Genomic DNA, 55729 nt, shown 5'->3' with positions numbered 1-55729 from the left:
TCAAGTCAAGTCAAGTCAATAGGACCCCACCATGATCGCAGTCATCTTCGAAGTCGAGCCGGCCGAGGGCCGCAAGGACACGTACATGCAGATCGCCGCGCAACTGCGGCCCACGCTGGAGGCCATCGACGGCTTTATCTCGGTGGAGCGCTTCCAGAGCCTGACCAATCCGGGCAAGCTGCTGTCGCTCTCGTTCTTCCGCGACGAGGCCGCGGTCATGGCTTGGCGCAATACCGAGGAGCACCGGCTGGCGCAGTCGGCCGGGCGTGGCGGCGTGTTCGCGGGCTATCGGCTGCGCGTGGCGCATGTGCTGCGCGACTACGGCCTGCATGAACGCGACCAGGCGCCGGCGGACAGTCGCGCCGTGCACGCACCCATTGCGGCGCCCGCGTCGCCGGCACGGTGAGGGCGGCATGGAGTCGACTTTCCTGAGTGGGCAGACCACGCTGATCGGCTTTACCTTCTTGCTTGCCGGGCTGGTCAAGGGCGTGGTGGGCCTTGGGCTGCCTACCGTGGCGGTAGGGCTGTTGGGGCTGGCGATGCCGCCGGCGCAGGCCGCGGCGCTGCTGGTCGCGCCTTCCATGGTCACCAACGTCGTGCAGCTCTACACCGGGCCGCGGCTTGGCGAGCTGGCGCGGCGGATGTGGCCCTTGCTGGCCGCGATCTGCGTGGGCACGTGGCTGGCCGCCGCGCTGCTGCCGCCCAGCCTGATGGTGCATGCCACCGCATGGCTGGGCGCGGCGCTGGTGCTGTACGCAGTGCTGGGGCTGGTGGCTTTCCACCCCAAGGTGCCTCCGGCCGCCGAGGGCTGGCTGGCGCCGCTGATCGGTGTGGTCACTGGCGCGATCACGGCGGTCACGGGCGTGTTCGTGATTCCGGCGGTGCCGTATGTCCAGGGGCTGGGCCTGGACCGCGAGACGCTGGTGCAGGCGCTTGGCTTGTCGTTCACGGTGTCCACCATCGCGCTCGCGGTGAGCCTGGCGATGCATGGCGCGCTGTTGCACACGCCGGTGCTGGGGGCGTCGCTGCTGGCGCTGGTGCCGGCGCTGGCCGGCATGTTCATCGGCCAGTGGCTGCGCCATCGCATCAGCGCGGCGCGTTTTCGCAAGCTGTTTTTTTGCGGGCTGCTGCTGCTCGGGACCGAGCTGGCGCTGCGCGGGTTCTTCTGATCGGGATGGCGGCGAAGGCGCTTTCTTTTGGGGTTACTTGCTGCGTCGTGCGGTAGGAATGCGTCCAGGTGGCGCGGTTTGCACGCAATTGGGCTGACAGCGCGTCCTTGCGCGCGGCATACTGCCTGTTGCGCTGCGGCGAAACACTGCGCATCCAAGCCGGATGCGCACCGCAGGCCGCGCATTCCCGCAACCCCGCGCTGGAGATGCCGCCAATGGCATATCGCCGATGACACGACGCAATCGCAGCGGCACCAAGCTCTGGAATACCCTGAGCAGGATCGCCACCCGCAATGTCCGGCGTGCGCAGCGCACGGTCACGAAGTCCGCGATCCGCTCGGCGGTCAAGCAGGGCGAGGCGATGAGCAAGGCGGCGCAGCGCGTGCTGACCGGCGTTGCCTCGCCGGTGCCAACGCCGGTCAGCCGTGGCGGTGGACGCTGGGAGGAGGGCAGCTGGGGCCTGGGGCCGCTCGTGCAGCGCCGTTACCGGCTGTTTATCCCACCGGGCGTGAGCGCGTCGCGCCCCGCGCCCTTGCTGGTATTGCTGCATGGCTGTGGCCAGGACACGGCCAGCTTTGCGGCTTGCACCCGCGCGGCTACGCTGGCGCGCAGCGCGGGCTGCGTGGTGCTGATGCCGGAGCAATCGTCGCAAGCCAACGCCCAGCGCTGCTGGAACTGGTTCCGCTCCGCGGCGCGCGTGGTGGCCGAGGCCAGCCTGTTGATGTCAATCGTCGAGCATGTCTGCCAGCAGCATCCGGTTCGCCGCGAACGTGTCTTCGCGCTTGGCTTGTCGGCGGGCGGGGCCATGGCGTTGATTCTGGGGCTGCGCTACCCGGACCGCTTTGTCGCGGTCGGCTCGCATTCCGGAGCGGTGCCGCTCAGCGCGTCCAACGCCGCGCAGGCGGCGCGCGTGATGCACGGCAAGGGCCAGCCGGACGTGGATGCGGCGCGGTTTCAACTAGCGGGGCGCCGCCCGCCGCCGTTGTTGCTGCTGCACGGCGATGCCGATCATGTGGTGCACTTCGATAACGCGCTGGCCTGCGCCGCGCTCTGGCAGCAACTGCTGCCGCAGCCACCCGTGCTGGCCAAGCCGCGCCGGGTCCAGCGCGGGCAGCGCCGTCCCTACAGCATCTTTCCCTGGTCGAGCGAGGGCGAGCCCTACATCCGGCTGGTGCGCATCGAAGGGCTGGGGCACGCGTGGAGCGGCGGCCCGTCCAGCCAGGCCTTTGCCGATCCGTGCGGCCCGGATGCACTGCGGATCGCGTGGCAGTTCTTCATGCAGTGCCTGGCGGCGCGCCAGCGTGCCGCGCCAAGGCGGGTGAGCAAGGTGGCCGCCTGACGCCTTGCCTGGCTAGAGCGATTGGGGCGCTTCTATTACCACGTCGCTCTCGGGATACGCCACGCACGGCAGGATGAACCCCTCGTCGCGCTCGTCGTAGCTCACGCCCGGCCACTCGATGCGGTAGCCGATCCGCCCGGCGGCCAGCCGGCACAGGCAGGTGCGGCAGGTGCCGTTGCGGCAGGAACTTGGGAATTTCAGGCCGGCCTGCAACGCGGCTTCGAGCAGCGTCTGCGTGGGCAGGGCGGGAAAAGTGCTGCCCTGCGGCTCCAGGCGGGCGACAAACGCTGCCGGGGCCACCGGGGCTGCGGTGATGTCGTGGCTCATGACGGCGCTTGCCCCTCGTCGGCTTCGGGAAAGCGCGCTCGGCCATGGGTGGCGTCGCGCAGCGCGGCCCGGGCCGGTGCCAGCAGGCTGGCCGGCAGCCGGATGGTCAGCCGGGCAGCCGCGCCGTGTTCGGCATGCGCCAGCACGTGGCTCTCCTGCTCGATCCAGCGGCGCACGCGGGCTTCGTCGGCGTAGTCCACCTCCGCAACCAGCTCCGCATAGGCGATGCGCTCGATGCGCTGTGCATCCTTGAGCGCCACGGCGATCGCGTCCGTATAGGCGCGTACCAGCCCGCCCGCCCCCAGCTTGACGCCACCGTAATAACGCACCACCGCCGCCAGCACGCCTTCCAGCTCATGGTGGCGCAGCACTTCCAGCATGGGCCGGCCAGCGGTGCCGGATGGCTCGCCGTCGTCAGACATGCCCGACTGGCCCCCCGCAAGCAGCGCCCAGCAGACATGGGTGGCGGTGGCGTGGTCGGCGCGCAGGCGCGCCACTTCGGCCATGGCCGCGGCGCGGTCGGGCACGGGTAATGCAAAGCCGATGAAGCGGCTCTTGCGGATTTCCAGGTCTGACTGGACGGGAGAAGCGAGGGTGTAGGTCGGCACGGGTTGGGCCGCGTCACGGCGCGCGATGCGCGGCGCCGGCGGGCGGAAAGCTAAAGGAATCGGGGCACCGGATTGGGGCCTGCGCCAGTGTACCGCAGCCGCCCCGGCCGCCCGGATTGTGCGAAAGGCCTCCTGGATGTCTGCAAGTTCAGTCAGTTTAAACAAGCTGTAACAAATCATTCATAGGATACGCATCGGCCTGAACGCTGCGCGGTTGTCCCCACAAGCGCGCAGCGGGACAGCGCGCACGGCGCGCCGCCCAATCCTTCACATTACGAAACGGGAAAGAAGAATGCTCGACAAACCGGACGCATCCCGCCGCAAGGCGCTTAAACTCCTGGCTGGCGCCCCCATGCTGCCGCTGGGCCTTGGCGCTACCGCCTTCCTGGTCGGTTGCGGTGGCGATGGCGACGCCGTAGCCGCAACGGCGCCGACGCCCGTCACGCCTGCCGGCGCCACGTTTACGACCGCCGAATTCACCGGCATGGCCGCGCCCTCGCTGGCCAATCCGGCCGCCATGGCTACCACCACGGTGGGTTCCAGCCTGAAAGTATCGTTCAGCGACGGCAGCAGCCAAACCTACAAGCTGGCCTACCAGCCCTTCTTCATCACCGGCGACATGGTCCCGGACGGCAAGGGCGGCAGCATCCTCGCCGGCGGTTACTTCGACATCAACAACCAGCCGATCATCGACAAATCGGTGGCCGGCAAGGAACGCCAGTTCTACTCCGACTCGCCCGACGGCACCTCGCTGCTCAAGATCGACGGCGCCAAGGTGGCCGGCGTGAAGGGCAACACGGTCTTCGCCGTGGTCCAGTTCGAGTACACCACGCGTGACCAGGCTGGCGCCAGCGCCTACGGCCGCCTGCCGTCCCCGATCGGCGTGCTGACGCTGGACCAGGACCCGGCCACCGGCAAGCTGACGCTGGTCAAGTACCACAACGTCGATACTTCGTCGGTCAATGGCCTGTGGATTACCTGCGGCGCCAGCCTGTCGCCGTGGAACACCCACCTGTCGAGCGAAGAGTACGAGCCGGACGCCTTCACGGCCGGCACCAACGCGCAGTTCCTGGCGTTCAGCAAGAACCTGCTCGGCACCGCCAGCGTCGTGGCCAACCCGTACTTCTACGGCCACATGCCTGAAGTCACGGTCAATGCCGATGGCACCGCCAGCATCAAGAAGCACTTCTGCATGGGCCGCATCTCGCACGAGCTGGTGCATGTGATGCCGGACAACCGCACGGTGCTGATGGGCGACGACGCCACCAACAGCGGCCTGTTCATGTTCGTGGCCGACAAGGAAAAGGACCTGTCCGCCGGCACGCTGTACGTGGCCAAGGTGGGCGCGGGCTTCTCCATCGACCCGGCCGCCCCCGGCGCCGACCTGACGTGGGTCAACCTGGGACACGCCACCAGCGCCGAAGTCGAGGCCATGGCCAAGTCCAACCTGCCCACCGACATCATGGACGTGCGCACGGCGGACCCCGCGGACCCCTCCTTCACCAAGATCTTCGTTGGCGGCACGGCCAACTGGATCAAGGTCAACCCGGGCAAGGAGAAGGCCGCGGCCTTCCTGGAAACCCATCGCTACGCCTACCTCAAGGGCGGCAGCATGGGCTTCACCAAGATGGAAGGCACCACCGTCAATATCAAGGACAAGGTGGCCTACTCCGCGCTGCAGAACATGATCGACTCGATGGTCGTCAACAACCCCAAGGGCTGGAACGCACAGAGCAACATCACGATCCCCACGGCGCTCAACGCAGGCGGCGTGATGCAGCACAACCTTGCCGGCGGCCAGAAGGATCTGGGCGGCGCCGCCATCAACAGCGAATGGGTGCCGGTGCACACCAAGGCGCTGATCGTGGGTAAGGACATCAGCGCGGATGCACTCGGCAACACCGCCGATCCGGACCAGATCGCCAACCCGGACAACCTCAAGTTCTCGGAAAAGCTGCGCACCTTGTTCATCGGCGAGGACAGCGGCCAGCACGTCAACAACTTCCTGTGGGCCTACAACGTAGACACCAAGAAGCTGTCGCGCGTGCTCTCGACCCCGGCTGGCGCGGAATCCACCGGCCTGCATGCGGTGGACGAGATCAATGGCTGGACCTACATCATGAACAACTTCCAGCACGCGGGCGACTGGAGCAGCCTGCACGCCAAGGTCCAGGCCACGCTGGATCCGCTGGTGCGCGCCAACTACAAGGACCGCTTTGGCGCCGCCGTCGGCTACCTGACGGCCGATACCACGAGCGTCAAGACCACTAAGGCGTAAGCGCGGGACAGCTATTACCCCGGCGCTTTGTTGGGCCCCCGATGACTTTGTCATCGGGGGCTTTTTTTTCTACACTCGCGCGAGAGCTGGCTAGCGCGCGCGGGCGTTCGCCAGGGGGACCGGCAAGCGTATCGGCATCACCCCTGGCGCATACCGGGAACGTTTCGGGCCACCGGCGCGCGGACTGGCTGAGGCAACATGGACGCGGGCCCCGTCATGCCTGCTACGCTTGCGGTAATGAGTGGCTGCCGGACCAACGCGCCCCCGGCGGCCCAGACCCCTACCTCAACAGGAGCAACAAGATGCCGAACCAAGACGGCCAACACGACGCGCGCCGCATGGCGCCGGCCACCGACCGCAACCGCGACGCCATCCTGGCCGTGCTGCGGCGGGTCTTGCCGCAGAGCGGCCTGGTGCTGGAAATCGCTAGCGGCACCGGCCAGCACGCCGCCTATTTCTCCGCCGCGCTGGCGGGGCTGACCTGGCAGCCGAGCGACCCGGACGCTGCGGCGCGCGAGTCGATCGCGGGCTGGGCCGAGCATGCCGGGCTGGCCAATGTGCTTGCGCCGCTGGTGCTGGACGTGCGCCAGCAGCCCTGGGGCATCGAGGCGGCGCAGGCGGTGGTGTGCATCAACATGATCCACATCGCGCCATGGTCTGCGGCTGAGGCGCTGTTCGCCGGGGCCGGGCGTTTGCTGCCAGCCGGCGGCGTGCTTTACCTGTATGGCCCGTATCGGCGCAATGGCGAACATACCGCGCCGAGCAATGCCGCCTTTGATGCGCAGTTGCGCAGCGCGAACGCCGAATGGGGCGTGCGCAATATGGAAGATGTGGCGGCACTGGGCGAGGCCGAGGGCTTTCGCATGGACGAGCCAATCCCGATGCCGGCCAATAATTTCAGCCTGGTATTCCGAAAATAGGAACTTCGCCGCCGAATGCAGGCGGATTGGGCCGCGTGCAATGCGTGGCCGAAATTCGGCAAAGCGCGAATGAGGACTCGCGCGCAGTGGGGCTAAGTCTTCGCTGAATTGTCTTTGCGCATGTCACCTTAAGCGTTGGCTTAAGACGCGCCAAACGTCCTGGCGGGCAATGCGTGCGATGTGGGAAATGCGGAAAATGCGGGAAATGACAGGCGAAGCCAGGCGGCGCTAATCGGGAAATGCCGATCGGCCAGGGCGTCTTGAATAACCGGGGATATTGTCTGGAGATGTCTGGCTGGCCCTGCAGAGCGCCAGCCAGTTCGCACAAAAGTGGTGCGCGGCGGGGACCGGAGCACGGCGCGGATTACCGCGCGCATGTCCGGGCCACCTGCCGCGCTGGCCCTTGCGCGATTTACTTCGCGGCGACAGGCGCTTCTGCCTCGACCTTGACGGCCACGGCCTTCTTCGGCGCTGCCGGCTTGCGGGCTGCCTTCACGACGGCCTTCTTCGGTGCTGCTGCCTTGGGAGCAGCTGCCTTCGGGGCGGCGGCCTTCGGTGCTGCTGCCTTGGGAGCTGCTGCCTTCTTGGCGGCGGCCGGCTTTGCAGCCTTCTTTGCCACGGCAGCCTTCACCACCGGCTTCTTCGCAGCCGGCTTGGCCTTGGCCTTTTGTGCAGCCAGCTTTTCCTTGGCGGCTTGCTTCTCAGCCAGCACAGCCTTCTTGGCGGCTTCAGCTGCGACCTTGATTTCGCGCTTAGCAGTTTCGATCGCCTTCTTTGCATCAGCGCGCAGCTTCAGCAGGCCCTTCTTTGCAGCGGCCAGTTCGCGAGCCAGCACGCTGGCCTTCTTCGCGGGAACTGCTGCCTTCTTGGCGGCTGCCGGCTTGGTCTTTGCTGCTGCGCTGGTTGCGACTTTCTTTGCTACGGCCATTTGTATTTACCCGTTAGTTGTGGAGCGCGGAGTATAACCGGTCACGCGACATTGCTCGCGCGGCGTGAATTAACTGCGCAAATTTCTGGTATGAATGCGTGCGCGGATACAACATGTCTTGCACGGCGACGGCATCGGCATTCGATGCGAATAGGGGGTACGTATTGCGTTTAACGCGTATTTACCTGGACTTTGATGCCGTCGGCCAGCACGGTAATGGCGCCCGGCTCGACGTCTTTGCCGGCAACGTGCAATTCTTCCGGCTTGAACGTGTAGAGCGGGTAATCGCGCAGCAGTTGCTGCGCCACGACGGCGCCGATGGCGTTCAGTTGCTCGCCATATTGCGCCGGCATGCCGGCGACCTGGACGCGTTCGACGGAAGGATTGTCGAGCAGCACGGCGCGTTTGGCCGGGTCGTACCTGAGCCCGCTGCTCAGTGAAAGCGTGCCGTTGATCGGTGGCGCGGGCAGCAAGGTGTTGCTGACCTGTGCATCCATCTGGGTGGTCACGCGGTTGTTGGCTTCGTCGAGCAGCAGGCGCGGATGCGTCAGCTGAACGTCGAGCACCTGGGCGTAGCGCAGCCTTGCCGGGAAACGTCTGTCGACGGCGTCCTGCAATTCCTGGCGGGAGAATGTGTAGTCGCCGGTCCAGACGTTATAGCCGGCCCAGGCGCTGGCGGCGAGCAGCATGGCAAGCGCGCCGGCGGCGGCAGCTTTGCGCGTTGTCAGGGATTTGCGGGGCCGGGTGCGGCGTTGCGTCGTCGGCATGCTGCGGTGCCTCCAGGTTGGCGTGTTGCGCGTTATCCCTTCTGACCGCGCCTGCGCCGGCTTTGTTCAATTGTTCAGTCTGGCCGCGGGCCATGCGCACGATCAATAGTGCGGCGGGAGTTCGTGCTGGGGGCCGTTGTCGGCGCCGCCCGTGCCGCTGGAGCGCATCTGCTGGTAAAGCGCCTGAAGCTGTTCCTGCAGCAGGTCGATCTGCCGCTGCTGGCGGGCCACGGCGAGATTGAGCGTGTCGAGCAGGTCATCCTGGAAGGCGACCTTGATTTCGAGTTCGGTCAGGCGGGATTCCATTTTGTGTTCTCCATTGGGCCGCGCATTGTAAGGCAGGTGCGGCGCGGCCTTTACTGCATTGTCAGCCTGGCCAGCCGGCCCAGCGTGGCGAGCGCGGCGTCGGTCCGGTCGTCGAAGTCGTGGCCGCAGTTGATGCGCAAGCAATGCCGGAAGCCGCCATGCGCGGAAAAAATCGGGCCGGGCGCGATGCTGATGCCATGCGAGAGCGCGTAGCGGTGCAGCGCAAGGCTGTCGGTGCCGGCCGGCATCTCGATCCACAGGAAGTAACCGCCGGCTGGCCGCGTGGCCCGCGTGCCCGGCGGGAAGTGCCGCGCGATGGCCTGCGCGAAGGCGTCCTGCCGCTGCATCAGCGCCTGGCGCAACTGCCGCAGGTGCCGGTCGTAGCCGCCCTTCTCCAGGTAGTGAAGGATAGCGGCTTGCGTTGGCGCGGCCACTGTCAGCGTGCTGGTGAGTTTGGCGCGCGCCACTTCGCGCGCGAAGCGTCCTGGCGCGGCCCAGCCGATCCGGTAGCCCGGCGCCAGGCATTTGGAGAACGATCCGCAGTGCATCACTAGTCCCTGTGTGTCGAACGCCTTGGCCGGGGTGGGGCGCTTGTTGCCGAAGTACAGTTCGCCGTAGACGTCGTCCTCGATCAGCGGCACTTCGAAGCGCGCCAGCAGCCGCACCAGTTCGCGCTTCTTGTCGTCGGGCATCAGGCTGCCCAGCGGGTTCTGGAAATTGGTCATCAGCCAGCACGCGCTCGGGCGGTGGCGTTCCAGCGCGCGGGCGAGGGCGTCGAGCTCGATGCCTTCGCGCGGATGCGTGGGCACCTCGATGGCGCGCAGGCCGTGGCGCTCCAGCGCCTGCAGCGCGCCGTAGAAGGTGGGCGACTCGATGATGACCGCGTCGCCCGGACGCGTGACGGCCGCCAGGCACAGGTTCAGTGCCTCCAGCGCACCGTTGGTGATGACGATCTCGTCCGTGTGCACGGTAAGCCCGTCGATCAGGTAGCGCAGGGCAATCTGGCGGCGCAGGCCGGCGTTGCCCGGCGTCATGTCGTCCACCGAGCTCCAAGGGTCCAGCTGCTGGACGACGGCGGCCATGGACTTGGCGAGGCGCGGCAGCGGAAACAGCAGCGGACTGGGAAACGCGGAGCCGAGCGGCACCAGCTCCCGCTGCTTGGCCGACGCCAGCACGTCGAAGACCAGTTCGCTGACATTCAACGTGGTGGATTCGTCCGCCGGTTGCGACGCGGCCTCGGGCTCGGGCGGGAGCACGCGGCTGGCGCTGGCCACGAAGTACCCGGAGCGCTGGCGCGCGATGATCAGCCCGCGCGCCTCCAGCAGGTAGTAAGCCTGGAACACCGTGGAGGGGCTGAGCCCGCGGCTGGCGCTGGCCTGGCGCACGGAGGGCAGGCGGTCGCCGGGCCGCAGCGTGCCGGCCTGGATCGAGTGCGCGATATCGTCGGCCAGCGTTTCGTAGAGCGTGCCGGGCGTGGCTTCCCCGTCTTTTAGCTGGGGGGTGTCTGGCTTGCTGGGTGGCATTTGAGATCCACTGTTTGGCGTATGTCTGATTTCCGGTAACTGTATCGTATCGACGCGATGCACGACACGGTGCATGGGGATATTCCAATGCGGCAGATTTGCTGCGGCAACATGTCACGCCGGAATCCCTCTGATCCGGTTGTATCGATCCGATCTGATCCTGTTCGGGCCGGCCTTGTCTCCTTAGCATTCAGCGCTGTCAGTAAGAGGCCGTTTCAAAATGAAGCGAAGCGGTTCTGGCTAGGCGTGCGGCCGCAGACAGTACAAGTGGTACGGCCAAGGCCGCGCAACGACGCCAGAATCTTTTTGAAATAGCCTCTAAGCCACGGCCGCCACGGCGCCGTCATGGGAAGTGCAAGGAAATCCATGGATCCCACGAGTCTGTTGTTAGCTACCTTCCTGCTGTCGGTCGGTGGCCTGTTTGCTTTCATCTGGTCGTTGCGCAAGGGCTTGTTCGATCTCGAAGCCGCTGGTGCGCGCACCATCTTTGCGCCAGGCGAGGTCGGCCAGCCCGAGGAGCCGTCGAGCGACACGGCGCAGCGCCAGGCGCTCTGGGTGGGCGCGGCGTCCAGCCGGGGGGCACCTGCCGCCACCGCCGCCGCGCGCGCCGATCTCGAGGCAGAGCTGGCGGCGCGGCATGAGGCCGATCGCTCCAGCGCCCTGCCGGCCCTGCTGATGCTGAGTTGTGCCGTGGTCTGGCTGGTGGTGGCGTCCGCCGCCGGCCTGCTGAGTTCGCTCAAGCTGCATATGCCCGACCTGCTGACCGGGCAGGCCTGGCTTTCCTTCGGCCGCTTGCGCACGCTGCACCTGAACGCGGTCGCCTACGGCTGGGCGCCGATGGGGCTGCTCGGGCTGACGCTGTGGATGTTGCCCCGCCTGCTGCGCACGCCGCTGCTGGGCGGGCGCTTTGCCATGATCGGCGCGCTGGTCTGGAATGCGGGGCTGGTGGCCGGGCTCGGCAGCATTGCCGTGGGCATCAACGCCGGCCTGGAGTGGCTGGAGATTCCCTGGCAGGTGGGCCTGCTGTTCGCGCTGGGCGGGATGATGATCGGCTTGCCGCTGGCGTTCATGCTGCAAAAGCGCCGCGTGCATCATCTGTACGTGTCGGTCTGGTACATCGGCGCGGCCCTGTTCTGGTTCCCGGTGCTGTACGTGGTGGCCAAGATCCCGGGCGTGCATTTCGGCGTGGAGCAGGCCACCATGAACTGGTGGTTCGGGCACAACGTGCTGGGCCTGTTCTATACGCCGCTGTCGCTCGCCTCGGTCTATTACTTCCTGCCCAAGGTGATCGGGCGGCCGGTGCGCTCCTACAACCTGTCGCTGCTGGGCTTCTGGACGCTGGCGTTCTTCTACGGCCAGGTCGGCGCGCACCACCTGATCGGCGGCCCGATCCCGCCGTGGCTGATCACGCTGTCGATCGTGCAGAGCGTGATGATGATCATCCCGGTGACCGCGTTCTCGGTGAACCAGCACCTGACGCTCAAGGGCAATTTTGGCGCGCTGCGCCACTCGGCCACGCTGCGCTTCATCGTGTTCGGCGCCATCATGTACACGCTGGCATCGGTGCAGGGCTCGTTCGAGGCGCTGCGCTCGCTCAACGCGGTGACGCACTTCACGCACTTCACGGTGGCGCACGCGCACCTGGGCATGTACGGCTTCGTGTCGATGGTGATCTTCGGCGGCATCTACTTCGCGCTGCCGCGCATCGTCGACGCGCCGTGGCCCCGGCCCGCGCTGATCTCGCTGCATTTCTGGCTGGTGGTGGCGGGCTTCTCCACCTACCTCATCACGCTGAGCATCGGCGGCGTGCTGCAGGGCCTGGCGCTGCTGGACCCGGCGCGTCCCTTTATGGAATCGGTGACGGTCACGCTGCCCTGGCTGCAGGGGCGCTCGCTGGGCGGCGCGTTGATGACGCTCGGCCATCTGGTCTTTGCCTTTCACTTTGCCTTGATGGTCTTGCGTCCTTCGGCGCTGGCGCAGACCGATCGCATGGTTTCCCAAGCGGCTGCCTGAACATGGAAAACGAACTCAAACTTGTGGGCGGGGCCATGGTCACGCTCTCGCTCGCCACCTCGGCGATGATCGTGGTGCCTTTCCTGCAGCTCAAGGATGTGCCCGCGCCGGCGGCGCTGGCACCCTATACCAGCGAGCAGCTGCGCGGGCGCGAGGTGTATCTCGCCAACGGCTGCATCGCCTGCCATACGCAGCAGCCCAGCTCCACCGGCGCGGGCCGTGCCGACGGCGCGCGCGGCTGGGGCCGCCCGTCCGTGGCGGCGGACTACCACTACGACAGCCCGCCGTTGCTTGGCACCATGCGCACCGGCCCCGACCTGTTCAATATCGGCGTGCGCCAGCCGAGTGCCGACTGGCACCTGGGCCATCTCTATCAGCCGCGCGCCTACGTGGCGGACAGCATCATGCCGGGCTATCCGTTCCTGTTCGAGCTCAAGCCGGAAGGCGCCGTCGGCAAGAGCGACAAGGTGGTCGCGCTGCCCGGCGGCACGGTGCCGCCGGGCAAGGTGGTGGTGGCCACGCCACAGGCGCTGGACCTGGTCGCCTACCTGATTGGCCTGCGCCACACCTACCCGGTGGTGGAACAGGCCGCAGCGGCGGGCGCGACCGGCCAGCCGCCGCTGCGCGTCACGCTGGCATCCGTTTCGACCGCGCCGTCCAACCCGTTCGGTGCGGTCACTTCTTCTCAATCCACCTCCAGCCCGCCGGCGCCACGCGCGCCCGGTGCGCAAGCCAGCCACGATGACCCGCTCGCAAGCCCATAAGACAGAGAACGCCGATCCCGTCGAGCAGCACAACCCGGTGCCCAAGATCGTGCTGGCGCTGGTGTGCGGCCTGCTGGTCTGGGCCATCAGCTACATCCTGATCGAGCGCGCCGACGGCAGCGCCGCGCTGGGCGACCGGCGCGACCTGGCCGCGCTGGCAGCGCCGGCCGGGCAGGGCCGCGTAGCCGACGGCAAGCTATTGTTCGCCGCCAACTGCCAGGCTTGCCACCAGGCCAGCGGGCAAGGCATTCCCGGCGTATTCCCGCCGCTGGCAGGCTCCCCCTGGGTCAACGACGATCCGGAACGCCTCGCGCAGATCCTGCTGCACGGCATGACCGGCCCGCTGGACGTGCTCGGCACCACCTACAACGGCGCCATGCCGGCCTTTGGCGAGCAGTTCTCCGACCAGGAGATCGCGGCGCTGGCCACGCATATCCGCAGCCAGTGGGGCAACGGCGCCGCGCCGGTCGAAGCCGCGCAGATCGCGGCGGCGCGCGCGGCTTCCGTCGCGCAAAAGGCGCCCTGGCACGGGGGCGAAGCGCTGGAGGCATTCATGACCATGGGAGGTGCCCTCAAGCCATGACGCGTGCGTGGAGCAAGACGCTGGCGATGGTTGCGCTCGTGCTGGTGTTGGCCGGTGCGGCGGTGTTCGCCACAACACGCGGCTTGCGCACGGTCAGCGCCGACGGCGCCCGGCGCCTGGACCTGGCGCGCGCCCCGCGCGAGCTGCCGGCGCTGGCCTTGTTCGACCAGGCTGGCCGGCAGCTCGCTTTTGGCGGCCCCATGCCGCAGGGCAAGGGTACTGGCAAGCGCGACAGGCCCGTCACGCTGGTGACCTTCGTCTACACCCGATGCCTGGCAATCTGCCGCACCAGCGCGTCGGGGCAGGCCTGGCTGCAGCAGCAATTGCGCGAGCGCGGCCTGCAGGACCGCGTGCGCCTGCTGACGCTCTCCTTCGACCCGGCACGCGATACGCCCGCCGCGCTGCGGGCCTATGCGCGCACGCTGCGCGCCGATCCTGCCATCTGGACCTTTGCCACGGTGGCCGAGCCCGCGCGCTTGCGCGGCCTGCTCGACGCCTTCGGCATCGTCGTGCTGCCCGATGGGCTGGGCGGCTACTCGCACAATGCCGCGCTGTTCCTGGTCGACGCGCAAGGCCGGCTGGCTGCCGCTTATGACGTGGAGCGGCCGGACCTGGCGCTGGCCGACGTGCTGCGCAGCCGGCTGTGAAGGTGCGGCTTGCACCCGGCTGGCACGCCTGCCTGCCAGGCTTGATGCTGGCCGTGGCCGCGCTGTTGCGCCCATGGATGGAGGCGACCATGGCCAGGCATATGGGCCTGGAACTGCCGCTTCTGGCACTTGCCGGCTGGTGGGCGGCGCGCTGTGCCGGGCCGCGGCTGGCGGCCTGGCTCGCGCCATGGAACGCGGCGGGGCTGCCGGGCCTGCTGGCAGCGTGGTGCATCGTCAGTTACTGGATGCTGCCGGTGGCGCTGGACGCAGCCACGCTGGCGGGCCCCATGGGCATGGCCAAGGTGGCGAGCATGGTGCTGGCGGGGCTGCTGGCGCGCGCCTCGTGGCAAGCGGCCGGCCCCGTGGTGCAGGGCTTCTTTGTCATCAACGGCGCCTGGATGATGCTGAGCGCCGGATTGCTGTACCAGGAGGCGGAGTCGCAACTGTGCAGCACCTATCTGGTCGACGAGCAACTGGCGGCGGGCCGGGTGCTGGTGCTGTGGGGGCTGGCCTTGCTGGCGATGTGGCTGTTTGCCGTGGCCAGCCGGCTAGCGGTGGATCGCGAGCCGCTCACCTAGGCCTGCAAGACCGCCCGCGGGCCGGCCTTGCGCCGCCGCCCCCGGCCGTGCTGGGCTGATCGTCAGCCCGTCTTTTTTCGGCTTCTTCCTTCTTCGGCTGGTTCCCGCCTGACGCCAGGGCGCCTTCGCGTCCGCGCGGCGTCAGTGTGCCGGGGCACGCCGGAGTTTTACGGATTACCGTGACAGGTGAAACCCATGGATTTGAACAAACACGCACTGAGCGCGCATGGCTCGACCACGCTCTTCGTGCTGCTATGGAGCAGCGGCGCCATCTTTGCGCGCCTCGGGCTTGAATACGCTTCCGCCTTTGCCTTGCTGGCCGCGCGTTTTGCGCTGGCGCTGGCCCTGCTGCTGGTGCTCGCGGCCTGGCGGCGGCGCTGGTTGCCGCAGCCCGGCACGCGCTTGCAGGTGGTCTGCTCCGGGCTGCTGCTGACCGGCGCATATTCGATCTTTTACTTGCTGGCGCTGGCGCGCGGCATGACGCCGGGCGTGCTGGCCACGCTGCTGGGCGTGCAGCCGATCCTGACCTTGCTGCTGGTGGAGCGGCGCTTTTCCGCGCGCCGGCTGGCAGGCCTGGCGGTGGCGTTGGGCGGGCTGGTGCTGGTGGTCTACCAGGGGATAGCGCTGGCGCGGATCTCGCTGCCGGGCATGGGCTTTGCGCTCTGCGCGCTGGCGTGCATGACGATTGGCGCCATCCTGCAAAAGCGCATCCGGCAAGCACCGCTTGATGTGATGCCGTTGCAATACGGCGCGGGCCTGGCGCTGTGCCTGTTGTTCGTGCCGTTCCAGCCGATGGCGGTGGTGCCCTCGGCGGGCTTCGCGCTGTCGCTCGGTTGGCTCGCGCTGGTGATTTCGGTGGGCGCCACGTTGCTGCTCTACCGGCTGATCCAGGCGGGCAACCTGGTCAACGTCACCAGCCTGTTCTACCTGGTGCCGGCCGTGACCGCGCTGATGGATTACCTGTTCCTGGGCAATCGCCTTGCTGCGCTGAGCCTGGCAGGCATGGTGGCGATCGTGCTTGGGCTGGTGCTGGTGTTCAGCCAGAAAGCGGACAGCCTGGGGTAGCCCGGTAGCCCGCTTGCCCGAAAGCCAAACCGGCCCCGGCCGCTACGCGCCGAAGAGGCGCGCCGCGGCCGGGGCCGGCTTGCATCGGCGAGCAACGTATCAGGCGTGTGCGAGCAGTTTTTCCGTGCGCCGCGCCGGCAGCGCGAGCGTTGGCACGGCTTGCAGCAGGGGCGTGGCAACGGTGCCCACCTCGAAACGCGCGGGCGCTTCCTTGGCCAGGCGGCGCAGCCGCTCCAGCCGGGCCTCCACGCGTGCGTCGGGCTGCGTGTCGAGGCACAGGGTAGACGGGCACGCCACGCCGAGCATATCCAGCGCCTGCTTGAAGTTGGCCGGCGTCAGGCCCTCGGCCGGATTCACGCTGACCACGTGCGGCAGCAGGTGCGCGTATTGCGGGTCTTGCATCGACGCCGTGTCGCAGGTCAGGATGGCAAAGGCCTGCGGTGCCGGACGGTGCGCGAAATAGGCCGCGATGCGGGCGGCGTGGCCGCCGGGCATGTCGGGGGTCATGCCTTCCACCTGCAGGTCGAGCTGCTGCAGGATGGCGGCGGGAACGCCGCGGCGCCATGCCTCGGATACCACCACGCGCGCACCGGCCAGGCCGAACAGGCGCCGCACGAATCCGAGCGCGACGGGATCGAAGAAGCGGACGTCGCGCATGGTGCCGGTATCGGGGATTCCGCCCAGCCGAGCCTCGGAGCGGCTCGAGTAGAGGACACCGGGGACGTCAAGCATGATGAGGCGTTCGGACATGATTTCCTATTGGGTTGCAGCGCCGGTTGGCACGTTTGAAGATTACGACGCATCCGGGAAAATCTGGAGAGGCGAGAAGTGCCTAAGTTGCAACATATTTGTAACTTGAGATGCGACTTCGTAAAAATCAGCGATTCGCCCGGGCTAGTTGTTTCCGCGCGAAACAATTAGCCCGGGCGATTCCGGCTTTCATGAACCCGGCAAGCGGCGCCAGCGCGGCTTTACAGCATGCCGGTAACGGCTGCCAGCCGCTCGATGCTCCAGCCCTTGCCCAGCAGGATCATGCGCGTGTGCAGGTCGTCATGCACTTCGCGGCTGACTTCCTGCCCGAGATAGGTCAGCGTCTTGTAGCGCAGGTCCACATAACCCAGCACATGGTCCTTCGACAGCGAGTGCCACAAGGCATTGGCGCCGGCGGACTGCCGCGCGCCCGTCATCAGGCACAGGCCGGCGTCCAGTCCCCAGCGGTAGATCGCGGTAGCCAGCCCGCGGCGCTGGTAGGCCGTCTCGTACTTGGAGTGCGGCGCGCGCAGGTAGTGGTCGGCGCGCCGCCCCACCTCGATCAGGCGGTTGAAGACCGTGTAGCCCGCCAGGCGCTTGCGCGCCACGTCCTCCACATAGACGTAGTACTCGCCATCCGCCTCGCGGTAGCGGATCACCAGCTCCGGCGAGTCGGTGGCGATCGCCGGGATGCCGTGGAGGCGGTCGCCCGGCCGGTGCAGGCGGCCGTAGATGGAACCGAACTCCTGGTCGAGTTCGGCGGGGCGGTGGCTGACATCGATGCGCAGCTCGAGCCTGCGAGCAAGCCATGGAAGCGCGATGGGCGGCGCCATGATGGACATGTCGTTCTCCTGGAGGCGCGGCGGTTAGACCGGCATGTGCTGGAAGCCCCGTGCCAGGGCAAACACCACGACCATGAAGAAGGCCAGGACCAGCAAGACTTTGTAGAACATTGCTTATCTCCCAAGTGAAGGGTGAGAACGATGAGAACGCGAGAACGGTGAAGGAGCAAGGGCAAGCAGTGCGATGGCGTCTCAGCACATGGCAGGTTCCTCCCACCATCCGCTCACCAGACCTTCGGGCTTGCGCGCCGCCAGCACCCTCGCGCTCGCCGGCCATGCGTCGACCCTGACATCCAGGCCGGCGTAGACGCCATAGCCAACGCCCGCGCGGATCTCGTCGCCCGCCTGCAGGCCTTCGCCCGCCTTGATGGCGCATTCGGCGACGATGGCCTCGAGGGCCTTGATGCCCCAGCCGGCCTCCAGATGCATGCCGCAGCGAATGGACGCGCCGCACTCGATGCCGTGGCCGGCGCGCACGGTGTGGCGGGCATCGATGACACCGCCGGCGCGGATGCTCTTGCCGCAGTGAATGGCCGCTTGCCCGATCAGGTCCTGCCCGGCCACCGCGCTGCCGGCGAGCGCGATCTTGCCGCCGCACAGCACATCCCAGCCGGCCTTGAGGTTGCCGCCGCCGCTGATCGCGTCCTGCACGTCGATGCCCCATGCGGCCTTGATATCGCCGCCCGCCTCGAGCACGCCGCCACTATGGATGCCGCCGGCCGCCGCAAGGCTGTCACCGGCCACGATGGCCCGGCCCGCGCGTATGCCGCCGCCGGCCTGGATGCTGCCCCCGGCGCGCAGCGTGGTCCCGACGTCGATGCAGCCGCGCACCACCAGCGAGCCGGCAAAGACCACGGCTTCAGCATCGATACTGTCCACGGCCAGCACGGCGTCGGTGGGGCCGAACTGTGTGAGCAGCCAGCAGGCGTCGTCAACGCGGCCGTCATCGACGAGGGCGTCGAGCAGGTGCTGGTAGTCGCTGCCGTCCTGGCGATTGCGGACGAACCAGCGGTAGCCATCGGCGCAGGGGCGCTTGGCTTTGACAAAATTCTTGGTGAGCTCCATGGCGATGAAGGCGTGCGAAGTGAATGCCGCGAACGCGCCGCGGCAGGAAAAAGGGGTGCAGGGCCATGACGGGGCGACGGCTAAGCCGTGGCCCCGCGCTCAATCAGAGATTGATGAGAAAGTAGACGACGGCGATGGTGCCGATCGCACAGAGGGTCTTGTGATAGATCGAAGACGAAGACACGGCTTTTCTCCCAGGTTGCACATTGGACAAGGGGCGCGATGCGCCCTCAGGCAAAGTGCCGTGCGGGGAAAATCAGGATCTGGCTGGTGTGTCCTGGTTTCCCCGCACGGCCTGGAAAAGCACGGCGGCGAAACCATAGGTGTTGACCGCGGCCGGTGTGGCGCGCAGCGAGCGCACGCCGCCCTTGGCCGCGCACGCACGCGTTGCCACCGCATGCATGGCATGGCGGCGGACTGCGTTGCGGTGCGGGACGAGGAGCATGCGGTCTCGAATGAAGGGTGGAAAATCCTGGCAAGCGTGCTGCCGTTCTTTAAGGCAGCACGTACGCTTATGCCATATCGGGTAGGGATTGTCCAGCCAGCCCCCCTCGCCGGCTGACGCGAGGGGGGCATCCTGTCCGGGCACCTCGGCTAGAATCGTGCGTCTTCACGAGAGGGGGCGCCACATGCTCGAAGCCATCGGCCTGGGCAAATCGTATGGCACGCGGGCGGTGGTGAAGGACGTTACCTTCACCGTCGCTGGCGGCGAGATCACGGGCCTGCTGGGGCCCAACGGGGCCGGCAAGAGCACCACGGTAGCGATGCTGTGCGGCCTGGTCGCCCCCGATGCCGGGCGCGTTCTCATCGCTGGCAGCGCGCTGCAGGATGCCGGCGCGCGTGCGGTGAGCCTGCTCAAGCGCCGCATCGGGCTGGTGCCTCAGGAGCTGTCGCTCTACGAGGAACTGCCGGCGCGCGCCAACCTGGAATTGTTCGGCGCGCTCTATGGCTTGTCGGGTGCCTTGCTGCGCGAGCGCACGGCCCAGGCACTTGCGCTGGTGGGTCTGTCCGAACGCGCGCGGGACAAGCCTGCGCATTTCAGCGGCGGCATGAAGCGCCGCCTGAACATTGCCTGCGCACTGGTCCACGATCCCGACATCCTGATCTTCGACGAGCCCACCACCGGGGTCGACCCGCAGAGCCGCAACGCCATCTTCGACAGCCTGGAAGCGCTGCGCGAGCGTGGCAAGGCGCTGCTCTATACCACGCACTACATGGAAGAGGCCGAGCGCCTGTGCGACCGCATCGTGATCATGGACCACGGGCAGGTGGCGGCCAGCGATACGCTGGCCGGGCTCTATGGCCGGTTGCCGGTAGCCGAGACGCTGCAGGTCACGGTCGACGGCGCGGTCGATGCCGCGCAACTGGCGCATGACTGCGCTGCGAACCACGTTCGTCACGCGCAGCAAAGCGCAGACGTGCTGACCATTGGCGTAGACGATCTCGCGCGCGCCGTGCCCGCGGTGATGGCCTGGCTGGCCGCCCGCGGCCACGCGGTGCGGCACTTGGCGTCGGGCCGGGCCACGCTGGAGGATGTGTTCCTGGCCCTGACCGGGCGGCAACTGAGGGACGGAGCATGAGCGCGTTGAATGCACTGCGTGCTTTGTTCGCGCTGGTCCGCGCGGACTTGCGGCTGTATTTCTCGGATCGCAGGGCGCTCGTCATGGGCGTGGCCGCGCCGATTGCCATCGCGGCATTCTTCGGCTACCTGTTCAACCCCGCCACGCAGAAGCCATCGCGCATCCCGGTGGCGCTCAGCGACCTCGATGACAGTCCCTTGTCGCAGAAGATCGTCGCGGCGCTGCGGCAGGATCCCGCATTGCAGTTGCGCGAGCTGCCGGCCCAGGCCGCCGACGATGCGGTGCGGCAAGGCAAGGTGCAGGTGGCCGTGACCTTGCCGGGCGGCTTCGGCGAGGCGGCGCCGCGCGCGCTGTTCGGCGCGCGGCCCAAGCCGGTGCTGACGTTGCGCTACGACCCCTCGCAGGCGCTCGCGCTGGCGGTGGTGCGTGGTGTGCTGACCCAGCACGTGATGGAAAGCGTATCGCAGGCGGCCATGGGCAGCGGGCCGGACGCGGCCCGGCCGCTCGGCGCGCTGCGTGGCGCAATGGCAGCGAATCCGGACCTCCCGGCCGCGTACCGCCAGGATGTGCTGGCAATGGCCGACAGCATCGAGCGCGTGCAGCGGGCGCAGGCGGCGCGCGCCGCGAGCGGGCCGGATGCGGCGGGCGTGCCCAGCATGCGGATGGGGCTGCCGTTCGAGGCGCGCGAGCAGCCAGCCAGCGCGCAAGGCGGCCGTCCCTACAACAGCTACGCGCATGCCTTTGCCGGCATGGGCGTGCAGTTCATCCTCTTCATGGGTATCGAGTTTGGCGTGGGGCTGCTGCTGATGCGCCGCCTTGGCCTGTGGCAGCGCCTGCGTGCCGCACCGGTGTCGCGCGCTGCGCTGCTGGGCAGCCGCATCGTCAGCGGCGCGCTGACGGCCATGATCCTGATGACACTGATCTTCGGCGCCGCCATTGCGTTCTTTGGTGTGCGCATCGACGGCAGCGTGGCCGGCTTTGCCGGGGTGGTGATGGCCTTTGCCCTGACCACCGCCAGCTTCGGCCTGCTGGTGGCAGCGCTCGGGCGCACGCCGGCGGCTACGCGCGGGCTGGCGATCTTCGCCACCTTGCTGATGGTGATGCTGGGCGGCGCGTGGGTGCCGGCCTTCCTGTTCCCGTCCTGGCTGCAATCGGTGTCGCTGGCCTTGCCCACGCGCTGGGCCGTGGACGGGCTGGACGCGATGACCTGGCGCGGGCTCCCGCTGCAGGCCGCGCTGGCGCCGATCGGTGTGTTGCTGGCCTTTGCCGTGCTGTTCGCGCTGCTGGCGATCTGGCGGTTCGACTGGGAGGAGCCAGCGGCTAGCGCATAACAGGCACCAACGAGGAGCGCAGGCGTGCGGTCGTGCTCCGGCTCCTAGCGTCCCGTTCCGGTGATTCGCTCACAAAATCTGCCGGGTTTGGCGAGGATTGAATCGGTGGGAGCCGTGTCATGGAATACGGTTGTACTTTTTGTTTGGCACGATGGCGCCGGAAGTGTTTTGAGGTGGGGTTTTCATGCTTCTAGCTGCTGGCGCGGCTGTGCGAGATTGGCGGTTTCAGCTCGGTGAGATGTCACTTTTCTTTACTCGTAAAGAAAAGTGACCCAAAGAAAGCGATCCTTGCAGGAGGCTGGCTTGTCGGGGTTGCGTAGCCCGGCGGATTCGTCGTTGGGTCCTGGGTTCTAATGGACTCGTGCCGTTACCGGATTAAACGGCCACGATCCTGCGGATGACGCTGGTTTCGTGGTGAGGCTGCTCGGTAGCGGAATCCTTGCCCATTCACCCATCTGCCGGTACCGGCCCGGATCGCCACAATACATCACGCCGCGATGGTTTCGTGGTGGGGTGGACGCGGTGAAAAAAAGAACTTCGGCCTATCGAATCGGTGCCACCGCGCCCACGACGAAATCGAGACGCCTGCAACTTCGTGGCCGCCCGCATCGCGAGCGACAGACGGCCAGCGTTTCGTGGTGGTTGCTACCGGGGGGACCACCACGAATCCTTGGACATTGGCTGCGTCGTGGTGGTCTAAACTGGTAACGGCACGAGTCCATCAGCACCCGGGGCCGTACGACGAAACCATTGGGGCTCCCAATGACGCCACGCCAGCCTCCTGCAAGGATCGCTTTCTCTTGGTCACTTCTCTTTACGAGTAAAGAGAAGTGACATCTCACACGTGCGTAAACGGCCAACACGGCACAGCCGCGACAGCAGCTAGAAGCATGAAAACCCCGCCCCAAAACGCCCCCAAGTCAGCGGGCTACAAGCAATACAAATCGCATACGTGCATACATATCCAACCCCGTATGGTCCGTCCATGCATGGCATATGCACTTCACGCCGACCTACAATTCCTTCTCCAAGCACAACAGACTTTGCGAACGAATCAGCGGAACGGGACACTAGAGTCCCGTCCCCACGGGAGATCCCATGCATCTCGAAGGTTCCTGCCATTGCGGCGCGGTCAGCTTCAGCCTGGAGTCCGGCTCGCCTTATCCGTTCATGCATTGCTACTGCTCGATCTGCCGCAAGACGGCGGGCGGCGGTGGCTATGCCATCAACCTCGGCGGTGACGCCGCCACGCTGAAGGTTCGCGGCAAAAAGCACATCGGCATCTATCACGCGGTGATGCGCGAGCCGGGCAAGCGCGCGCGCCGCTCGCCGGCGCAGCGGCATTTCTGCCTGAAATGCGGCAGCGCACTATGGCTCTGGGATCCGCGCTGGCCGGAACTGGTGCATCCGCAGGCGAGCGCCATCGATACGCCGTTGCCCAAGCCGCCGGAGGTGGTGGAGGCCGCGCTGGATTTTGCCGCGCCCTGGGTGGATGTGCCCAAGGGGCGGGGCCATGTGCACTGCGGCACCTGGCCCTCCGAGTCGCTTGCCGAGTGGCACAGGCGCCACGGCCTGCAAGGTTAGCCGCGCGCCAGCATGATCCCCGCGGTGGCGATCAGGCACAGGGCAAACGCGGCGCGCAGCCGCCGCTCCGGCATGCGGTGGGCGAGCGCCACGCCCCACGAGATGGTCAGCATGCCGCCGAGCGACAGCGGGATGCCGCTGGCCCAGTCGACATGGCCGGCATGGGCATAGGTGGCCAGCGCCACCGCCGCGCCGGGCGTGACCAGCGCCAGCGCCAGGCCTTGCGCCGCCGCCTGCCGGAACCCGAACAGCCCGACCAGGGCCGGCGCCGCCACCACGCCGCCGCCTACGCTGAAAAAGCCCGAGAAAGCGCCGCCGACCATGCCCAGCGCCGGAATCCAGCGCGGTGACAGGCGTGCCTGCTGCGCCGTGGCGGCGCGCCCTGGCAGCAGCCGCCAGAGGAAATAGAGCGCCAGGCCGATCATGAAGCAGGCAAAGATGCGGCGCAGCAACACGGCGTCGATGGCGGTGGCGAGGCGCGCGGAGGCATACGTCGCCAGTACCGCCGACAGCCCGAGCACGACCGCCGTGCGCAGCGCGATGTCGGCGCGCCGGCGGTATTGCCAGAAGCCGATCAGCACATTGGGCGCAATCATCACCAGCGCGGTGCCCTGCGCCAGTTGCTGGTCCATGCCATAGAGCAGGCCCAGCGCGGGAATGGCAATCAGCCCGCCGCCGATGCCGAACAGCCCGCCCACGGCGCCCAGCGCGCTGCCCAGGCCAAAGATCAACAGGGCCGACAGCAAGGACGGCAGCAGGGAATGGTCAAGCATGGAATACGGGAGGCGGCTCTAACGGCAACAGCGTGGCGACTGCATGGCAACTGCGTGCACTGCGGGGTGAGTGATAACGCCCCGGGCCGGCGTTCCGGAGGGGGCAAAAGGCGCGAAGCGCGTAATGATACGCGGGTTTGGCGACCCGCCTGCTGGCCACTTTGTTTTGTCATGAAAGTAGCGTATTTGTCAGGGTTTTCCCTCGAAACGGGGGTGTTCGAGGGTTTTTCCCCAAATTTGTTGGCCGTGTGAAAGGCGTTTGTAATGCAGTTCGGTTTGAATGCGCTCGGGAGATCGTTCGCCGCAGCCGGATACCGGCAAGAACACGTCGGGTTCCACGGAGATGCGTGAATATTCGCTAACTCGGTGCACCGAACGGCGGGCACGGTCGTTTACCGCACACTTAAGTCGAACCGAGCCAGATTGATCGTGTCTTTTTCCATTCCTCGTTTCCTGCTGCTAAGCCTTCTCGGCGCCGTTGCGGGCGCTGCCGTGGCCGGCTCGAATGTGCCGCAAAGCGCACCCATGCCAATGGACGGCCCCTGCGTGGCGCCGCCGTCCAAGGCTACCCTGACCCTCGCCCAGGTGCGGGTCGATGCCGTGCGCTGCAACCGCGACATCATCGCGGCGCGGCGCAATGTGGAGGCAAGCCAGGCCGATATCCAGATTGCGTCGCAGCGGCCCAACCCCGTGCTGAGCCTGGGCGTGGCCAATATCAACCCGCATGCCGGCTTCAACTCGGGCGGCCCGCGCAGCAAGACGGTGGACTCCACCCTGCGTGTGGACCAGGTGATCGAGACGGCCAACAAGGGAGGCTTGCGGGTGGATACCGCGCAAGCCTCCAGCCGCGCCGCCGGCGAAGTGCTGCAGGCGGTGATCACCCAGCAGGCGAGCCTGGTGGACCAGGCGTTCTATGAGGCATTGGTGAGCCAGGAGCGGGTTGCCGTGCTCAACGAGACGCTGGCGCTCTACGGCCGCACCCAGCAGGCCAACGAGGCTCGGCTGAAGGCGGGCGATGTGTCGCGCGCCGATGTGGCCAAGCTGCAGCTCGATGTGCTGCGCGCGCAAGCCGACCTGCGCAGCGCCATGGCCGACCATGCCAGCGACAAGGCCGCGCTGGCGCAAGCCATCGGCGTGCCCGGCACGCTGGCCGACAATCGCCTGACACCCGACTGGCCCGCCCTGGACGTGCCGGTGCCCGAGCCCGACGCCGACACCGTGCAGCGCCGCGCGGACGTGGCGGCGGCGCAAGCCCGCCTGGCCGCAGCAGCAAGCGCGCGCGACCTGGCCCGCGCTGGGCGCGTGCCCGATGTCACCGTGGGCGCGCAGGCGGAGCACTACCCCGTCTCGGCCGCCAACCAGACCGGCAGTGGCAACAGCTTCGGCGTGTTCGTGTCGATCCCGCTCTACGTGCGCCACAGTTTTGGCGGCGAAGCCCGCCGTGCCGAGGTGGATTACTACGCCGCGCTGGATGATCGCAACCGCGTGCTGCTCGAGGCGCAGAACGAGCTGGAGCGCTCGCGCAACCAGCTTGAAGCCGCGCGCCTGTCGCTCAAGCAGATGGTCGAAGGGGTGGTGCCGACCGCCGAGAGTGTCGCCGGCAGCGCCGAGTTTGCCTATGCCAAGGGCGCCAGCAGCGTGCTGGACCTGCTCGATGCGCGCCGGGCCTTGCGCCAGACGCGCCTTGACGCTGTCAACGCGCAAGGTGATTTCGCCAAGTCCCTGTCGGCTTACCGCGCCGCCCTGCAGTCCTCACCCAATTCCCAGGCTCGCCCCGATGTACCGCGTCCTTAATTCCGTGTCTGCTCCGATGTCCGTCCCGATGACTGCTAAGCCTGCTTCGATGTCCCCCGTACGTGCTGCGGCCCGCCATGGCGTCGCCGCCCGGCTGGTCGCGTTTTCGCTGGTCGCGCTGGCGCTCGCCGCCTGCGGCAAGAAGGAAGCCCCGCCCCCCAGCGACGAACCCAAGGTCAGCGGCAACACCGTTGAATTTCCGGCCACGGTCAGGACGCTGCCCGGCATCGTGGGCGAGGCCGTCAAGAGCGGCGGCGAGCGCATGCTCAGCCTGCCGGGCCGCCTGGTATGGAATGAAGACCGCACCGTGCGCGTGTCGACGCCGTTTGCCGGGCGCGTGACCGAGGTGCTGGTGCAGCCGGGGACCAACGTCAAGGCGGGGCAGGCGCTGGCCATGCTGACCTCGACCGATTTCGGCGTGGCCCAGGCCGACGCCCGCAAGGCCGCGGCCGACGCCGCCTATGCCGGCAAGGCGCTAGCCCGCCAGCGCGAGCTGTACGGTGCCGGCGTCGTGGCGCAAAAGGACCTGGAGCAGACCCAGGCCGATGCCGCCCGGGCCAACGCCGACCTGCAGCGCACCCAGGCTGCCTTGCGCCAGTATGGCGCCGGCGCGCAGGGCGAGGGCGCGAGCAACCGCTTTGCCTTGCGTACGCCGATCGATGGCCTGGTGGTGGAGCGCAATATCAATAACGGCATGGAACTGCGCCCCGACCAGCCGCCCACCGCGCCGCTGTTCCTGGTGACCGATCCCGGCGAACTGTGGGCGCAGGTCGACGCGGCCGAGACCGACATCGCCCTGTTCAAGCCCGGCGTGACCGTCCAACTGGTGTCGGCCGCCTATCCCGGCGAGACCTTCGCCGGCAAGGTGGTCAAGGTGGCCGATTACGTGGATCCCGCGGCGCGCAGCATCAAGGTGCGCTTGTCCGTGCCCAACCCGGACCGTCGCCTGAAGGCCGAGATGTTCGTCACCGCCAAGCTGCAGGCCGCCTCCTTCCCGGGGGTCGCGGTGCCGTCCAAGGCCGTGTTCCTGGCCGAGAACCATCACTTTGTGTTCGTGCGCACGGCGCAGAACCGCTTTGAGCGCAAGCAGATCAAGCTGGGCGCGTCGCTGCCCGGCGTGGCCGAGGCGGTGGAAGGGCTCAAGGATGGCGACGTGGTGGTGACCGACGGCAACCTGTACCTGCAGGACATCCTGCGAGACGCCACCGCGGTCAACGCGGCGCGCGCCAGCGAAGCCAGCAGCGCCAGCGCGAAGCAGTGAGGAAGACCGCCACATGATTTCGCGCATCGTTCATTTTGCCCTGCACCAGAAGCTGTTCGTCTGGCTCGGCCTTGCCATCTTCATCGGGGGTGGCCTTGCGGCCTTCAAGAACCTGCCGATCGAAGCCTTCCCGGATGTCTCCGACATCCAGGTCAACGTCATTACGCTTTACCCGGGCCGCGCCGCCGAGGAAGTCGAGCGCCAGGTCACGATCCCGATCGAGACCGCGCTGGCCGGCACGCCGAACTCCGTGCGGGTGTTCTCGCACACCCAGTTCGGCCTGTCCTTCCTGATGGTCACCTTCAATGACAAGGCCACCGACGTGGTGGCCCGCCAGCAGGTGATCGAGCGCCTGCGCGGGGTGGACCTGCCCGACGGCGTGCAGCCGGAGCTGGCGCCGCTGTCCACCGCCATCGGCGAGATCTTTCGCTTTCGCCTGACCGGCAAGGGCTACAGCGCGCAGGAACTGCGCACGCTGCAGGACTGGGTGGTGGAGAAGAACCTGCGCCAGGTCCCGGGCGTGGCCGATCTTGTCACCATTGGCGGCACCATCAAGCAGTACGAGGTGAACCCCAACCTGGCGAAGATGCGCGACGCCAAGATCTCACTCGCGCAACTCTTTACCGCCCTGCAACGCGCCAACTCCAACGCCGGCGGCGGCGCCGTGGCCAACGGGCGCCAGCAATTCCTGCTGCGCTCGCTGGGCAGCTTCCGTACCTCGGCCGACATCGCCGATGTGGTGGTGTCGGAAGTCAATGGCACGCCGATCCTGGTCAAGGACATTGCCGAGATCAGGACCGGTTCCGCCCCGCCCCAAGGCCTGATGGGCCAGGACGACGAGGACGATATCGTCTCGGGCATCGTGGTGATGCGCAAGGGCGAGAACCCCTCGCTGGTGCTCGAAGCGCTCAAGAAGAAGATCGACCTGCTGGACAACTCGATCCTGCCCAAGGGCGTGAAGATCGTGCCCTACTACGACCGCTCCACGCTGATCGACAAGACCCTGCACACGGTGTTCGGCAACCTGGTCGAGGGCGCGCTGCTGGTGATGGCCGTGCTGTACCTGTTCCTGGCCAATGTGCGCGCCGCGGCCATCGTGGCGATCGTGATTCCGCTGGCGCTGCTGTCCACGTTCATCGGCCTGACCTGGGTGGGCATTCCCGCCAACCTGCTGTCGCTTGGCGCGATGGACTTCGGCATCATCGTGGACGGCGCGGTGATCGTGGTGGAGAACATCTTCAAGCGGCTGGGCGAGCTGAAAGAAGCCCAGATCAAGGACAGCCGCGCGCGCATGCACGCCATCCTGCAGGCCACCACCGAAGTGGGCCGCCCGACCGTGTTCTCGATGATCATCATCATCGCCGCGCACATCCCGATCTTTACGCTGCAACGCCACGAGGGCAAGATCTTCGCGCCCATGGCCTACACCGTGACGGGTGCGCTGGTCGGCTCGCTGATCATCTCGCTGACGCTGGTGCCGCTGCTGTGCCACCTGCTGCTGACCAAGAATATTGCGCATGAAGACAACTTCATGGTGCGCCATAGCAAGCGCCTCTACGAGCCGATGCTGGCCTGGGCGCTGGACCACAAGCGCACCGTGGTGGGCATCGCCGTTGGCCTGCTGGTGGCAACGGTTGGCGTCGGCAAGTTCCTCGGCAGCGAGTTCCTGCCGGAGCTGGACGAAGGCTCGATGTGGGTCAGCTTCGACCTGCCGGCGTCGGTGTCCATCGACGAAGCGCGCGACCAGGCCCGCCGCCTGCGTGGCGTGATTCGCAAGACGCCCGAGGTCAATACCACCATCTCCAAGGTAGGCCGCCCGGACGACGGCACCGATCCCAAGCTGATCAACACCGTTGAAATCCTGGTCGACCTGAAGAACGACAAGCAATGGCGCGCAGGCTACGACAAGCGCAAGATCATCAACGAGATCAACGCCAACCTGCGCCAGCTGCCCGGCATCGAGCCTAATTTCTCGCAGCCGGTGCGCGACAACATTCTTGAGAGCATCTCCCAGATCAAGGGCCAGATCGTGATCAAGGTGCAGAGCGACAGCTTGCAGCAGAACAAGCGCGTGGCCGACCAGATCCTCGCCAACGTGCAATCGGTCCAGGGCGTGATGCGCGCCTTTATCGACCGCGACGGCGAACTGCCGCAGTACGTGCTGGACTTCGACCGCGCCCAGGCTGCCCGCTACGGCATCAACGTGGGAGACGTGCAGGACCTGATGGAGACCGCGCTGGCCGGCAAGGCAGCCACCGAGCTGTGGGAAGGCGAAAAGCACTTCAGCGTGGCGGTGCGCCTCAAGCCGAATGAGCGCCAGCTGCCAAACCTGCCGAATATTTTCCTGCAGACGGCGGACGGCGCGCAGGTGCCGCTGTCGCAGCTGGTGCACTTCCGCGCGGCTTCCGGCGCGATGAACATCAGCCGCGAGAACGGCCAGCGCACCACGTCCATCGGCATCTTCATCCATGACCGCGACATGGGCAGCGTGGTGAAGGACATGCAGGAACTGGTCGCCAAGAACGTCAAGGCCGACGACGTCAAGATCAGCTGGTCGGGCGAGTTCGAGAACCAGGAACGCGCCATGGCGCGGCTGTCGATCGTGGTGCCGCTGTCGGTGCTGGTGATCTTCCTGCTGCTGTTCAATGCCTTCAAGTCGTTCAAGAGCGCGACCCTGATCATCTCGAACATTCCGTTCGCGCTGATCGGCGGCGTGTTCGCGCTGTTCATCACTGGCATTCCGCTGTCGGTGTCGGCTGCGATCGGCTTTATCGCGCTGTTCGGCCAGGCCGTGCTCAATGGCGTGGTGATGGTGACCTACTTCAACCAGCTGCGCGACGAAGGCATGCCCGTGCGCCAGGCCGTGCTGACCGGCTCGATGGACCGCCTGCGCACGGTGCTGATGACCGCGCTGCTGGCCATGCTGGGCCTGTTCCCGATGGCCATCTCGCGCGCCATCGGCTCGGAGACGCAGCGCCCGCTGGCCATCGTCATTATCGGCGGCCTGATCACCGCCACCATGCTCACGCTGATCGTGCTGCCCACGCTGTATGAGTGGATGGTCGGTCGCAACTGGCCGGACGAAGAGAACGGCAATGGCAATGGCAAGGACAACCGCTTGTCGGATTCGCTGCCGGCCTGATCTTCCGGTTGCAGACGGAGCCGGAGCTGCGTTGTCGTGCGCCCTCTCCCGCGTGCGGGAGAGGGCAGGCGCTGGCTACGCCTGTGTGCTGGAGCAAACCACGGGCTTCGCTTCAAGTGGGTCCTAGCTAAGCCACCCCTCTCCCCGGCCCTCTCCCCCTGAGGGGAGAGGGAGAGACAGCCGTCGTCATGGCGTACGGCTTTGGCCTGTTCGGCGGCTTCGGCTAATGCTCCACGTTTGTCCGCAGTCTGAAGCCCGTCACCTTGGTGGCGGGCTTTTTCTATTTCCCTGATTCCCTGATCCGCCCCCCCGGTCCTTTCGTCACAGGTTGCGCTGCGCGCGGCTGCAAATGCGGCGGGTGGCGGCGGCCGGTTCATGCTGTTGCCAGCGCTGGCACAGGGCGCGTACCCAGTCGGGACTGTCCTTGGCCGCATCGTTGAGCCAGTTGGCCACCGAGTCCTGTACATAGGGCGAGGGGTCGGCCTTCAGCGCGTCCAGCAGCGGCAGGGCTTGCGCGGGATGCTTCTTCAGCGCGGTGATATGCGCGCACCATACTCCACGCGGGCGCAGTGCCTCGGTGGCGAAGCGGCGCAGCCACTCGGATGGCGATGCCGTCCAGGCGGCAAGCAGCGCGATGCTGGTGTCCAGGTCCGCAGCGAGATGCGGCCGCACGGCCATCCAGGCCCATTCGCGCACGCCGAAATGCGGGTCGTCGGCCAGCGCCTGGATGGCTGCGAGGCGTTGGCTCAGGTCCAGGCCCGGCCGCATGCCGGCCATGAAGCAGGCCCAGCCGCGCACGGTATCCGATGGATGCGCCTGGCAGCGTGCGATGCCCGCGGCGCCAAGCTGCTCGAAGAGGATGGCGCCGATGCTGGCCATGCGCTTGAGGATGCCGAGCTGGCTGGCGGCTTCGGCTTGCTGCATGGCGGCTGGCGGGAGCTTGGGAAACACGGCGCGCAGCAGCGTGACCTGGTTCAATGCCAGGCATTCGGTGAGCGTGGCGCTTTGCAGTTCGCCACGCTCCAGCGCGGCCAGGATGTCGGCGGGAATGTCCGCCGCCCGGCTCGCGCCTTTGCGTGTTGCCGGCTGGGCTGCTGACTGGGTCATGCCGGTTCTCCCGGCACGCCGTTGCGCTTGGCCATGCCGGCGGAAACCTTGCTTAGCAGGCCGTCGAGCAAAACGCGCTCCTGTGCGGATAAGTCACAGAACAGGCTGGCGATCCAGCGGCCATGCTCGTCGAACACCTTTTTGGCGACCTGCTTGCCCTTGCGGGTGAGCCGGATGGTCAGGGCACGCCGGTCTGTGGTGTCGGCATGGCGCTCGATCAGCGCCTCGCGTTCCAGCCCGTCGAGCAGGCCGGTGATGGTGGCGCGCGTGACGCCGGCCTGCTCGGCGAGCGTATTGGGCGCCAGCCCGTCCTTGGCCGCGTTCAGCAGGAACAACAGCACGAAACGGCCTTCGGACAGGCCATGCGGGGCCAGCAGGGCGGCGCAGTCGCGGTCGATCGCGGACGCCAGCGACAACGCCCGGAAGCACAGCTGGATGCTGTCCAGGTCGGGCAACTGGCGTCGTTCGGCTTCGTTGAGCAGGGCGAGGTACTTCTGTTCGAGTGCTTGCATAGTGGCGCCATATTATATGGCGCCTAACTAGTTGGCAAGCGCGCCACCCGCTGCCTTCATGGCAATCCGGTCGACCAGCAACACGATGACGGCACCGATCGCCGTCGCCGCCACGCGGTCCATCAGCATGCCGCCGTCGGCCGGCCCGCTGGCGCCCATGATCATCACCATCAGCGGGGTCATGACCGCCGAGTAGGCCAGGTAGTTGCGCAGGCGCAGCAGTGGCCGGATGCCGGCCAGCCATCCCGCGTTGAATGCCACCAGCCAGTACGGGAGCTGATGGCCCAGCAGCAAGCTCGCGCCAAGCACGCCGAGGAGGGTGCCGGCCACGCGCTGCGTGGCCTTGACGGCAAAGCCTTCTGGCTGCCGCTGCAGCAGGATCGCCACGGTCAGCGTGATCCATTCGAAGTGATGGCCTGGGAGCAGCCAGCGCAGGATGCCGGCGCAGCCCAGGCCGAGCAACAGCCGCAGCGTGTACTGCCACCCGGCCCACTGCGACAGCGTGCGCCGCCATCGCCGCAGGCGCTGCGCGGTGGTGGGCAACGGCAAGGCGGTGCCCGCTTGCGGCAGCGCTTTGGCTCTCGGCGCGAGGAGCAGGCACAGCAGACAGGTCCAGAGCGCGCCGGCCAGCGTGAGCAGGAGAAAGCCTGCCCGATGCGGCGCGGCGCTTGCCGCGCCTGTGGCAATGATCAGGAACAGGATAAAGCGCGTGGCTGCGATCGCGAGCGGGCGGCTGTAGCCGCCAATGCAGGCCGCCGCACCGGCCAGCAGGACGACGATATCGGTCAGGGCGCCGTGGCCCGCCAGGGCTGCCGCGATGGCCGCAGCAGCCGCAACTGGTGCAAGCAGGGCCGCCAGTGGCCTGATACGGGATTCGTCGCGCGCGTCGATGCCCGAGCCGGCGACCGCCCCGGCGCCGATCGCCAGGCTGCCGAGCGCGGCGGCCCGGCCAAGCGCGATCTGCCCCGTGGCGCCGGCAAGCAGCAGCGGTATGCCCATGCCCAGGGCTGCCGCGAGCATCTCGCGTGGATGCACCTGCGCGCCGGCGGGCCATCGGAAGGCTTTGGCGAGATGGGTCCTTGCGCTCAATGTCCCCTCCCGTGATTGCGGGACTCCGCCGCCAGAAAATCGCGCGGCGCCTGTCCCAGCGCGCGCCGGAACATGGTGGAGAAGGCGCCGGCATTGGCATAGCCGGTTTCGGCCGCCACGTGCGCGAGCGGCTTGCCGCGGCTCATCAGGTCCACGGCGTGCGCCAGCCGCAATTGCTGGCGCCAGGCGGCAAAGCTGGTGCGCAGCTCGGTGCGGAACAGCCGCGCCAGGGTGCGCTCGCTGGCGCCCGTCAGTTCGGCCCATTGCGCCAGGCTCAGCGCCGACCCTGGCTGCTCCATCAAGGCATCGCACAAGGCTTTGAGGCGGCGGTCGGTGGGCAAGGCCAGCCCCGGCCAAAGCGTGGGCGCGGTGCGCAACTCTTCGAGCAGCAGGGCCGCGCTTAGCTGGCGCCGTGGCGCGGACAAGCTGGCCGCGTCGGTCAGCGCCACCATCAGGTTGCGCATCAACGCCGACACTTCCACGACCACGCAGGCGGTGAGCGACAGCGGCGCCGCCTGTGGCAGCACATAGCAGGCATGCAGCGCTGCGTCGCCCAGCGTGACCACCTCGTGTTCCACATCCGGCGGAATCCACACCGCGCGCATGGTCGGCACCACCCAGGTGGTGCCTGCCGCGGTCACCCGCATGCTGCCGCGCAGGGGGCACGAGATCTGTCCCCACGCATGCCGATGGCGACGAATGATGGCATTGGGCGGCGGCTGGCGCAGATGCACGATGACCGGCTGCTCGGCGGTGGGCTGGGTCAGCGTGACGGGCTGGTAGGTGGTGCGTGGCATCTGGCTCGGCGCGGCTTTGGCGCAGGGTTTCGGATGTGGCTGGGATTCGTAAGAAATTGCCCGAGAAGTGTAACCCGGCCAGATTGGCGCGTCCTACGATGGCGCACATCGCATGGCACCACGGAGCTCCCTCACATGAGCAATACCAGTCAGCCCGGCTTGCCGCCCCAGGCCAGCCTTCCCGGCAATCCCGCCGCTTCCAAGGCGCCACCCGCCGCAGGCCCCGCGCCCGCGGGCAAGCTGTCGGACAGCGCGCGCGCCGCCATCGTCATCGCCCTGTGCGTAGCGGCGGTATGGCTGGTGGGCCGCGCCACCGGCGCGCCCGGTGGCCTGGTGCTGGCGGCGGCGCTGGTGGCGTCCACCGTGTGCTGCTGGGCGCTGGGCGTGCTGCCCGAGCCGGCTACGACGTTGCTGTTCTTCCTGTGCGCTGTCGTGCTGCACGTGGCGCCGGCCCCCGTGGTGTTCTCGGGCTTTGCTTCCACCGCGTGGTGGCTCATGTTCGGCGGCGCGGTAACCGGTGTGGCCTTGCGCCAGACCGGGCTGGCGCAGCGCCTGGCGGCCATCATCTTCCGGGGCCGGGTGGGCAGCTATCGCCAGGTGATCGGCACCGTGGCGGTGAGCGCCGTGGGGCTGGCATTCCTGATGCCATCGACCACCGGGCGCGTGCTGCTGCTGATGCCGATCGTGCTGGCGCTGGCCGACCGGCTTGGCTTTGCACCGGGGTCCAACGGCCGCATCGGCATGGTGCTGACCGTGGCAGCCGCCAGCTATATGCCGCCCACCACCATCCTGCCGGCCAACATCCCCAACAGCGTGTTGCTCGGCGCGGCCAGCTCCCTGTACGGCGTCAACCTGAGCTATGGCAGTTATCTCCTGCTGCATTTCCCCATCCTCGGCTTGCTCAAGACCGTGATGCTGGTCTGGCTGGTCTGCCGGCTGTTCCCCGAGCGCGGGCCGATCGCGGCACTCCCGCGCGAGCAAGCGAGCGCGCCGAGCCGGCAGGAAAAGCTGCTGGCGGTGATCCTGGTGCTGGCCGTGGCCGGGTTTGCCACCGACACGCTGCATGGCGTCTCGCCGGCCTGGATCTCGCTGGCGGCATGCATCGTCTGCCTGTTGCCGGGCGTGGGCCTGGTTTCCTCGCGCACGCTGGCCGAGCAGGTGCACCTCACGCCCCTGATCTATGTGGCCGGCTTTCTCGGCCTGGGCGCCGTGGTGGAATCCACGGGGCTGGGGACCGCTATCAGCACGGCACTGCTGCGCTGGCTGCCCCTTTCGCCGGGGCATACCGCCGCCAATGTGGCCGCGCTTGGCGCGGTCGGGGCGAGCCTGGGGCTCATGACGACGCTGCCCGGATTGCCGGCCGTGCTGACACCGCTGGCCAAACAGCTGGCGCAGGCCACGGGTTTGTCGCTCGAAGCCGTGCTGATGCTGCAGGTTCCCGTGTTCTCCACGGTGTTCTTCCCTTACCAGTCGCCACCCATCGTGATCGCCATGCAGCTCGGTGGCGTGGGGCTGCGCGACGGAACGCGCATGTGCCTGGCGCTGGCCGCGCTGACCTTGCTGGTGCTGCTGCCGCTGGATTACTTCTGGTGGCGCCTGCTGGGCTACCTGCCTTGAGCGCGCCGCCAGCAAGCTTGCGCTAACTGAGGCATGATCTCGGCCTTCGACCTCTGGTTAACCCCAGCCCCGGGTGGGCTGGCATGCGGGTAAGCCGGGCTCCACTGTAGAAGGCAATCATGACGACAAGAGCGCACTGCGCGCCGCAAGCGCAAGCCAGCCCCGTGGGCGGCGCAAGCTGGATGACCCTGCTGCTGGCCACCGCCTGCGGCCTGATCGTGGCCAACCTGTATTACGCGCAGCCGTTGATCGGCCCGATCGGTCACGCGCTGGGGCTGTCGCCGCAGGCGGCGGGCCTGATCGTGACCCTGATCCAGGCCGGTTATGGCGCGGGCCTGCTGCTGATCGTGCCGCTGGGCGACATCATCGAGAACCGCCGGCTGATCTGCAGCCTGCTGGCCGCGAGCGCCTTCGCACTGGCTGGCGCGGCGCTGGCCGGCCATGCCGGTGTGTTCCTGCTGTCGGCCGTCTGCATCGGGCTGAGCTCCGTGGCGGCGCAGGTCCTGGTGCCGTTTGCCGCGCACCTGGCGCCTGAGCATGCGCGTGGCCGTGTCGTCGGCAATGTCATGAGCGGCCTGATGCTGGGCATCATGCTGGCCCGCCCGGCCGCCAGCCTGGTCACCGACCTGTGGGGCTGGCATGTCATTTTCGCGGGCTCGGCCGTGGGCATGGCCTTGCTCGCCGCGGTGCTCATGCGGCTGCTCCCGGATCGCCGCCCGGCGCCCGCGGTGCGCTATGGCGCGCTGCTGGTGTCCATGTGGCAGTTGCTGTGCTCGCAGCCCGTGCTGCGCCGGCGTGCGGCCTACCAGGCATGCATGTTTGGGGCGTTCAGCCTGTTCTGGACCGCCGTGCCCCTGTGGCTCGCCGGCCCCGAGTTCGGCCTGAGCCAGAAGGGCATCGCCCTGTTCGCCCTGGCTGGCGTGGCGGGAGCGGTGGCCGCGCCCATCGCAGGGCGCCAGGCCGATCGCGGCCGTGGCCGGGGCATGACCATGCTCGCCATGTTGCTCGCGGCCGGCGCCTTTGTGCTGGGCCAGGCCGGCACGCCCGGCTCGCCCGTAGCCCTGGCGGCGCTGACGATTGCCGCCATCGTGCTGGATTTTGGCGTGGCGGCCAGCCTGGTCGTGGGCCAGCGCGCCATCTTTGCGCTGGGCGCCGCCTATCGCAGCCGCCTGAACGGACTGTTCATGGCGATCTTCTTCACCGGCGGCGCCGTGGCCTCGGCCGTGGGCGCGTGGGCCTTTGCCCACGGCGGCTGGACGCTCACCAGCTGGATCGGCTTTGGCCTGCCGGCCATGGCGGGCCTGTACTTCGCGACGGAGCCACGGCTCGCAGGCGCGCCGCCGCGCTGATCCCGCATCGCCGGGGCCAGGGCGCGTGTCCAGCGCCCCTTATCCAGGCCGCGACCTGAACTATTGAAGCTCCTGTGCTCCCGCCCATGCTTTTTTTTGCGTCCCAGGGGAAATGACTGTATTTCCTGTCAACCGGACGTATTACTATTCGTTACGAAATATTACGGGGCGGAAACACTTGGCCCGGTGGCCCCCCACGCTGCCAGCCGCGCGCCGTGATTCAGGCTACGCCTGGCCGTCTACCCCGCCACTGCCATGGCGGGCGCGGCGGTTTTGAATCGTTAGCGCAGCAACATAAGACCGGGTACCGGCTTGCTGCATTGGGAACAGGGGAGCGTCAAGTGGTGCAAGGACCAATCTCGAGCCTTCAATGGCTGTCGGGGCTGAATGCCAAGGGATTTTTTTACGATCTCGGGCCTTTTTTCTATTTTCGCTATCTGGCGGCGCTCACTGCGTTGTCGGCGTTTTGCCACCCGCCGGGCGGCAAGAAGTGGGTTCTCAGGCGTTTCAAGCTGATCTGCCGGTCCGCATTCCGCTTTGCCGCGGTGCGCAGCTGGTTGCAGGCGGTCGACTCCTGCGCGCTGATGCGGCGCGTGGCCATGGCCAAGCCTTCTCTGCTCGAGCGCCCGTATCGCCCGCTTGGCGCATTTGGGCTGAGCTTTCGCGAGCGCATGCGCACGGTGCTGGATCACTACCGTGCGATGAGCACGCTGGTGCCGCTGGCGCTGAGTGAGCGCGTCTATGTGGGTGGCGGGCTCGAATGGGCGATGGGCGACGGCCGCTACAGGCTGCGCCTGGCGGATTCCGGGCCGAACCCCAAGGAAGGCGAACTGGCCTTTTACTGGCTGGATACGGCCAGTGGCGTGTGCCTGAGCCAGCTCAGCTTCTACCTGGCGCAGCGCAAGGACGGCACGGAGATCTTCGTCGGGGGCCTGCAAGGCCCCATGGGCGAGAGCAGCCGCGACCTGATCCGCGAGTCCACCAAGGCATGCGAAGGCCTGCGGCCCAAGGACGCGGTCATGGAAGCGCTGCTCGGCTTTGCCGCCGCGCTCGGGGTGCAGCGCATCGTGGGCGTCAGCAAGAAGAATCACGTGGGCCGCCAACGCCATACCCCGCGCGAGATCCGCTGCGATTACGAGGGCTTCTGGATGGAGTCCGCGGGCCAGCCAATGCCTTGCGGCAATGTCGAGGTGCCGGTCAACCAGCCGCGCCGCGATGTGATGGCGCTGCCGTCCAAGAAGCGCTCCGCGTACCGGCGCAAGCTGGCCCAGGTAGAGGCCATCCACGCGGCCGTGCATGGCTGGTTCGCGGCGCCCGCCGTGCCGCAGGCAACCACCCCGGCGCCCACCCTGACGCAGGTCATTGCGCCGGGCAGCGCGGAGCCGCTTGCAGCCTGAGGCGGCGCGGCGACAAGCCGCGATGGACGCACAGAAAAGCGCGGGCTTCGGCCTGCGTTTTTTTTGCGCCAGTGACGGGGCTGCAGTAAACCCTAGTAGTCTAGGTTTGTAGACCTTATTAAAGTAAGTCATTTCCGCAGGCCACTTCCGTAAGCCACTTCCAGCCGGCGATAACACGCTGGCGCCCCTGGCTTTCGCAGTCGCTGCGTTGCTCCCGCCATTGATGCCGAATCCAGCTTTCACCGCCTTGCCTGCCTCCAGCGACCTCTTGTCCCGCAGCCGCCAGCCGGTCTACCTCCAGCTCGCCACGATCTTCCGCCGCCATATCGAGAGTGGCGAATGGCGCCAAGGCGAGCGCATTCCGTCGCTCGAGCAGCTTTGCCGCGAGTTCGGCGTGGCGCGCATGACCATGCATCACGCGCTTTCCCTGCTTGACGAAGAAGGCCTGCTGACCCGCGAGCGCGGGCGCGGGACGTTCGTCAAGGCAAGCTGCCGCGAGCGCCGCGCCATGAGGCTGCCGGTGAGCTGGGACCAGGTGGTGGCCGTCGGCGAGCAGCTCGACACCGAGGCGCTGTCCGAGTCCGACGGCACCGTCACCCTGCCGGACGAACTGGGCATGCCCTGCGCCGCCGCGCGCGCGCCGGGCTATCACTTCCTGCGCCGCCTGCACCGGATCGAGCAGCGCCCGTTCGCGCTGGGTGAGGTCTTTATCGAGGCCAGCGTGTTTGCCCGGGAGCCGGAAGCGTTCCGCCACGGCGCCTCGGTGCCGGTGCTCGACCGTTTCCCCCAGCTGAAGGTCACCGCCGCCAGGCAGCGCCTGTCGATCATTGCGGCGGGCGCGGAATCGGCCGCCAGGCTGGCCTTGCCCGTTGGCGCGCCGGTGGCCGAGCTGCGGCGCTATGCGTGCGTAGACGGCGTGATCGTCTACTACGCGCGCATCGAATTCCCGAGCGAGTTCGTCTGCCTGGATTTCGACCTGCTCGCGACCGGCGCGGGCGCCGCCCCCGTTTATGCCCCACCGCGCCCGGCTGCCACGCCAGGGGCGCAGTCCTGACGCTTGTCCACCAATCCATTCCCCATTCCCCAATCCGCCAACTGGAAATGAACGAGATGCCGAATACCGACCGCAACCAAGGTAGCCATGCAACCCAGGGCAACAACGGGCAGAGCGAGATGAACGGCGCCGAGAGCCTGGTCAAGACGCTGCTGGCTTGCGGCGTGGACACCTGCTTTGCCAACCCCGGCACCAGCGAAATGCACTTCGTGGCCGCGCTCGACCGCATTCCCGGCATGCGTTGCGTGCTCGGCCTGTTCGAGGGTGTGGTGACCGGCGCGGCCGATGGCTACGCGCGTATGGCCGACAAGCCGGCCGCCACGCTGCTGCACTGCGGCCCGGGCCTGGCCAATGGCCTGGCCAACCTGCATAACGCGCGCCGCGCGCAGACGCCGGTGATCAACATCGTGGGCGACCAGGCCACCTACCACCGTCCGTTCGACGCACCGCTGACGGCCGATACCGAAGGCTGGGCGCGCCCCGTCTCGGTCTGGACCCGCACCGCCACGGATGCCGCATCGGTTGGCGCCGATGCCGCCACGGCCGTGCAGGCCGCGTGCGCCGCCCCCGGCGGGGTCGCCAGCCTGATCCTGCCCTCGGATGTCTGCTGGGATGCCGGCGGCAAGGTAGGCGCGCCGCTGGCGCCGCTGCCGGTGCCCAAGGTCTCGCCCGACGCTGTCCAGCAAGCTGCACGCCTGCTGCGCTCGGGCCAGCCCACGCTGATCGTGCTGGCCGGCACCGCGCTGCGCGAGGCGCCGCTGGCCGATGCGCACCGCATCGCCGCCGCCACCGGTGCGCGCCTGATCACGCCGATGTCCAACGCCCGCGTGTCGCGCGGGCGCGGCCGTTTCAACGTGGATCGGGTGCCCTATTCCGGCGACGTGGCGCGTGACAAGCTGGCGGGCATCCGCAATGTCATCCTGGTCGGCGCGCCGCCGCCGGTGACGTTCTTCGCCTACCCGGGCAAGTCGCCGCGCCCGTATCCGGAAGACGCTGAGATCCATGTGCTGGCGCGCCCGGAACAGGATCTGGCCGAAGCCCTGGCGCGTCTTGCCGACGAGCTTGGCGCCCCCTCGGTGCCGGTGCCGGCTTCGGTTGCGCCGCGTGGGATCGCCAAGGGTGCGGTGACCTCCGAGGCGGTCGCGCAAACGCTGACGGCGCTGCTGCCGGAGCAGGCCATCGTGGTGGAAGAGAGCGTGAGCTTTGGGCGTGCGTTTTATCCGGGGACCGTGCATGCCGCGCCGCATGACTGGCTGCAACTGACTGGCGGTGCTATTGGCGATGGGCTGCCGCTGGCGACTGGCGCCGCGGTCGCTGCGCCGGGGCGCCGGGTGGTTGCGTTGCAGGCCGATGGCTCGGGGATGTACACGCTGCAATCGCTGTGGACGATGGCGCGCGAGAAGCTTGACGTTACCGTGGTGATTCTGGCTAACCGCAAGTACGCGATTTTGCTGGGTGAGCTGGCTGGGGTCGGGGCCAATCCGGGCAAGACTGCGCTGGATATGCTGGATATCGGCAATCCGGATCTGAACTGGGTGCAGTTGGCTAATGGGATGGGGGTGGAGGCTGCGCGGGCTGAGGATATGGAGCGGTTTGCTGAGTTGTTTGGTATGGCTAATGGTCGGCGGGGGCCGTTTGTTATTGAGTTGGTGATTTGAGGTAGGTGGGGGTCGAAGGGCAGATGCAACTGCAACTGCAACTGCAACTGCAACTGCCTAACTTCAACGTCAAAAGCTTAAGGTCAAAGGCAGTTTCACCACCCCTGCGGGGCGGCGACCTACTTTCTTGTCTCGCTCGCCAAGAAAGTAGGCAAAGAAGGCGACCCGGATGCGGCGAAAGACTCCTCGTCGTCGGGCGAAAAGAGCGGCCGGGACCCAAACTCACATCGCCTTAGGGCGATGCTCAGACATGGGTCCCTCTTTTCCGCTCTTTTCGCCCGACGACGAGGCGCCGCATAACGGGGGGGTTAAACCTTCACGGCTCGCTTCGTATCGCGTGTGGGAGAGGGCGGGCGCTCGCTGAATCGCGCTGCGCGCATAGGCCCGGGCCGGGCTTTACGCTGCCATCACCTCGCCATACCGCTGCACATGGAAATCGCTGTCGCCCAGCAACGGGTCGATCATCGTCAGCCGCTTGAAATAGTCCCCAACCTCCAGTTCGTCTGTCATTCCCATGCCGCCGTGCAGTTGCACGGCTTGCTGGCCGACGAGGCGGCCGGCCTTGGCGACCGTGACCTTGGCGGCGCTGAGCATGCGGCGGCGTTGGGCGGGATCGGCTTCGTCCAGCGCCTGGGCTGCCACGTAGGCCATCGACAACGCTAGTTCCTTTTGTACGAGCATGTCGGCCATGCGGTGCTGCAGCGCCTGGAACACGGCTAGCGGCTTGCCGAACTGCTGCCGCGTGCGCAGGTACTCGGCGGTGATCTCGATCAGTTTTTCCATGGCGCCGGCGGCTTCGGCGCATAGCGCGGCAATGCCGTGGTCGATGCCGTGGAGCAGGGCGGGGAGGCCGTCGGCTGCGTTACCGATCATGGCGCTGGCGTCCACGGTGACGTTCTGCAGGGCGAGGTCGGCGGCGCGCAGGCTGTCCATGGTGGGATAGCCGCGCACGGTGAGGCCGGCGGCGTTGCCGGGTACCAGGAACAGGGCCAGCTCGTTGCTGCCGCAGACGCGTGCGGTGAGCAGGAAGGCGTCGGCGGCTTCGCCGTGCCAGGCCAGGCTCTTGTTGCCGTTAAGGACGTAGCCGTCGCCCTTGCGCTCGGCGCTGGCGCGCGCGGTCTCGGGGCGGTAGCGCGTGGTGGGTTCCAGGTAGGCGAGGGTGACCACCCGTTCGCCGGCGGCGATGGCGGGCAGCCAATCGTTTTTCTGGGCGGCGCTGCCGTAGGCGCTGAGCACGGCGGTGGCCATCACCGCGGTGGGCGTGACCGGTTCCAGCACCAGGCCACGGCCCAGTTCGCGCTGCACCACCAGCTGGCTGGCGGCGCTTTCGCCGAAGCCGCCGTATTCGCCGGGCACGGTCAGGCCGAGCACGCCCATTTCGGCTAGCTGTGCCCAGGTGGCGCGGTTGAGGCTGCCGCCGCCGCGGGCGCTCTTGCGGCGCTTATCGAAGGTGTATTCGGTATCGATGAAGCGGCGCAGGCTGTCCGCCAGCATCTGTTGTTCTTCGCTGTAGTTGAAGTCCATGACTGTGCTTGTTCCGTCTGTGCTCTCAGAAACCGAGGATCATCTTGGAGATGATGTTCTTCTGTACTTCGGTAGTGCCGCCGTAGATCGATGTCTTGCGCATGTCGAAGTATGTGGACGCGGCGGGCGCGGCCCAGGCCGGGGCGTGCGGCGGTGCGTCGGCGGGCGGCGTTTCGCCGGCTTCGAGCCAGCGCGGGGAGTATGGCCAGGCATTGGGGCCGGCCACTTCCATCTGCAGCATGGCGAGGTCCTGCTGGATCTCGGAGCCACGGATCTTGACGATGGAGGCTTCCGGGCCGGGGCCGCGGCCGGCGTCTTGCGTGGCTACGCGCAGCAGCAGCATTTCCAGCGCCATGATGTCCATCTCGATGCGCGCGATCTTGTCGCGCATGCGCACGTCGTCGATCAGCGGGCGGCCTGCGCCGTCGGTGGCTTGCGCGGCGTAGTGCTTGAGCTGGCGCAGCTCGCGGTTGCAGTGGCCGATGCCGGCAATGCCGGTGCGCTCGTGGCCGAGCAGGTACTTGGCATAGGTCCAGCCGCGGTTTTCTTCCCCCAGCAAGTTGCCCGCCGGCACTTCCACATCCTCGAACCACACTTCGTTGACGTCGTGCCCGCCGTCCAGCGTGACGATGGGGCGCACGGTCACGCCGGGCGTCTTCATGTCGATCAGCAGCATCGAGATGCCTTCCTGCGGCTTGGACTCGCTGTCGGTGCGCACCAGGCAGAAGATCCAGTCGGCGAAGTGCGCCATCGTCGTCCAGGTCTTCTGGCCGTTGACGATATAGCGGTCACCCTGGCGCACGGCGCGCGTCTTGAGCGAGGCCAGGTCGGAGCCCGAGCCGGGCTCGGAGTAGCCCTGGCACCAGAAATCCTCCACCGTGGGGATGCGCGGCAGGAAGCGTTCCTTGTGCTCCTGGCTGGCGTACTTCATCAGCACCGGGCCGATCATGGTCAGGCCGAAGGGCAGCAGGCGCGGCGCGCCCGCACGGAATGCCTCGATCTCGAAAATCAGGCGCTGCAGCGCGTTCCAGCCTGTGCCGCCCCATTCCTTGGGCCAGGTCGGCGCACCCCAGCCGCGCGCGTGCAGGATACGGTGCCAGCGCACATAGTCATCCTTCTCGACGCGCCGGTGAGCCAGCACCTTGTCGCGGATATCCGCGGGCAGGCTGGCCTGCACGAAACTCCGAACTTCTTCGCGGAACGCTTGTTCCGCCGCGCTGAAACGCAGGTCCATCTGTTTGTCCCCTCGGTTGGGAAGGCGGGCCGCCACCGGCCGCCGTCTTGAGTCGTTGCCGGGATTTTATGGGTGGCAGGGCATTCGGTTCTTCCGCAATGGCAAAGCCGTCCTTCCGCGCTTGCGAACCGATGGGCGGCACCAGCCAGCCACCTGCAAGCGCACGTGCCAAGCAGAACACGGCCTTAGCCAAATCCAAATGGCATGCGGCTGGCGCCTGCCGCACACTGGCGCAGTGCCGTCGCAGCACAAAAACAATTCACGCCGAGGAGACAGGCGATGCACCGCTGGACCATACGTTGCACCCGATGGCTTGCCCTATGCGGCTGGCTGGCGGCCACGGCGAGCGCATTCGCCGCTTATCCGGACAAGCCCGTGCGGCTGGTGGTGCCCTTCCCGCCGGGCGGCGCTACCGACCTGCTCGCGCGTGAAATCAGCCACGCACTTTCCGTGCGGCTCGGCCAGTCGGTAGTGATCGAGAACCGGCCCGGCGCGGGCGGCAACATCGCCGCCGTGGCGGTGGCGCGCGCGCCGGCCGATGGCTATACCTTGCTGTTCGGCACCTTCGGCTCGCTGGCCGTCAACAAGAGCCTGTACGACAAGCCGGGCTACGACCCGCTCAAGGATTTCGCGCCGGTGGCCTCCGTGGCCTACCTGCCCAATGTGCTGGTGGTCCATCCCTCCGTTCCGGCCCGTAACGTGGCCGAGCTGCTGGCGCTTGCGCGGCGCGAGCCCGGCAAGCTGACCTACGGCTCCTTTGGCAACGGCTCGTCGTCGCACCTGGCCGGCGAGCTCTTCACCCACATGGCGGGCGTACGCATCGACCACGTGCCATACAAGGGCAGCGCCCCGGCCATGACGGACCTGATCGGCGGGCGCCTGACCATGATGTTCGACAGCATCTCCACCGCTTTGCCGTACGTGCGGGATGGCCGCGTGCGCGCGCTGGCGGTGACCACTGCCAAGCCGTCCGAGCAGTTGCCCGGCGTGCCGACGCTGGCCGCTGCCGGTGTGCCTGGCTATGAACTCACCGCGTGGTTTGGCGTAGTGGCGCCGGCCAATACCCCAGCCGCCATTGTCGATCGCCTCAACGCCGAGATCGTGGCATCGCTCGCGCAGCCCGAGCTGGCGGCGCGGCTGGCAAGCCAGGGCACGGTGCCCTTTCCTTCGACGCCGGCGCAGTTCGGCACCTATATGCGCACCCAGTACCAGAAGTGGGACGGCCTGATCAAGTCAGCGAACATCCATCTGGATCAGTGAGTTCGCCATTCCCAGCGACTCCCAGCCATTCCCAGCCGTTGCAACAGGCAGTCCGGTTCCAACCTAATCATCGCTTGCATCATGTCCTCTTTCCGCCCCGAGTTCATCCACGACATCCCCCGGCACTGGGCCGAGCAATCGCCCCAGGCGCCTTGCCTGCATGAGGCCAGCGGGGTGCTTAGCTACGGCACGCTGTGGCAGCGCATCACCGCCACTCGCGACTGGCTTGCCGCGCAGGGCGTGGGGCAGGGCGACCGCGTGATGGTGGTGGGCGAGAACTGCGCCGAGATGGTGGTGATGCTGTTCGCCTGCAGTGCGCTGCACGCGTGGCCGATCCAGGTCAATGCGCGGCTCTCGCCGCGCGAGATCGATGGCATCCGCGCGCATGCGGAGCCGCTTTTGACGTTCTTCACCAGCCATGTCTCTGACGTAGCCGCGGCGCATGCCAGGCGGCTCGGCGCACAGCCCACCGATTGCGTGGCGCTCGATCCTGGCCTCGCCAGCCTGCGTGCCTCGGAGGCGCCGCCGCGCGTGAGCGCTGCCCAGGCGCGGGACGTGGCCACGCTGATCTACACTTCCGGCACCACCGGCGCGCCCAAGGGCGTGATGGTGCCACACGCCGGCCTGACCATCTTCGCGCGGATCTCGGCCACTTCGCGCCATCTCGGTCCCAGCGACATCGCCTACGGCGCGCTGCCGCTGTCGCATATCTTTGGCATCGCCACCGTGCTGATGGCCACGCTGTACGCGGGCGCCAGCCTGGTGATGCGGCCGCGCTTCGATGCGGCGGACGTCTTCGCCGCGCTGGAGTCCCCCGGTGTCACCATGCTGCAAGGCGTGCCCACCATGTTCACGCGCATCATGGCGGTGGCGCGGGCGTCGTCGCTGGAGAGCGGCGCGGCTGCGTTTCCCCGCCTGCGTTATCTCTATACCGGTGGCGCGCCGCTGGACCCGACCCTCAAGCGCGACACCGAGGCATGGTTCGGCCAGCCACTGCATCACGGCTACGGCATCACCGAATACGCTGGTTCGCTGTTCATCACCCGCATGGATGCGCCGCGCGCCGATTGCTCCGCCGGCTACATCGTCGAAGGCGTGGAGATCAACATCACCAGCGAACAGGGCGAGCCGATGCCCGCGGGCGAACGCGGCCAGATCCGCGTGCGCGGTCCCGGCGTGATGCGCGGCTATTTCCGCAACGCGGAGCAGACCGCCGAGGCGCTGCTGCCGGGCGGCTGGCTCAACACGGGCGATCTCGGCTTTCTCGGTGAAGACGGCGCACTGTTTATCGTGGGCCGCTCCAAGGACCTGATCATCCGCTCCGGTTTCAACGTCTACCCGATCGAGGTGGAATCCGTCATCAACGCCTTCCCCGGCGTGCGCCAGTCCGCCGTGGTCGGGCGCGCAGCCACCGATGGCAACGAAGAAGTCGTGGCCTTTATCGAAACGCAGCCGGGCGCGCAGCTGGACACCGCCGCCCTGGAGGCCTACCTGCGGGACAGCCTGGCGCCGTACAAGCGGCCCGCGCAGATCCGCGTGATCGAGACCATTCCCACCACCGCCAGCGGCAAGCTCCTGAAGCAGCCGCTGCGCGCCATGCTGGACGGCACAGCCGTAGCGGCATGACCCCCGGCGGCGGCCGGTTCGATGAACTCGCCGCCGCCAGCGCTTCGCCGCGGGCCGAAGCGTTCTCGCAGCCAGCGCCCCCGCACGCCGGGGCACTGGCAAGACGCACAATAAGGAGGAGACTGATGAAACGATGGATGATGGCTGGCATGCTGCTGGCCTTGGTGCAAGGCACCGCAATGGCGGACAGCTATCCGGCGCGCCCGGTGAAGCTGATTGTGGGCTACGCCCCGGGCGGCCCGGTCGATACCGCCGCGCGCATCTACGCCGACTTCCTGGGCCGCGCGCTCAAGCAGCCGGTGGTGGTGGACAACCGCGCCGGCGCCAGCGGCGCCATTGCCGCGGACCTGACGGCAAAGGCAACGCCGGACGGCTACACGCTGTACTTCGTGGCCAGCCCCACCATGACCATGACGCCGCTGATCCAGAAGTCGGTGAACTTCAATCCCACCAAGGATTTCACCTACATCGGCCTGATCAACGATTACACCAACGTGCTGCTGATCAACAAGGATTTCCCCGCCAAGGATGTCACCGAGCTGGTCGACTACGCGCGCAAGCATCCGGAAGGCGTCAGCTTCGGCTCGGCCGGCGTGGGCGCGTCCAACCACTTGTCCGCCGAGCTGCTCGCGCAGATGGGCGGGGTCAAGATGCTGCACGTGCCGTACAAGGGCAACTCGCCGGCGATGGCCGATGTGATCGGTGGCAAGGTGACCTTCATGTTCGACATCACCGGCACCGCCATCGGCCATATCCAGGGGGGCAAGGTGCGCGCGCTGGCCGTGACGTCGAAGACACGCAACGCGGCGCTGCCGACCGTGCCGACCATGATCGAGTCCGGCATGAAGAACTATGACCTGACCGGCTGGTACGCGCTGATCGGCCCGCAGAAACTGCCCGCCGATGTGGTGGACAAGCTGGTCAAGGCGCAGAAGTCGATCGGCGACGACCCTGCCTTCAAGCAGCGCATGACGCAGGGCGGCTATGACCTCGATATCACCGGGCCCAAGCCGCTGGCTGATCGTATCCAGCGCGAGCTGAAGCTGTGGGCTGGGGTGGTGAAGACGGCGAATATCCAGGTGGATTGAGGCCGGATGGCTCCCCTCACCAACTTGTGGGAGAGGGGAGCGTGGCTTCAGGTTCTTTCTGGTGATTCGGATTTTCGTGTGTACTGCATGCGGGTGCAGGGTCAATCCGGCTTGATGCCCAGCCGCTCCACCAGCGCCTTCTCCTGCGCGATCTGCTGCTGGGCAAAGCGGGTGTAGCCGGCACTGTCCAGGTACATCAGGTCCTGGTCCTGCTGCTTGAGCGCGGCCAGATGCTGCGGATCTTCCGCGGCGCGCCGCAGCGCGTCCTGCAAGATGTTGACCACCTTGGGGTCCATGCCCTTTGGCCCGGCCACGCCATAGGGCGAATTCGAGACGATGTCATAGCCGAGTTCGCGCAGCGTGGGCGCGTCGGGCCAGCGCGGGGAGCGCTGCGCCGTCCATAGATTCAGCCAGCGCAACTTGCCCGCATCGACCAGCGTGCCGGCTGCGCTGCCGGCGGCGCACAGCTGCACATGGTTGCCCATCAGCGAGTTCAGGCAGTCGGCATCGCCCTTGAAGGGCACGTGGTTGACGGTGAGGTTTTCCTTGGTCACCAGCTCGATCATGGTGATGTGCGGCGAGCTGTACTGGCCCGGCGAGCCGTAGCTCACGGTACCCGGCCTGGCGCGCGCATCGCGCAGGAAATCGCTCCAGTTCTTCCACGGGGAATTGGCCGGCACCACGACGCCAAAGGTATAGCCGGTGATGCGCGACAGGTAGGTGAAGTCGCGTGCCGGGTCATAGGCGGTCTTCTGGATGAAGGGCTGACGAAACACGGTGACCGGCATCATCGACAGCGTGTAGCCGTCGGGTTTCGCTTGCCGCAGGGCAAGCGCGCCCATGGTGCCGGCCACGCCCGGCTTGTTGTCAACCACCACGGTCTGTCCGAGGGACTTCTGCAAGGCCACGGCGAACTGACGGACGACCACGTCCGTGGTGCCGCCCGGTGCATAGGGCACGATCAGTGTCACCGGGCGGGTGGGATAGGTGGGAGCGGACTGCGCCTGGACCAGCGTGGCGCAGCCTAGAACGATAGCGGCGCTAGCTGCGCGCCATGGATTGCGGACTGCATGCATCGAAAGACTCCTCTTGTTGTTGTTCCCCTCGATCCCGATGTTGTTATTGTTATCGTTGTTGCCGTCCTTGCGCGGGTCAGTGCTCCACAACGGCCCATGCGTCCATTGCCTGGCCCCCGGCATCGTCACCGGTCCACAAGGTGACCTTGCCTGGCGTGCTGGCATCGGCTGCACCACCCACCGTCACCGTGTCGTGATCGAATATCGGCGCCAGCCCGCGGAAACCGAAACGGCGCACCGTGGCGCGGGGCATCTCGCGCGCCAGCAGGTCCAGGGTGAGCATCGCCTGCAGCGGGCCGTGCACGACCAGGCCGGGGTAGCCTTCCACGTCGCGCACGTAGTCGTGGTCGTAGTGGATGCGGTGGCCATTGAAGGTGAGCGCGGAGAAACGGAACAGCATCACCGGGTCGGCGCGCAACTGGCGCTGCCATTGCACCTGGTGCGCCAGGCGCGGCCGCGCGGGCAGTGGCTGCCCCGGTTCCGGCATGGCGCGATAGACCAGGTCCTGGCGCTCGGTCAGCGCGACCTCGCCCTCAACGGTCAGCACATGTTCCACGGTGACAAACCATAGCTCTCCGCTGCGCCCGCTCTTGTGCTCGACATTGCGGATCGTGGAGCTGCGCGTCACCGTATCGCCCACGCGCAGCGGTTTGTGGAAATCCAGTTCGCCGCCGGCCCACATGCGGCGCGGCAGCGGCACCGGCGGCATGAAGCCGCCCAGCGCCGGGTGGCCGTCTTGGCCGAGCTCGCGCTGCGGGGCGCGCGGCAGGAAGTAGAGCCAGTGCCACAGCGGCGGCAGCGCGCCGCGCACCAGCGCGTCGCCGTCGAGGTCGAGCGTGGCCGCGAGGCCGATCACGGGCTCCGGGGAGAGGGTCTCGGTGCGGCTTTCACTGCGGCCGATCCAGGTGCGCAGGGATTCGAGTTGGGTCATGGCTGGGTGATCGCGGGTTCGGTGCCGGTTAGCGCGGCCAGCGCGAGCATGCGCCGGGCCTGTTCGATGACGGGGCGGTCGACCATCTTGCCGTCGACCTGCACGGCGTGGCTGCCGCTGGCGGTGGCGTCCAGCACGCGCTGCGCCCAGTCCAGTTGCTCAGCCGTGGGCAGGAAACCCGCTCGCACCGCGCCAAGCTGGGCCGGATGAATGCACAGCTTGGCGGCAAAGCCGAGGGCGCGCGCGTGCGCCACATCATCGGCCAGCACGGCTTCATCCTTGAGCACGGTGGTGACGCCATCCACGGGCGGCGGCAGGCCGGCCACGCGCGAAGCCAGCACAATGCGCGAGCGCGCCATCAGCAACGCTTCGCGGGTATGGGCGCAAGCCAGGTCCACGGCGAAGTCCAGCGAGCCAAAGGCCAGCCGCGACACGCCTTGCGCGGTGGCGACCGCATCGATGCCGTGCAGGCCGCACGCGCTCTCGATGATCGCCACCAGGCGGCCCTGCGGGTTGACCTGCGCCAGCGCCTGGGCGATCTCACCAAGCGCGGCCGGGTCTTCTGCCTTGGGCACCAGCAAGCCGGCCAGCGGTGCGCCGGGCGGCAGGGCGCGCAACCACGCCATATCGGCGGCAAAGGCCGGCGAGCTGGCGTCGTTGATGCGCACATAGGCTTGCGCCTGCGCGCCGCGTTCCAGCAGCCACGCCGTAATGGCCGCGCGCGCGGCGGGCTTGGCGTCCGGATGCACGGCGTCCTCGAGATCGAGGATCAGCGCATCGGGCGCGGCGGCCGCGGCTTTGTCGAAGCGTTCGGGCCGGTCGCCCGGCACGAACAGATAGGTCATGGCGGTGGTGACGGCGGTAGTGACGGCGGACATGAAGCGAGTCTCGGTAGAGTTGGCCACGTTATTTCGCGGCGGGCAGCCAGTCGTTGACGTTCGCCTGTTTTTCCAGCGCCCACACGCGGGCAATGATGGTGCGCATCTCGGCCTCGCTCGCGCCGTGGCGGAACGCGCCCAGCTGCAGCGCCTTGGCCTCCAGCTCCGGGCGCGACAAGGTATTGCCCGGATCGCCCTTGGGCACGTCCACCCGGCCCGCCAGCGTGCGGCCGTCGGTGGTCTTGACCGTGACGCGGCCGATCCACTGGCGCGGATACGCGGCATTGATCTCGTCGTCCAGCTCCATCTCCACCTTGTCGCGCAAGGCCGCCACCTTCGCGTCTTGCAGCGCATGGGCCTCGAACTCGCCCAGGCCGGCGTGCGCATGCACGGCGACCAGGCCCAGCACGGTGCCCATGGAGAACTTGGCCTGGTGGATGGTCTTGGGATCGGTCACGGGGCCAAGCACATCGATGGCGCCCTGGTGCACGTGCGCGGTCACGCTGGCGATCTGGTCCGCGCTGATCTTCTCGCGCAGCATCAGGTCCTTGAGCGCATCGGCCGCCGGGTGCGTGTGGCGGCACGAGGCGAAGAACTTGAACGAGGTCTCGGCGGTGGCCCAGCGCTTGCCCAGGCCGTCGGTCAGGGCGGCGGGGTTGGCGTCGCTGGACATGCCGGCGGCCATGCCCTGCGGGCCTTCCAGGATGCGCTTCGCGCCGGTAAAGCCAGCGCGTGCGATCCAGGCGGACATCAGGCCGTCGGCAGCTGCCTTGGCAGTGTGCAGTTGCTTGGAGTCCGCGGCGTCGCGCAGGAATTCCCACAGGCCGGCGGCCTGCGTGCCGGCCGAGCCGAGCGCCTGGTTGATGCCTTCGGCGTCCATGCCATACAGCTTGGCGACAGCGGCGGCGGCCGCCAGCGTGCCGACGGTGCCTGTGGTGTGGAACACGCGATAGTGCGAGCGGCCCATGAATTCGCCGATGCGGATGCCCGCCTCGTAGCCGGCGATGGACGCCAGCAGCACTTCGGCGCCGCTCTTGCCTTCGGCCTGCGCGGCGGCGATCACGGCGGGGAACACCACGGCGGCGGGATGCAGCACCGAGCCGTTATGCACGTCGTCCTGCTCCACCACGTGGGAGGAAGCGCCATTGATCAGGGCGGCAAAGTACGGCGAGGTGCGGCGGCGATCCACCAGCACCTCGGCCGGGCCCTGCTGCGGGCCCATGGCGGCGACGAACTCCTGCAGCTTGCGCACCGCCGGTGCATCCTTGCCGGCGATGGCGGAGGCAATCCAGTCGAGGAACAGGTCCTTGGTGCGCTCCACCACGTCGGCGGGCACGTCGGCCAGCGTGAAGCGGGCCAGGAAATCGCACAGCTGGCGGGTAGGGTAGGTGTGGTCAGTGGCTTGGCTCATGCCGGCTCCGGGCGGTGTTCTGGGGTAGTTTGTCGTGCTGTGGTTCAAATCGTCTTGCTGTCCGTCATCCTGGCAATCTCGCCCGCGCCGTAACCCAGCTCCGCCAGGATGGCCGCGCTATGCGCGCCCAGCGCCGGGACGTCGCCCATCACCGGTTCCACGCCCGACAGGTTGGCCGGTGGCAGCAACGCCCCGATGGGGCCGCCGGGGCTGGCCACTTCGCGCCAGCGCCCGCGCGCGGCCAGCTGCGGGTGGTTCCACACGGCCTCGATATCGTTCATGGGCGCGTTGGCGATCTGCGCGTCGTCCAGCAGTGCTTCGACCTGTGTCACCGTCATCGGCGCGAAACGCGCTTCGATCAACGCGGTCAGCTCGGCGCGGTTCTTGACGCGCCCCGAGTTGGAGGCGAAGCGCTCGTCCTTGAGCAGCTCCGGCTGCGCCAGCACCTTGTTGCAGAAGGCCTGCCATTCGCGCTCGTTCTGCAGGCCGAAGATCACGCTGCCGCCGTCACCGGTACGGTGCACGCCATACGGCGCGATGGCCGGGTGCGATGCGCCAAATCGCGCCGGCGCGTTGCCGCCGTAGTGGCCGAAGTACAGCGCGTAGTTCATCCACTCGGTCAGCGCCTCCAGCATGGTCACTTCCACGCGCAGGCCCTGGCCGGTGCGCCCGCGCTGCAGCAGCGCGGAGAGGATGCCGCTATAGGCATACATGCCGGCCGCGATGTCGGCGATGGAAATGCCCGCGCGCGATGGCTCATCCGCGCTGCCGGTGATGCCGATCAGGCCGGCGGCCGCCTGGATCAGCAGGTCGTACGCCTTCTTGTCGCGATAGGGGCCGGCGTCTCCGTAGCCCGAAATATCGCAGACGATCAGCTTGCCGTAGCGCGGGTGCAGCGTGTCGAAATCCAGCCCCATGCGCGCCGCCGCGCCAGGTGCCAGGTTCTGCACCAGCACGTCCGCGTCGGCCAGCAGGCGGTGCAGCACGGCTTGCGCCTCGTCCTGCTTGAGGTCGAGCGTCAGGCTCTGCTTGCCGCGGTTGAGCCAGACGAAGTGCGAGGCCTGGCCATGGACGGTCTCATCGTAGCCACGCGCGAAATCGCCCACGCCGGGGCGTTCCACCTTGACCACGCGGGCGCCGAGGTCGGCCAGCTGGCGGGTTGCGAACGGCGCCGCCACGGCGTGTTCGAGGGAGACGACACGGATGCCATCGAGCGGGCGGATGCCCTGGTGCGAAGCAAGCATGGGGGCGGCCCTCAGAACGAACGCGGCAGCTCGAGCACGTGCTCGGCCACATACGACAGGATCAGGTTGGTGGAGATCGGCGCGACCTGGTACAGGCGCGTCTCGCGGAACTTGCGCTCGATGTCGTATTCGGCGGCAAAGCCGAAGCCGCCGTGCGTCTGCAGGCAGACGTTGGCTGCTTCCCACGACGCATCGGCCGCGAGCAGCTTGGAGATGTTGGCTTCCTTGCCGCAGGGCTTGCCGGCATCGAACAGCGCGGCGGCCTTGTAGCGCATCAGGCTGGCCGCTTCCACGTTCACATAGGCACGCGCGATGGGGAACTGGATGCCCTGGTTCTGGCCGATCGGGCGGTCGAACACGATGCGCTCGCGCGCATAGTTGCTGGCGCGTTCGATGAACCAGTAGCCGTCGCCGACGCATTCTGAAGCGATCAGGATGCGCTCGGCGTTCAGGCCGTCCAGGATGTACTTGAGGCCCTTGCCTTCCTCGCCGATCAGGTTCTCGGCGGGGATTTCCAGGTTGTCGAAGAACAGTTCGTTGGTCTCGTGGTTGACCATATTGCGGATCGGCCGCACCGTCAGGCCCTTGCCGATGGCCTCGCGCAGGTCCACCACGAACACCGACAGCCCCTCCGACTTGCGCTTGACCTGGTCCAGCGGCGTGGTGCGCGCCAGCAGCAGCATCAGATCCGAGTGCTGCACGCGCGAGATCCACACCTTCTGGCCGTTGATGACGTAGCGGTCGCCCTTTTTCACGGCGGTGGTCTTGAGCTTGGTGGTATCGGTGCCGGTGGTGGGCTCGGTCACCGCCATCGACTGCATGCGCAGCTCGCCCGAGGCGATGCCCGGCAGCCAGCGCTGCTTTTGCTCGGCCGAGCCGTGGCGCAGCAGGCAGCCCATCACATACATCTGGCCGTGGCAGGCGCCGGAGTTGCCGCCGGTGCGGTTGATCTCCTCCATGATGACGGACGCGGCGGTCAGCGGCAGGCCCGAGCCGCCGTACTCCTCCGGGATCAGGGCGGACAGCCAGCCCGCCTTGGTCAGCGCCTGCACGAACTCTTCGGGGAAGGCGTTCTGCTCTTCCACGCGTTGCCAGTAGGCGGAATCGAAACCGGTGCACAGGGCACGCACGGCTTCGCGGATGTCGGGATACGGCTGGTCGTGCGATTGTTCTGCGAACATGAAAAGGGGCCCCGGTATGGACGTTATATGGACGTGATGGGATTCAGCTTGCGGCCATTATTCCCGAGGGCCTGCCGTGCGGTAATTCGGATTTGCGAAAGAGCGGCTTAGCGCCCCCGGAAGCAGGCCGGGCGGGCAGGGCACGGGTGTGGGCGGCGCCGCACGCACTTGCCCGCGCCCCGGGGCATCTGGCGGGCGTCGCCCCACCCTTAGGGAAATCCGTATTGCATATACGTCGCTTTATCGCCACGCTTGCCGGACACGATAACGCTGCGCGGCCGCACAGGCCGACGCAGGCGGCCCTTGGCCGGCATAACCCGGCCAATCCACCACGATGGAGACAAGAGACATGGCAGGCAGCAAACAGCAGCGGCACGGGCAGGCCGGCAGCGCACACGCAGCGCAGGTGAACCGGGCCCAGGCACCATGGCGCTGGATGGCGCTCGCCGCGCTGGGCGTGGCAGCAGCACTCACCGCGCCTGCCCCGGCGCGCGCCGCCGATGCCTACCCCACCAAGCCGATCACCATGGTGGTCCCCTTTGCCGCGGGCGGCCCCACCGACGTGGTGGCGCGCACCATGGCTGCGGCCATGTCCAGGACCCTGGGCCAGAGCGTGGTGGTCGAAAATCGGCTCGGCGCCGGCGGCACCGTCTCCGCCGCCTACGTGGCCAAAGCCGCGCCGGACGGCTACACCATCCTGATCCACCACAACGGCATGGCCACCGCGCCGGCGCTGTACAGCAAGCTCCCCTACAAGCCGCTGACGGATTTCAGCTTTGTCGGCCAGGTGGCCGACGTGCCCATGACCCTGCTCGGCCGTCATGACCTGCCAGCCAGGACATTGCCTGAGCTGATTGCCTACATCCGCCAGAACCAGGGCAAGGTCAACCTGGCCAATGCCGGGCTGGGCGCGGTCTCGCAGCTGTGCGGCATGCTGTTCCAGAAGGCCATCGGCGTGGAGCTCACGGCCATTCCCTACCAGGGCACCGCGCCCGCGATGACCGCCCTGCTGGGCAGCCAGGTCGATATCCTGTGCGACCAGACCACCCAGACCCTGCCGCATATCAAGGCCGACAAGGTCAAGCTCTACGGCGTCACCACCAGCGCGCGCATCAAGGCCCTGCCCGACACCGCCACGCTAGCCGAGAGTGGGCTCAAGGGCTTCGAGGTCAAGGTCTGGCACGGCATCTATGCCCCGCATGGCACGCCGCCCGCGGTCATCGACCGGCTCAACGGCGCCTTGCGCACCGCGTTGAAGGACCCGGCGGTAGCGGCGCGGCTGGCGGATCTGGGCGCCGAGATCGTGCCGGAGGACAAGCAGACGCCGGAAGGGCTGCGCACCTGGCTGAAGTCGGAGATCGAGAAATGGTCGCCGATCATCAAGGCGGCGGGGGTGAAGGCGGATTGAGCGCAGGGCGCGTGATCGCAACAGCGCCGCAGCGCAAAGATAGTAAGATTTCCGGATCCATGCGCCAGTGCTGGCCCATCGGCTGAAGCTGATCGCGCCAGCACTGGCTCTTCCACTACGGATCCGGGAGTCACCCTTGTTCGATCGCGCCAGACAGCACTTCGCTGCGCTAACCACCCGCGCCGGGTTTCACTCGCTGCGCCTCGTGCGCCAGACCGGCGAGCACTGCATGATGCGCCGTGGCATCGCCGAGCCGCCGTCCTTCATGCAGGACATGGGCGCCATGCTCAGCGTGCGCCTGGATGGCGTGGAGGCCTACGCCGCCACCAGCGATCTCAGCGTGGCCGGATT

49 protein-coding genes and 1 pseudogene (1 of these 50 cut by a window edge) are annotated in these 55729 nt (G+C 67.5%); 27 read left to right on the top strand and 23 right to left on the bottom strand.

The window, feature by feature from the left end:
- Positions 1-31 precede the first annotated feature (31 nt).
- The 3 genes from A9975_RS00500 to A9975_RS00490 all read left to right on the top strand — a co-directional run bounded on the left by A9975_RS00500 (position 32) and on the right by A9975_RS00490 (position 2508).
- A complete protein-coding gene (locus A9975_RS00500) occupies positions 32-406 on the top strand; it encodes an antibiotic biosynthesis monooxygenase (RefSeq protein WP_183030905.1) in 375 nt (124 codons plus the stop codon).
- 7 nt (positions 407-413) lie between these two features.
- The gene (locus A9975_RS00495; RefSeq protein WP_183030904.1) at positions 414-1169 is read left to right on the top strand and encodes a sulfite exporter TauE/SafE family protein; all 756 of its coding nucleotides are present in this window, start codon (positions 414-416) and stop codon (positions 1167-1169) included.
- A gap of 229 nt (positions 1170-1398) precedes the next feature.
- Positions 1399-2508 carry a PHB depolymerase family esterase gene (locus tag A9975_RS00490; protein ID WP_183030903.1) on the top strand — a complete coding sequence of 370 codons (1110 nt, stop codon included), beginning with the start codon at positions 1399-1401 and terminating at the stop codon, positions 2506-2508.
- Positions 2509-2520: 12 nt separating this feature from the next.
- Here the strand turns inward: A9975_RS00490 and A9975_RS00485 are convergent, their stop codons facing one another.
- Complete coding sequence (locus A9975_RS00485; protein WP_183030902.1) at positions 2521-2835, bottom strand: 2Fe-2S iron-sulfur cluster-binding protein; 315 nt, start codon at positions 2833-2835, stop codon at positions 2521-2523.
- On the bottom strand, positions 2832-3443 hold the full coding sequence (locus A9975_RS00480; protein ID WP_183030901.1) for a YigZ family protein: 612 nt from the start codon (positions 3441-3443) through the stop codon (positions 2832-2834). The genes A9975_RS00485 and A9975_RS00480 overlap by 4 nt, the downstream gene beginning before the upstream one ends.
- A 292-nt stretch (positions 3444-3735) precedes the next feature.
- On the opposite strand from A9975_RS00480, the gene A9975_RS00475 reads away from it, so the two are divergent.
- Both A9975_RS00475 and A9975_RS00470 read left to right on the top strand, forming a co-directional pair.
- Positions 3736-5721, top strand: coding sequence for a PhoX family phosphatase (locus tag A9975_RS00475; RefSeq protein ID WP_183030900.1), 1986 nt, complete (start codon positions 3736-3738; stop codon positions 5719-5721).
- Between the two features lie 302 nt (positions 5722-6023).
- A complete protein-coding gene (locus A9975_RS00470; RefSeq protein WP_043357303.1) occupies positions 6024-6641 on the top strand; it encodes a DUF938 domain-containing protein in 618 nt (205 codons plus the stop codon).
- A gap of 412 nt (positions 6642-7053) precedes the next feature.
- Here A9975_RS00470 and A9975_RS00465 read toward each other — a convergent pair whose 3' ends face one another.
- The 4 genes from A9975_RS00465 to A9975_RS00450 all read right to left on the bottom strand — a co-directional run bounded on the left by A9975_RS00465 (position 7054) and on the right by A9975_RS00450 (position 10165).
- Positions 7054-7476 carry a fumarate hydratase gene (locus tag A9975_RS00465; RefSeq protein ID WP_370563575.1) on the bottom strand — a complete coding sequence of 141 codons (423 nt, stop codon included), beginning with the start codon at positions 7474-7476 and terminating at the stop codon, positions 7054-7056.
- A 263-nt stretch (positions 7477-7739) separates the two neighbouring features.
- The gene (locus A9975_RS00460; RefSeq protein ID WP_255502979.1) at positions 7740-8258 is read right to left on the bottom strand and encodes a DUF1439 domain-containing protein; all 519 of its coding nucleotides are present in this window, start codon (positions 8256-8258) and stop codon (positions 7740-7742) included.
- Between the two features lie 180 nt (positions 8259-8438).
- Complete coding sequence (locus A9975_RS00455; protein ID WP_150985171.1) at positions 8439-8642, bottom strand: SlyX family protein; 204 nt, start codon at positions 8640-8642, stop codon at positions 8439-8441.
- 50 nt (positions 8643-8692) lie between these two features.
- Positions 8693-10165, bottom strand: a complete 1473-nt coding sequence (locus A9975_RS00450; protein ID WP_183030898.1) for a PLP-dependent aminotransferase family protein — start codon at positions 10163-10165, stop codon at positions 8693-8695.
- A 366-nt stretch (positions 10166-10531) separates the two neighbouring features.
- Here A9975_RS00450 and A9975_RS00445 point away from each other — a divergent pair, with 366 nt between their 5' ends.
- From A9975_RS00445 to A9975_RS00420, 6 genes and pseudogenes are all read left to right on the top strand, one after another.
- Entirely contained in the window at positions 10532-12178 is a 1647-nt protein-coding gene (locus A9975_RS00445; RefSeq protein WP_183030897.1) for a cbb3-type cytochrome c oxidase subunit I, read from the top strand.
- Positions 12179-12180: 2 nt separating this feature from the next.
- Positions 12181-12783, top strand: a pseudogene (locus tag A9975_RS00440) (cbb3-type cytochrome c oxidase subunit II); the annotation flags it as partial.
- Between the two features lie 136 nt (positions 12784-12919).
- Positions 12920-13525 carry a cytochrome c gene (locus A9975_RS00435; protein ID WP_183030895.1) on the top strand — a complete coding sequence of 202 codons (606 nt, stop codon included), beginning with the start codon at positions 12920-12922 and terminating at the stop codon, positions 13523-13525.
- Positions 13522-14172: an SCO family protein gene (locus A9975_RS00430; RefSeq protein WP_255502971.1), complete on the top strand. Its 651-nt coding sequence runs from the start codon at positions 13522-13524 to the stop codon at positions 14170-14172. The genes A9975_RS00435 and A9975_RS00430 overlap by 4 nt, the downstream gene beginning before the upstream one ends.
- The gene (locus tag A9975_RS00425; protein ID WP_183030894.1) at positions 14169-14750 is read left to right on the top strand and encodes a hypothetical protein; all 582 of its coding nucleotides are present in this window, start codon (positions 14169-14171) and stop codon (positions 14748-14750) included. The genes A9975_RS00430 and A9975_RS00425 overlap by 4 nt, the downstream gene beginning before the upstream one ends.
- Positions 14751-14945: 195 nt before the next feature.
- On the top strand, positions 14946-15815 hold the full coding sequence (locus tag A9975_RS00420; protein WP_183030893.1) for a DMT family transporter: 870 nt from the start codon (positions 14946-14948) through the stop codon (positions 15813-15815).
- 99 nt (positions 15816-15914) lie between these two features.
- Here A9975_RS00420 and A9975_RS00415 read toward each other — a convergent pair whose 3' ends face one another.
- The 4 genes from A9975_RS00415 to A9975_RS00400 all read right to left on the bottom strand — a co-directional run bounded on the left by A9975_RS00415 (position 15915) and on the right by A9975_RS00400 (position 18917).
- Positions 15915-16565, bottom strand: coding sequence for an HAD domain-containing protein (locus tag A9975_RS00415; protein ID WP_183030892.1), 651 nt, complete (start codon positions 16563-16565; stop codon positions 15915-15917).
- 221 nt (positions 16566-16786) lie between these two features.
- Entirely contained in the window at positions 16787-17407 is a 621-nt protein-coding gene (locus tag A9975_RS00410; protein WP_183030891.1) for an N-acetyltransferase, read from the bottom strand.
- Between the two features lie 192 nt (positions 17408-17599).
- Positions 17600-18472 carry a hypothetical protein gene (locus tag A9975_RS00405; RefSeq protein WP_183030890.1) on the bottom strand — a complete coding sequence of 291 codons (873 nt, stop codon included), beginning with the start codon at positions 18470-18472 and terminating at the stop codon, positions 17600-17602.
- Positions 18473-18728: 256 nt separating this feature from the next.
- Positions 18729-18917, bottom strand: coding sequence for a hypothetical protein (locus A9975_RS00400; protein WP_174423822.1), 189 nt, complete (start codon positions 18915-18917; stop codon positions 18729-18731).
- Positions 18918-19101: 184 nt separating this feature from the next.
- On the opposite strand from A9975_RS00400, the gene A9975_RS00395 reads away from it, so the two are divergent.
- From A9975_RS00395 to A9975_RS00385, 3 genes are all read left to right on the top strand, one after another.
- A complete protein-coding gene (locus A9975_RS00395) occupies positions 19102-20052 on the top strand; it encodes an ABC transporter ATP-binding protein (protein WP_183030889.1) in 951 nt (316 codons plus the stop codon).
- Complete coding sequence (locus A9975_RS00390; RefSeq protein ID WP_183030888.1) at positions 20049-21383, top strand: ABC transporter permease; 1335 nt, start codon at positions 20049-20051, stop codon at positions 21381-21383. The genes A9975_RS00395 and A9975_RS00390 overlap by 4 nt, the downstream gene beginning before the upstream one ends.
- A 1098-nt stretch (positions 21384-22481) precedes the next feature.
- A complete protein-coding gene (locus tag A9975_RS00385; RefSeq protein WP_150985181.1) occupies positions 22482-22967 on the top strand; it encodes a GFA family protein in 486 nt (161 codons plus the stop codon).
- On the opposite strand, the gene A9975_RS00380 is transcribed toward A9975_RS00385, so the two are convergent.
- A complete protein-coding gene (locus A9975_RS00380; RefSeq protein WP_183030887.1) occupies positions 22964-23740 on the bottom strand; it encodes a sulfite exporter TauE/SafE family protein in 777 nt (258 codons plus the stop codon). The genes A9975_RS00385 and A9975_RS00380 overlap by 4 nt on opposite strands.
- Before the next feature lie 525 nt (positions 23741-24265).
- Between A9975_RS00380 and A9975_RS00375 the strand changes: the two genes are divergently transcribed.
- Genes A9975_RS00375 through A9975_RS00365 form a run of 3 tightly spaced genes read left to right on the top strand, consistent with a single transcriptional unit; the run spans position 24266 to position 29937 of the window.
- Positions 24266-25534 (top strand): TolC family protein, encoded by a 1269-nt coding sequence (locus tag A9975_RS00375; protein WP_370563594.1) that lies wholly within the window; start codon positions 24266-24268, stop codon positions 25532-25534.
- A gap of 49 nt (positions 25535-25583) precedes the next feature.
- A complete protein-coding gene (locus A9975_RS00370) occupies positions 25584-26795 on the top strand; it encodes an efflux RND transporter periplasmic adaptor subunit (protein WP_183030886.1) in 1212 nt (403 codons plus the stop codon).
- Positions 26796-26808: 13 nt separating this feature from the next.
- Entirely contained in the window at positions 26809-29937 is a 3129-nt protein-coding gene (locus tag A9975_RS00365) for an efflux RND transporter permease subunit (RefSeq protein WP_183030885.1), read from the top strand.
- A 321-nt stretch (positions 29938-30258) separates the two neighbouring features.
- Here A9975_RS00365 and A9975_RS00360 read toward each other — a convergent pair whose 3' ends face one another.
- From A9975_RS00360 to A9975_RS00345, 4 genes are read right to left on the bottom strand one after another with little or no spacing between them, the layout of a single operon-like run.
- Positions 30259-31044, bottom strand: a complete 786-nt coding sequence (locus A9975_RS00360) for a DNA alkylation repair protein (protein WP_183030884.1) — start codon at positions 31042-31044, stop codon at positions 30259-30261.
- A complete protein-coding gene (locus A9975_RS00355) occupies positions 31041-31556 on the bottom strand; it encodes a MarR family winged helix-turn-helix transcriptional regulator (RefSeq protein ID WP_150985186.1) in 516 nt (171 codons plus the stop codon). Before A9975_RS00355 ends, A9975_RS00360 begins: the two co-directional genes overlap by 4 nt.
- A gap of 27 nt (positions 31557-31583) precedes the next feature.
- On the bottom strand, positions 31584-32645 hold the full coding sequence (locus A9975_RS00350; RefSeq protein ID WP_183030883.1) for an FUSC family protein: 1062 nt from the start codon (positions 32643-32645) through the stop codon (positions 31584-31586).
- A complete protein-coding gene (locus tag A9975_RS00345; protein WP_150985188.1) occupies positions 32642-33442 on the bottom strand; it encodes a helix-turn-helix domain-containing protein in 801 nt (266 codons plus the stop codon). Before A9975_RS00345 ends, A9975_RS00350 begins: the two co-directional genes overlap by 4 nt.
- Before the next feature lie 135 nt (positions 33443-33577).
- On the opposite strand from A9975_RS00345, the gene A9975_RS00340 reads away from it, so the two are divergent.
- The 5 genes from A9975_RS00340 (at position 33578) to A9975_RS00320 (ending at position 40517) form a co-directional block, all read left to right on the top strand.
- Positions 33578-35059: an SLC13 family permease gene (locus tag A9975_RS00340; protein ID WP_183030882.1), complete on the top strand. Its 1482-nt coding sequence runs from the start codon at positions 33578-33580 to the stop codon at positions 35057-35059.
- Between the two features lie 119 nt (positions 35060-35178).
- A complete protein-coding gene (locus A9975_RS00335) occupies positions 35179-36408 on the top strand; it encodes an MFS transporter (RefSeq protein WP_183030881.1) in 1230 nt (409 codons plus the stop codon).
- A 344-nt stretch (positions 36409-36752) separates the two neighbouring features.
- On the top strand, positions 36753-37805 hold the full coding sequence (locus A9975_RS00330) for a DUF535 family protein (protein WP_370563566.1): 1053 nt from the start codon (positions 36753-36755) through the stop codon (positions 37803-37805).
- A gap of 223 nt (positions 37806-38028) precedes the next feature.
- Positions 38029-38859, top strand: a complete 831-nt coding sequence (locus tag A9975_RS00325; protein ID WP_183030880.1) for a GntR family transcriptional regulator — start codon at positions 38029-38031, stop codon at positions 38857-38859.
- Between the two features lie 119 nt (positions 38860-38978).
- Entirely contained in the window at positions 38979-40517 is a 1539-nt protein-coding gene (locus A9975_RS00320; RefSeq protein ID WP_183030941.1) for an acetolactate synthase large subunit, read from the top strand.
- Positions 40518-40913: 396 nt separating this feature from the next.
- On the opposite strand, the gene A9975_RS00315 is transcribed toward A9975_RS00320, so the two are convergent.
- Positions 40914-42041 (bottom strand): acyl-CoA dehydrogenase family protein, encoded by a 1128-nt coding sequence (locus A9975_RS00315; protein WP_183030879.1) that lies wholly within the window; start codon positions 42039-42041, stop codon positions 40914-40916.
- Positions 42042-42066: 25 nt separating this feature from the next.
- Positions 42067-43275: an acyl-CoA dehydrogenase family protein gene (locus tag A9975_RS00310; RefSeq protein WP_183030878.1), complete on the bottom strand. Its 1209-nt coding sequence runs from the start codon at positions 43273-43275 to the stop codon at positions 42067-42069.
- Positions 43276-43554: 279 nt separating this feature from the next.
- Here A9975_RS00310 and A9975_RS00305 point away from each other — a divergent pair, with 279 nt between their 5' ends.
- The 3 genes from A9975_RS00305 to A9975_RS00295 all read left to right on the top strand — a co-directional run bounded on the left by A9975_RS00305 (position 43555) and on the right by A9975_RS00295 (position 47249).
- Positions 43555-44535: a tripartite tricarboxylate transporter substrate binding protein gene (locus tag A9975_RS00305; protein WP_183030877.1), complete on the top strand. Its 981-nt coding sequence runs from the start codon at positions 43555-43557 to the stop codon at positions 44533-44535.
- 81 nt (positions 44536-44616) lie between these two features.
- Complete coding sequence (locus A9975_RS00300) at positions 44617-46161, top strand: class I adenylate-forming enzyme family protein (RefSeq protein WP_183030876.1); 1545 nt, start codon at positions 44617-44619, stop codon at positions 46159-46161.
- Positions 46162-46286: 125 nt separating this feature from the next.
- Positions 46287-47249, top strand: a complete 963-nt coding sequence (locus tag A9975_RS00295; protein WP_183030875.1) for a tripartite tricarboxylate transporter substrate binding protein — start codon at positions 46287-46289, stop codon at positions 47247-47249.
- Positions 47250-47350: 101 nt separating this feature from the next.
- Here A9975_RS00295 and A9975_RS00290 read toward each other — a convergent pair whose 3' ends face one another.
- The 6 genes from A9975_RS00290 to A9975_RS00265 all read right to left on the bottom strand — a co-directional run bounded on the left by A9975_RS00290 (position 47351) and on the right by A9975_RS00265 (position 53970).
- Complete coding sequence (locus A9975_RS00290; RefSeq protein WP_183030874.1) at positions 47351-48325, bottom strand: tripartite tricarboxylate transporter substrate binding protein; 975 nt, start codon at positions 48323-48325, stop codon at positions 47351-47353.
- Positions 48326-48401: 76 nt separating this feature from the next.
- Positions 48402-49256 (bottom strand): MaoC family dehydratase N-terminal domain-containing protein, encoded by an 855-nt coding sequence (locus A9975_RS00285; RefSeq protein WP_183030873.1) that lies wholly within the window; start codon positions 49254-49256, stop codon positions 48402-48404.
- Positions 49253-50134 carry a CoA ester lyase gene (locus tag A9975_RS00280; protein WP_183030872.1) on the bottom strand — a complete coding sequence of 294 codons (882 nt, stop codon included), beginning with the start codon at positions 50132-50134 and terminating at the stop codon, positions 49253-49255. The genes A9975_RS00285 and A9975_RS00280 overlap by 4 nt, the downstream gene beginning before the upstream one ends.
- A gap of 28 nt (positions 50135-50162) precedes the next feature.
- Positions 50163-51545: an MmgE/PrpD family protein gene (locus A9975_RS00275; protein WP_183030871.1), complete on the bottom strand. Its 1383-nt coding sequence runs from the start codon at positions 51543-51545 to the stop codon at positions 50163-50165.
- A 44-nt stretch (positions 51546-51589) separates the two neighbouring features.
- On the bottom strand, positions 51590-52789 hold the full coding sequence (locus A9975_RS00270) for a CaiB/BaiF CoA-transferase family protein (RefSeq protein ID WP_183030870.1): 1200 nt from the start codon (positions 52787-52789) through the stop codon (positions 51590-51592).
- Positions 52790-52800: 11 nt separating this feature from the next.
- Positions 52801-53970, bottom strand: a complete 1170-nt coding sequence (locus A9975_RS00265) for an acyl-CoA dehydrogenase family protein (RefSeq protein WP_183030869.1) — start codon at positions 53968-53970, stop codon at positions 52801-52803.
- Positions 53971-54406: 436 nt separating this feature from the next.
- Here A9975_RS00265 and A9975_RS00260 point away from each other — a divergent pair, with 436 nt between their 5' ends.
- Together A9975_RS00260 and A9975_RS00255 are read left to right on the top strand one after the other, a co-directional pair.
- Positions 54407-55378: a tripartite tricarboxylate transporter substrate-binding protein gene (locus A9975_RS00260; protein WP_183030940.1), complete on the top strand. Its 972-nt coding sequence runs from the start codon at positions 54407-54409 to the stop codon at positions 55376-55378.
- 136 nt (positions 55379-55514) lie between these two features.
- Positions 55515-55729 carry the 5' end (the start) of a TldD/PmbA family protein gene (locus tag A9975_RS00255; RefSeq protein ID WP_183030868.1) on the top strand. The gene runs 1219 nt beyond the window's last position, so the window shows 215 of its 1434 coding nt (coding positions 1-215); it begins with the start codon at positions 55515-55517; its stop codon lies off the right edge, out of view.

It is taken from the genome of Cupriavidus sp. UME77 (assembly GCF_014170355.1).
Taxonomy (GTDB): Bacteria; Pseudomonadota; Gammaproteobacteria; order Burkholderiales; family Burkholderiaceae; genus Cupriavidus; species Cupriavidus basilensis.
Note: the sequence above shows the minus strand (reverse complement) of the source record. Positions and strands in the feature narration are given on the sequence as shown.

What these genes read in the sequence shown, in the direction of transcription:
- A9975_RS00475 (WP_183030900.1), top strand. Translation starts at nt 3,736, where the DNA reads ATGCTCGACAAACCGGACGCATCCCGCCGCAAGGCGCTTAAACTCCTG.
- A9975_RS00275 (WP_183030871.1), bottom strand. Translation starts at nt 51,545, where the DNA reads ATGAGCCAAGCCACTGACCACACCTACCCTACCCGCCAGCTGTGCGAT.
- A9975_RS00305 (WP_183030877.1), top strand. Translation starts at nt 43,555, where the DNA reads ATGCACCGCTGGACCATACGTTGCACCCGATGGCTTGCCCTATGCGGC.
- A9975_RS00365 (WP_183030885.1), top strand. Translation starts at nt 26,809, where the DNA reads ATGATTTCGCGCATCGTTCATTTTGCCCTGCACCAGAAGCTGTTCGTC.
- A9975_RS00260 (WP_183030940.1), top strand. Translation starts at nt 54,407, where the DNA reads ATGGCGCTCGCCGCGCTGGGCGTGGCAGCAGCACTCACCGCGCCTGCC.
- A9975_RS00325 (WP_183030880.1), top strand. Translation starts at nt 38,029, where the DNA reads ATGCCGAATCCAGCTTTCACCGCCTTGCCTGCCTCCAGCGACCTCTTG.
- A9975_RS00410 (WP_183030891.1), bottom strand. Translation starts at nt 17,407, where the DNA reads ATGTCCATCATGGCGCCGCCCATCGCGCTTCCATGGCTTGCTCGCAGG.
- A9975_RS00295 (WP_183030875.1), top strand. Translation starts at nt 46,287, where the DNA reads ATGAAACGATGGATGATGGCTGGCATGCTGCTGGCCTTGGTGCAAGGC.
- A9975_RS00385 (WP_150985181.1), top strand. Translation starts at nt 22,482, where the DNA reads ATGCATCTCGAAGGTTCCTGCCATTGCGGCGCGGTCAGCTTCAGCCTG.
- A9975_RS00460 (WP_255502979.1), bottom strand. Translation starts at nt 8,258, where the DNA reads ATGCTGCTCGCCGCCAGCGCCTGGGCCGGCTATAACGTCTGGACCGGC.
- A9975_RS00290 (WP_183030874.1), bottom strand. Translation starts at nt 48,325, where the DNA reads ATGCATGCAGTCCGCAATCCATGGCGCGCAGCTAGCGCCGCTATCGTT.
- A9975_RS00430 (WP_255502971.1), top strand. Translation starts at nt 13,522, where the DNA reads ATGACGCGTGCGTGGAGCAAGACGCTGGCGATGGTTGCGCTCGTGCTG.
- A9975_RS00360 (WP_183030884.1), bottom strand. Translation starts at nt 31,044, where the DNA reads ATGACCCAGTCAGCAGCCCAGCCGGCAACACGCAAAGGCGCGAGCCGG.
- A9975_RS00345 (WP_150985188.1), bottom strand. Translation starts at nt 33,442, where the DNA reads ATGCCACGCACCACCTACCAGCCCGTCACGCTGACCCAGCCCACCGCC.
- A9975_RS00285 (WP_183030873.1), bottom strand. Translation starts at nt 49,256, where the DNA reads ATGACCCAACTCGAATCCCTGCGCACCTGGATCGGCCGCAGTGAAAGC.
- A9975_RS00420 (WP_183030893.1), top strand. Translation starts at nt 14,946, where the DNA reads ATGGATTTGAACAAACACGCACTGAGCGCGCATGGCTCGACCACGCTC.
- A9975_RS00455 (WP_150985171.1), bottom strand. Translation starts at nt 8,642, where the DNA reads ATGGAATCCCGCCTGACCGAACTCGAAATCAAGGTCGCCTTCCAGGAT.
- A9975_RS00375 (WP_370563594.1), top strand. Translation starts at nt 24,266, where the DNA reads ATGCCAATGGACGGCCCCTGCGTGGCGCCGCCGTCCAAGGCTACCCTG.
- A9975_RS00495 (WP_183030904.1), top strand. Translation starts at nt 414, where the DNA reads ATGGAGTCGACTTTCCTGAGTGGGCAGACCACGCTGATCGGCTTTACC.
- A9975_RS00280 (WP_183030872.1), bottom strand. Translation starts at nt 50,134, where the DNA reads ATGTCCGCCGTCACTACCGCCGTCACCACCGCCATGACCTATCTGTTC.
- A9975_RS00435 (WP_183030895.1), top strand. Translation starts at nt 12,920, where the DNA reads ATGACCCGCTCGCAAGCCCATAAGACAGAGAACGCCGATCCCGTCGAG.
- A9975_RS00315 (WP_183030879.1), bottom strand. Translation starts at nt 42,041, where the DNA reads ATGGACTTCAACTACAGCGAAGAACAACAGATGCTGGCGGACAGCCTG.
- A9975_RS00270 (WP_183030870.1), bottom strand. Translation starts at nt 52,789, where the DNA reads ATGCTTGCTTCGCACCAGGGCATCCGCCCGCTCGATGGCATCCGTGTC.
- A9975_RS00395 (WP_183030889.1), top strand. Translation starts at nt 19,102, where the DNA reads ATGCTCGAAGCCATCGGCCTGGGCAAATCGTATGGCACGCGGGCGGTG.
- A9975_RS00380 (WP_183030887.1), bottom strand. Translation starts at nt 23,740, where the DNA reads ATGCTTGACCATTCCCTGCTGCCGTCCTTGCTGTCGGCCCTGTTGATC.
- A9975_RS00400 (WP_174423822.1), bottom strand. Translation starts at nt 18,917, where the DNA reads ATGCTCCTCGTCCCGCACCGCAACGCAGTCCGCCGCCATGCCATGCAT.
- A9975_RS00300 (WP_183030876.1), top strand. Translation starts at nt 44,617, where the DNA reads ATGTCCTCTTTCCGCCCCGAGTTCATCCACGACATCCCCCGGCACTGG.
- A9975_RS00320 (WP_183030941.1), top strand. Translation starts at nt 38,979, where the DNA reads ATGAACGGCGCCGAGAGCCTGGTCAAGACGCTGCTGGCTTGCGGCGTG.
- A9975_RS00390 (WP_183030888.1), top strand. Translation starts at nt 20,049, where the DNA reads ATGAGCGCGTTGAATGCACTGCGTGCTTTGTTCGCGCTGGTCCGCGCG.
- A9975_RS00265 (WP_183030869.1), bottom strand. Translation starts at nt 53,970, where the DNA reads ATGTTCGCAGAACAATCGCACGACCAGCCGTATCCCGACATCCGCGAA.
- A9975_RS00310 (WP_183030878.1), bottom strand. Translation starts at nt 43,275, where the DNA reads ATGGACCTGCGTTTCAGCGCGGCGGAACAAGCGTTCCGCGAAGAAGTT.
- A9975_RS00335 (WP_183030881.1), top strand. Translation starts at nt 35,179, where the DNA reads ATGACGACAAGAGCGCACTGCGCGCCGCAAGCGCAAGCCAGCCCCGTG.
- A9975_RS00470 (WP_043357303.1), top strand. Translation starts at nt 6,024, where the DNA reads ATGCCGAACCAAGACGGCCAACACGACGCGCGCCGCATGGCGCCGGCC.
- A9975_RS00490 (WP_183030903.1), top strand. Translation starts at nt 1,399, where the DNA reads ATGACACGACGCAATCGCAGCGGCACCAAGCTCTGGAATACCCTGAGC.
- A9975_RS00340 (WP_183030882.1), top strand. Translation starts at nt 33,578, where the DNA reads ATGAGCAATACCAGTCAGCCCGGCTTGCCGCCCCAGGCCAGCCTTCCC.
- A9975_RS00405 (WP_183030890.1), bottom strand. Translation starts at nt 18,472, where the DNA reads ATGGAGCTCACCAAGAATTTTGTCAAAGCCAAGCGCCCCTGCGCCGAT.
- A9975_RS00445 (WP_183030897.1), top strand. Translation starts at nt 10,532, where the DNA reads ATGGATCCCACGAGTCTGTTGTTAGCTACCTTCCTGCTGTCGGTCGGT.
- A9975_RS00500 (WP_183030905.1), top strand. Translation starts at nt 32, where the DNA reads ATGATCGCAGTCATCTTCGAAGTCGAGCCGGCCGAGGGCCGCAAGGAC.
- A9975_RS00450 (WP_183030898.1), bottom strand. Translation starts at nt 10,165, where the DNA reads ATGCCACCCAGCAAGCCAGACACCCCCCAGCTAAAAGACGGGGAAGCC.
- A9975_RS00370 (WP_183030886.1), top strand. Translation starts at nt 25,584, where the DNA reads ATGTCCCCCGTACGTGCTGCGGCCCGCCATGGCGTCGCCGCCCGGCTG.
- A9975_RS00415 (WP_183030892.1), bottom strand. Translation starts at nt 16,565, where the DNA reads ATGTCCGAACGCCTCATCATGCTTGACGTCCCCGGTGTCCTCTACTCG.
- A9975_RS00485 (WP_183030902.1), bottom strand. Translation starts at nt 2,835, where the DNA reads ATGAGCCACGACATCACCGCAGCCCCGGTGGCCCCGGCAGCGTTTGTC.
- A9975_RS00355 (WP_150985186.1), bottom strand. Translation starts at nt 31,556, where the DNA reads ATGCAAGCACTCGAACAGAAGTACCTCGCCCTGCTCAACGAAGCCGAA.